Source organism: Yoonia sp. JB2-21, assembly GCF_055693545.1.
In genome coordinates, this window is record NZ_JBVFUC010000001.1 from 342233 (window position 1) to 398513 (window position 56281).

General features: G+C 57.0%; 63 protein-coding genes and 1 pseudogene (2 of these 64 cut by a window edge). 9 read left to right on the forward strand and 55 right to left on the reverse strand.

What is annotated here, in order from left to right; translation table 11 throughout:
* The 6 genes from ACZ1G5_RS01700 to ACZ1G5_RS01725 form a co-directional block, all read right to left on the reverse strand.
* Nucleotides 1–511 carry the 5' portion of a hypothetical protein gene (locus tag ACZ1G5_RS01700; RefSeq protein ID WP_472731209.1) on the reverse strand. It extends 233 nt beyond the left edge of the window, so only the first 511 of its 744 coding nucleotides appear in the window; the start codon lies at nt 509–511; the stop codon falls past the left edge of the window.
* A 148-nt stretch (nt 512–659) separates the two neighbouring features.
* Nucleotides 660–1226 carry a sarcosine oxidase subunit gamma gene (locus tag ACZ1G5_RS01705; protein ID WP_472731210.1) on the reverse strand — a complete coding sequence of 189 codons (567 nt, stop codon included), beginning with the start codon at nt 1224–1226 and terminating at the stop codon, nt 660–662.
* Complete coding sequence (locus ACZ1G5_RS01710) at nt 1219–4230, reverse strand: sarcosine oxidase subunit alpha family protein (RefSeq protein ID WP_472731211.1); 3012 nt, start codon at nt 4228–4230, stop codon at nt 1219–1221. The genes ACZ1G5_RS01705 and ACZ1G5_RS01710 overlap by 8 nt, the downstream gene beginning before the upstream one ends.
* On the reverse strand, nt 4227–4556 hold the full coding sequence (locus ACZ1G5_RS01715; protein WP_472731212.1) for a sarcosine oxidase subunit delta: 330 nt from the start codon (nt 4554–4556) through the stop codon (nt 4227–4229). Before ACZ1G5_RS01715 ends, ACZ1G5_RS01710 begins: the two co-directional genes overlap by 4 nt.
* Nucleotides 4557–4694: 138 nt before the next feature.
* A complete protein-coding gene (locus ACZ1G5_RS01720; protein WP_472731213.1) occupies nt 4695–4919 on the reverse strand; it encodes a hypothetical protein in 225 nt (74 codons plus the stop codon).
* A 307-nt stretch (nt 4920–5226) separates the two neighbouring features.
* Entirely contained in the window at nt 5227–6471 is a 1245-nt protein-coding gene (locus ACZ1G5_RS01725; protein WP_472731214.1) for a sarcosine oxidase subunit beta family protein, read from the reverse strand.
* Nucleotides 6472–6674: 203 nt separating this feature from the next.
* Here ACZ1G5_RS01725 and ccmI point away from each other — a divergent pair, with 203 nt between their 5' ends.
* The 3 genes from ccmI to ACZ1G5_RS01740 are packed head-to-tail and all read left to right on the forward strand — an operon-like array spanning nt 6675 to nt 8589.
* Entirely contained in the window at nt 6675–7874 is a 1200-nt protein-coding gene (gene ccmI / locus ACZ1G5_RS01730) for a c-type cytochrome biogenesis protein CcmI (protein ID WP_472731215.1), read from the forward strand.
* Nucleotides 7871–8347 (forward strand): Holliday junction resolvase RuvX, encoded by a 477-nt coding sequence (gene ruvX, locus ACZ1G5_RS01735; protein WP_472731216.1) that lies wholly within the window; start codon nt 7871–7873, stop codon nt 8345–8347. The genes ccmI and ruvX overlap by 4 nt, the downstream gene beginning before the upstream one ends.
* Nucleotides 8344–8589, forward strand: a complete 246-nt coding sequence (locus ACZ1G5_RS01740; protein WP_472731217.1) for a DUF1289 domain-containing protein — start codon at nt 8344–8346, stop codon at nt 8587–8589. The genes ruvX and ACZ1G5_RS01740 overlap by 4 nt, the downstream gene beginning before the upstream one ends.
* A gap of 64 nt (nt 8590–8653) precedes the next feature.
* Here ACZ1G5_RS01740 and ACZ1G5_RS01745 read toward each other — a convergent pair whose 3' ends face one another.
* From ACZ1G5_RS01745 to ACZ1G5_RS01760, 4 genes are all read right to left on the reverse strand, one after another.
* Nucleotides 8654–8959 carry a DUF1203 domain-containing protein gene (locus ACZ1G5_RS01745; RefSeq protein ID WP_472734251.1) on the reverse strand — a complete coding sequence of 102 codons (306 nt, stop codon included), beginning with the start codon at nt 8957–8959 and terminating at the stop codon, nt 8654–8656.
* A gap of 273 nt (nt 8960–9232) precedes the next feature.
* Entirely contained in the window at nt 9233–10303 is a 1071-nt protein-coding gene (locus tag ACZ1G5_RS01750; RefSeq protein WP_472731218.1) for an ABC transporter ATP-binding protein, read from the reverse strand.
* 77 nt (nt 10304–10380) lie between these two features.
* Complete coding sequence (locus ACZ1G5_RS01755; protein WP_472731219.1) at nt 10381–11499, reverse strand: hypothetical protein; 1119 nt, start codon at nt 11497–11499, stop codon at nt 10381–10383.
* Nucleotides 11499–12278, reverse strand: coding sequence for an SDR family oxidoreductase (locus ACZ1G5_RS01760; RefSeq protein WP_472731220.1), 780 nt, complete (start codon nt 12276–12278; stop codon nt 11499–11501). The genes ACZ1G5_RS01755 and ACZ1G5_RS01760 overlap by 1 nt, the downstream gene beginning before the upstream one ends.
* A gap of 124 nt (nt 12279–12402) precedes the next feature.
* On the opposite strand from ACZ1G5_RS01760, the gene ACZ1G5_RS01765 reads away from it, so the two are divergent.
* On the forward strand, nt 12403–13365 hold the full coding sequence (locus tag ACZ1G5_RS01765; protein ID WP_472731221.1) for a Hint domain-containing protein: 963 nt from the start codon (nt 12403–12405) through the stop codon (nt 13363–13365).
* Here ACZ1G5_RS01765 and ACZ1G5_RS01770 read toward each other — a convergent pair.
* Nucleotides 13362–13973: a hypothetical protein gene (locus tag ACZ1G5_RS01770; RefSeq protein ID WP_472731222.1), complete on the reverse strand. Its 612-nt coding sequence runs from the start codon at nt 13971–13973 to the stop codon at nt 13362–13364. The genes ACZ1G5_RS01765 and ACZ1G5_RS01770 overlap by 4 nt on opposite strands.
* Nucleotides 13974–14072: 99 nt before the next feature.
* Here ACZ1G5_RS01770 and ACZ1G5_RS01775 point away from each other — a divergent pair, with 99 nt between their 5' ends.
* The 5 genes from ACZ1G5_RS01775 (at nt 14073) to ACZ1G5_RS01795 (ending at nt 19372) form a co-directional block, all read left to right on the forward strand.
* Nucleotides 14073–15668 (forward strand): peptide chain release factor 3, encoded by a 1596-nt coding sequence (locus tag ACZ1G5_RS01775; protein ID WP_472731223.1) that lies wholly within the window; start codon nt 14073–14075, stop codon nt 15666–15668.
* A 70-nt stretch (nt 15669–15738) separates the two neighbouring features.
* Nucleotides 15739–16419, forward strand: a complete 681-nt coding sequence (locus tag ACZ1G5_RS01780) for a hypothetical protein (RefSeq protein ID WP_472731224.1) — start codon at nt 15739–15741, stop codon at nt 16417–16419.
* 15 nt (nt 16420–16434) lie between these two features.
* Nucleotides 16435–17169 carry a hypothetical protein gene (locus tag ACZ1G5_RS01785; protein ID WP_472731225.1) on the forward strand — a complete coding sequence of 245 codons (735 nt, stop codon included), beginning with the start codon at nt 16435–16437 and terminating at the stop codon, nt 17167–17169.
* Between the two features lie 146 nt (nt 17170–17315).
* Nucleotides 17316–18797 carry a DEAD/DEAH box helicase gene (locus ACZ1G5_RS01790; protein WP_472731226.1) on the forward strand — a complete coding sequence of 494 codons (1482 nt, stop codon included), beginning with the start codon at nt 17316–17318 and terminating at the stop codon, nt 18795–18797.
* Between the two features lie 272 nt (nt 18798–19069).
* Nucleotides 19070–19372 carry a hypothetical protein gene (locus ACZ1G5_RS01795; protein WP_472731227.1) on the forward strand — a complete coding sequence of 101 codons (303 nt, stop codon included), beginning with the start codon at nt 19070–19072 and terminating at the stop codon, nt 19370–19372.
* Nucleotides 19373–19610: 238 nt separating this feature from the next.
* Here the strand turns inward: ACZ1G5_RS01795 and ACZ1G5_RS01800 are convergent, their stop codons facing one another.
* The 44 genes and pseudogenes from ACZ1G5_RS01800 to ACZ1G5_RS02015 form a co-directional block, all read right to left on the reverse strand.
* Complete coding sequence (locus ACZ1G5_RS01800) at nt 19611–21275, reverse strand: ribonuclease J (protein WP_472731228.1); 1665 nt, start codon at nt 21273–21275, stop codon at nt 19611–19613.
* Nucleotides 21272–22045 (reverse strand): type III pantothenate kinase, encoded by a 774-nt coding sequence (locus ACZ1G5_RS01805; protein ID WP_472731229.1) that lies wholly within the window; start codon nt 22043–22045, stop codon nt 21272–21274. The genes ACZ1G5_RS01800 and ACZ1G5_RS01805 overlap by 4 nt, the downstream gene beginning before the upstream one ends.
* Before the next feature lie 12 nt (nt 22046–22057).
* Nucleotides 22058–22819 (reverse strand): biotin--[acetyl-CoA-carboxylase] ligase, encoded by a 762-nt coding sequence (locus tag ACZ1G5_RS01810; RefSeq protein WP_472731230.1) that lies wholly within the window; start codon nt 22817–22819, stop codon nt 22058–22060.
* Nucleotides 22809–24245 carry an NADH-quinone oxidoreductase subunit NuoN gene (nuoN, locus tag ACZ1G5_RS01815; protein ID WP_472731231.1) on the reverse strand — a complete coding sequence of 479 codons (1437 nt, stop codon included), beginning with the start codon at nt 24243–24245 and terminating at the stop codon, nt 22809–22811. The genes ACZ1G5_RS01810 and nuoN overlap by 11 nt, the downstream gene beginning before the upstream one ends.
* 11 nt (nt 24246–24256) lie before the next feature.
* Entirely contained in the window at nt 24257–25798 is a 1542-nt protein-coding gene (locus ACZ1G5_RS01820) for an NADH-quinone oxidoreductase subunit M (RefSeq protein ID WP_472731232.1), read from the reverse strand.
* The gene (gene nuoL, locus ACZ1G5_RS01825) at nt 25722–27914 is read right to left on the reverse strand and encodes an NADH-quinone oxidoreductase subunit L (protein WP_472731233.1); all 2193 of its coding nucleotides are present in this window, start codon (nt 27912–27914) and stop codon (nt 25722–25724) included. The genes ACZ1G5_RS01820 and nuoL overlap by 77 nt, the downstream gene beginning before the upstream one ends.
* A 5-nt stretch (nt 27915–27919) precedes the next feature.
* Nucleotides 27920–28225, reverse strand: a complete 306-nt coding sequence (nuoK, locus tag ACZ1G5_RS01830; protein ID WP_472731234.1) for an NADH-quinone oxidoreductase subunit NuoK — start codon at nt 28223–28225, stop codon at nt 27920–27922.
* A gap of 52 nt (nt 28226–28277) precedes the next feature.
* Nucleotides 28278–28715 carry a hypothetical protein gene (locus ACZ1G5_RS01835; protein WP_472731235.1) on the reverse strand — a complete coding sequence of 146 codons (438 nt, stop codon included), beginning with the start codon at nt 28713–28715 and terminating at the stop codon, nt 28278–28280.
* 35 nt (nt 28716–28750) lie between these two features.
* Nucleotides 28751–29356 (reverse strand): NADH-quinone oxidoreductase subunit J, encoded by a 606-nt coding sequence (locus tag ACZ1G5_RS01840; protein ID WP_472731236.1) that lies wholly within the window; start codon nt 29354–29356, stop codon nt 28751–28753.
* Nucleotides 29353–29751, reverse strand: a complete 399-nt coding sequence (locus ACZ1G5_RS01845) for a carboxymuconolactone decarboxylase family protein (protein ID WP_472731237.1) — start codon at nt 29749–29751, stop codon at nt 29353–29355. The genes ACZ1G5_RS01840 and ACZ1G5_RS01845 overlap by 4 nt, the downstream gene beginning before the upstream one ends.
* Nucleotides 29748–30242, reverse strand: a complete 495-nt coding sequence (gene nuoI, locus ACZ1G5_RS01850; RefSeq protein WP_472731238.1) for an NADH-quinone oxidoreductase subunit NuoI — start codon at nt 30240–30242, stop codon at nt 29748–29750. Before nuoI ends, ACZ1G5_RS01845 begins: the two co-directional genes overlap by 4 nt.
* 422 nt (nt 30243–30664) lie before the next feature.
* Nucleotides 30665–31690 (reverse strand): annotated as a pseudogene (gene nuoH / locus ACZ1G5_RS01855) (NADH-quinone oxidoreductase subunit NuoH); the annotation flags it as partial.
* A gap of 12 nt (nt 31691–31702) precedes the next feature.
* Nucleotides 31703–33721: an NADH-quinone oxidoreductase subunit NuoG gene (gene nuoG / locus ACZ1G5_RS01860; RefSeq protein ID WP_472731239.1), complete on the reverse strand. Its 2019-nt coding sequence runs from the start codon at nt 33719–33721 to the stop codon at nt 31703–31705.
* Nucleotides 33722–33859: 138 nt separating this feature from the next.
* Nucleotides 33860–34264, reverse strand: a complete 405-nt coding sequence (locus ACZ1G5_RS01865) for a DUF5333 domain-containing protein (protein WP_472731240.1) — start codon at nt 34262–34264, stop codon at nt 33860–33862.
* A gap of 101 nt (nt 34265–34365) precedes the next feature.
* Nucleotides 34366–34833, reverse strand: a complete 468-nt coding sequence (locus ACZ1G5_RS01870) for a DUF3291 domain-containing protein (RefSeq protein WP_472731241.1) — start codon at nt 34831–34833, stop codon at nt 34366–34368.
* Nucleotides 34834–34867: 34 nt separating this feature from the next.
* On the reverse strand, nt 34868–35272 hold the full coding sequence (locus tag ACZ1G5_RS01875) for a hypothetical protein (RefSeq protein WP_472731242.1): 405 nt from the start codon (nt 35270–35272) through the stop codon (nt 34868–34870).
* A 110-nt stretch (nt 35273–35382) separates the two neighbouring features.
* Nucleotides 35383–35616 (reverse strand): hypothetical protein, encoded by a 234-nt coding sequence (locus ACZ1G5_RS01880; protein ID WP_472731243.1) that lies wholly within the window; start codon nt 35614–35616, stop codon nt 35383–35385.
* Nucleotides 35617–35626: 10 nt separating this feature from the next.
* The gene (locus ACZ1G5_RS01885) at nt 35627–36025 is read right to left on the reverse strand and encodes a hypothetical protein (protein ID WP_472731244.1); all 399 of its coding nucleotides are present in this window, start codon (nt 36023–36025) and stop codon (nt 35627–35629) included.
* Nucleotides 36025–37311 carry an NADH-quinone oxidoreductase subunit NuoF gene (gene nuoF, locus ACZ1G5_RS01890; protein ID WP_472731246.1) on the reverse strand — a complete coding sequence of 429 codons (1287 nt, stop codon included), beginning with the start codon at nt 37309–37311 and terminating at the stop codon, nt 36025–36027. Before nuoF ends, ACZ1G5_RS01885 begins: the two co-directional genes overlap by 1 nt.
* The gene (locus tag ACZ1G5_RS01895; RefSeq protein WP_472731247.1) at nt 37311–37541 is read right to left on the reverse strand and encodes a DUF5337 domain-containing protein; all 231 of its coding nucleotides are present in this window, start codon (nt 37539–37541) and stop codon (nt 37311–37313) included. Before ACZ1G5_RS01895 ends, nuoF begins: the two co-directional genes overlap by 1 nt.
* 15 nt (nt 37542–37556) lie before the next feature.
* The gene (locus ACZ1G5_RS01900; RefSeq protein WP_472731248.1) at nt 37557–38210 is read right to left on the reverse strand and encodes an NADH:ubiquinone oxidoreductase; all 654 of its coding nucleotides are present in this window, start codon (nt 38208–38210) and stop codon (nt 37557–37559) included.
* Between the two features lie 188 nt (nt 38211–38398).
* Complete coding sequence (gene nuoE, locus ACZ1G5_RS01905; protein ID WP_472731249.1) at nt 38399–39454, reverse strand: NADH-quinone oxidoreductase subunit NuoE; 1056 nt, start codon at nt 39452–39454, stop codon at nt 38399–38401.
* A gap of 73 nt (nt 39455–39527) precedes the next feature.
* Entirely contained in the window at nt 39528–39848 is a 321-nt protein-coding gene (locus ACZ1G5_RS01910; protein WP_472731250.1) for a hypothetical protein, read from the reverse strand.
* Nucleotides 39849–39868: 20 nt separating this feature from the next.
* A complete protein-coding gene (locus tag ACZ1G5_RS01915; protein WP_472731251.1) occupies nt 39869–40066 on the reverse strand; it encodes a hypothetical protein in 198 nt (65 codons plus the stop codon).
* Complete coding sequence (locus ACZ1G5_RS01920) at nt 40063–41301, reverse strand: NADH-quinone oxidoreductase subunit D (protein WP_472734252.1); 1239 nt, start codon at nt 41299–41301, stop codon at nt 40063–40065. Before ACZ1G5_RS01920 ends, ACZ1G5_RS01915 begins: the two co-directional genes overlap by 4 nt.
* Before the next feature lie 4 nt (nt 41302–41305).
* Nucleotides 41306–42199: a sulfotransferase gene (locus ACZ1G5_RS01925; RefSeq protein WP_472731252.1), complete on the reverse strand. Its 894-nt coding sequence runs from the start codon at nt 42197–42199 to the stop codon at nt 41306–41308.
* Entirely contained in the window at nt 42192–42512 is a 321-nt protein-coding gene (locus tag ACZ1G5_RS01930; protein WP_472731253.1) for a hypothetical protein, read from the reverse strand. Before ACZ1G5_RS01930 ends, ACZ1G5_RS01925 begins: the two co-directional genes overlap by 8 nt.
* Nucleotides 42509–42940, reverse strand: coding sequence for a GFA family protein (locus tag ACZ1G5_RS01935; protein ID WP_472731255.1), 432 nt, complete (start codon nt 42938–42940; stop codon nt 42509–42511). Before ACZ1G5_RS01935 ends, ACZ1G5_RS01930 begins: the two co-directional genes overlap by 4 nt.
* The gene (locus ACZ1G5_RS01940; RefSeq protein ID WP_472731256.1) at nt 42940–43551 is read right to left on the reverse strand and encodes an NADH-quinone oxidoreductase subunit C; all 612 of its coding nucleotides are present in this window, start codon (nt 43549–43551) and stop codon (nt 42940–42942) included. Before ACZ1G5_RS01940 ends, ACZ1G5_RS01935 begins: the two co-directional genes overlap by 1 nt.
* Nucleotides 43548–44078 carry a NuoB/complex I 20 kDa subunit family protein gene (locus tag ACZ1G5_RS01945; protein ID WP_339952444.1) on the reverse strand — a complete coding sequence of 177 codons (531 nt, stop codon included), beginning with the start codon at nt 44076–44078 and terminating at the stop codon, nt 43548–43550. Before ACZ1G5_RS01945 ends, ACZ1G5_RS01940 begins: the two co-directional genes overlap by 4 nt.
* A complete protein-coding gene (locus ACZ1G5_RS01950) occupies nt 44069–44434 on the reverse strand; it encodes an NADH-quinone oxidoreductase subunit A (protein WP_472731258.1) in 366 nt (121 codons plus the stop codon). Before ACZ1G5_RS01950 ends, ACZ1G5_RS01945 begins: the two co-directional genes overlap by 10 nt.
* Before the next feature lie 121 nt (nt 44435–44555).
* Entirely contained in the window at nt 44556–45497 is a 942-nt protein-coding gene (locus tag ACZ1G5_RS01955; RefSeq protein ID WP_472731259.1) for a hypothetical protein, read from the reverse strand.
* Nucleotides 45498–45565: 68 nt separating this feature from the next.
* Nucleotides 45566–46351 carry a crotonase/enoyl-CoA hydratase family protein gene (locus ACZ1G5_RS01960; RefSeq protein WP_472731260.1) on the reverse strand — a complete coding sequence of 262 codons (786 nt, stop codon included), beginning with the start codon at nt 46349–46351 and terminating at the stop codon, nt 45566–45568.
* Nucleotides 46348–47208, reverse strand: coding sequence for a hydroxymethylglutaryl-CoA lyase (locus ACZ1G5_RS01965; RefSeq protein WP_472731261.1), 861 nt, complete (start codon nt 47206–47208; stop codon nt 46348–46350). Before ACZ1G5_RS01965 ends, ACZ1G5_RS01960 begins: the two co-directional genes overlap by 4 nt.
* A gap of 46 nt (nt 47209–47254) precedes the next feature.
* Entirely contained in the window at nt 47255–47905 is a 651-nt protein-coding gene (locus ACZ1G5_RS01970; RefSeq protein ID WP_472731262.1) for a glutathione S-transferase family protein, read from the reverse strand.
* Nucleotides 47902–49812, reverse strand: a complete 1911-nt coding sequence (locus tag ACZ1G5_RS01975) for an acetyl/propionyl/methylcrotonyl-CoA carboxylase subunit alpha (protein ID WP_472731263.1) — start codon at nt 49810–49812, stop codon at nt 47902–47904. Before ACZ1G5_RS01975 ends, ACZ1G5_RS01970 begins: the two co-directional genes overlap by 4 nt.
* A 3-nt stretch (nt 49813–49815) precedes the next feature.
* Entirely contained in the window at nt 49816–50439 is a 624-nt protein-coding gene (locus tag ACZ1G5_RS01980) for a hypothetical protein (RefSeq protein ID WP_472731264.1), read from the reverse strand.
* 114 nt (nt 50440–50553) lie between these two features.
* Nucleotides 50554–52116 (reverse strand): carboxyl transferase domain-containing protein, encoded by a 1563-nt coding sequence (locus ACZ1G5_RS01985; RefSeq protein ID WP_472731265.1) that lies wholly within the window; start codon nt 52114–52116, stop codon nt 50554–50556.
* Nucleotides 52113–52586, reverse strand: coding sequence for a lysozyme inhibitor LprI family protein (locus tag ACZ1G5_RS01990; RefSeq protein WP_472731266.1), 474 nt, complete (start codon nt 52584–52586; stop codon nt 52113–52115). Before ACZ1G5_RS01990 ends, ACZ1G5_RS01985 begins: the two co-directional genes overlap by 4 nt.
* Complete coding sequence (locus ACZ1G5_RS01995; protein ID WP_472731267.1) at nt 52583–52876, reverse strand: hypothetical protein; 294 nt, start codon at nt 52874–52876, stop codon at nt 52583–52585. The genes ACZ1G5_RS01990 and ACZ1G5_RS01995 overlap by 4 nt, the downstream gene beginning before the upstream one ends.
* The gene (locus ACZ1G5_RS02000) at nt 52873–54036 is read right to left on the reverse strand and encodes an isovaleryl-CoA dehydrogenase (RefSeq protein ID WP_472734253.1); all 1164 of its coding nucleotides are present in this window, start codon (nt 54034–54036) and stop codon (nt 52873–52875) included. The genes ACZ1G5_RS01995 and ACZ1G5_RS02000 overlap by 4 nt, the downstream gene beginning before the upstream one ends.
* 63 nt (nt 54037–54099) lie before the next feature.
* Nucleotides 54100–54693, reverse strand: a complete 594-nt coding sequence (locus tag ACZ1G5_RS02005; RefSeq protein ID WP_472731268.1) for a DUF6434 domain-containing protein — start codon at nt 54691–54693, stop codon at nt 54100–54102.
* A 36-nt stretch (nt 54694–54729) separates the two neighbouring features.
* Nucleotides 54730–55935: a DegT/DnrJ/EryC1/StrS family aminotransferase gene (locus tag ACZ1G5_RS02010; RefSeq protein WP_472731269.1), complete on the reverse strand. Its 1206-nt coding sequence runs from the start codon at nt 55933–55935 to the stop codon at nt 54730–54732.
* Between the two features lie 67 nt (nt 55936–56002).
* A protein-coding gene (locus ACZ1G5_RS02015; RefSeq protein WP_472731270.1) for an HAD-IA family hydrolase crosses the window boundary here: on the reverse strand, nt 56003–56281 show its 3' end. Its footprint extends 390 nt past the window's final position; 279 of the gene's 669 nt are visible here — the last part of the coding sequence; its start codon lies off the right edge, out of view — the gene reads right to left on this strand; the stop codon is at nt 56003–56005.

Sequence of the window (56281 nt, forward strand, 5' to 3'; positions counted from 1 at the left end):
AGTTGGAGCAGTTTACAAAGCTAACAGAGATTTCGGGAATTTCCTCGTGTTGGCGATAGGCGCACGGATTTGTCTTCATGCGAGCAATCAGCTCATCTCCGTTTTTCTTCAGCCTGAGACCGGCATCGTTTGGATGAGCGTTCCAGTCTTCATTCAGTCGAGTGAACGTGGGAAGGTCGTCAGTCTTGAAATGCCATGGCAAATTGTTTTTTGGCGCCCAAGTGACCCAAAGACGGTTTGAATGACGTGCTAACGTCTTCAGTTCGTCCGTTGGCTCGTTGACGAGTACCCCGATACTGCCAAGACCACTCAGTGGCCAGCCAGTTAAACAGTTTCGCATCCGCTGTCTATCAACTTGTGCAATCGGCAAATTACGGTTTGCCACCCTAAGCACATCCCCAATCTCAGGAACGTGCGTAAGTTTATCGAGCATCAGAACAGACTGAGGTTGCCCAGAACCATCGGTAGGCAGGCTGAATATGTCGGTCAGGCGACCCTTCGGTTTGTGCATCCCCGGCCTCATATAAATTCTTGCTACCAAATACGAAGACAAACAGTTTGTCGATCTTGTTCATCATAGCAGGCATTCGTGCGCCGCGCAGCATCCGTCAATGAGGGCTCAAACCGGCCTTTCGACCAGCTATCCGAGCCTCTCACGGTCAATCAAAATGCCCAACGGCACCCGCCTGCGCCGATGCCGCCAAGACATCAAACGCATACTCCGCCACTGACCGAAAACAGATCACTTCGAAACGATCCGCATCCCGCATCCAGAACGCTGCCGCCACCTGCCCCAACCGCGTCCGCCGAAAATCGCCAGGTTTGAAGCTGTCGGGGTGCAAATCCGCCTGCGCAAGCTTGGCAATCACCTCGCGGGCGAACGCCCCTTCCACAAAAATCACAGCCCGCGCGTCTGAGACGTTTTCGGCCAAATAATGTGTGCCCGCCAGCCTCGCGTCGATTTGCGCGACAGCCTCAGCGGCCTGCGCATAGGGGACCAAAACCAGCAATTCATCCGGTGACATCCAGCACAGCCCCTTGTCGCCATCGCTGTTGGCTTGACGTTGATCAGGGAACTTAACGCCGGTCAGATCGGTGCAGACCCGCCGCAGTTTCTTGTCGTTCAGATCACCGCGCAGGATGATCATACCGCGCAAGCCCGCGTCGCGGATCGTCACTTCTCCGGGGGCCACTTTGCCTTGCAATGCGCTGACAGCATTAGACATTCTGCTTCTCCCCCGCTTTGTCGTAAAACACCGGATCAACGATCTTGGTGCGCACCGTGGTGCCATCAACCTTGTTGAACTCAAGCACCTCGCCCATACGGTCCGGCCCATTCAGAACCAGCCCCATGGCGATGCCCCGTTCTAGGTTCGCTGAATAGTAGGTCGAAGTCACGCGGCCCTGCGTATTGCGCTGCCCGTTGGCATTTTCGCCGTCAGCAACCGCATAGGCGCCATCCGGCAATACCGATCCGTCCTCGGTCTCAAGCCCGACCAGTTTCCAACGATCCGGGTCAGCCATATGGCTGCGCTCATGCGCGCGCTTGCCAAGGTAGTCTTCTTTCTTCTTCGACAGCGCCCATTGCAGATTGAGGTCTTGTGGGATGACCGTGCCATCCGTCTCATCCCCGATCATGATAAAGCCCTTCTCAGCCCGCAGAATGTGCAGCGTCTCGGTGCCATAAGGCATGATCCCAAACTCCTGCCCTGCTTCCATCAGCGCTTCCCAAAAGGCGGCCCCCTGCCCGGCTGGCACGGCGATTTCGTAAGACAGCTCACCCGAGAATGAGATGCGGAAGACGCGTGCATCAAAGTCACCAATCTTGCCCGCGCGGTATTGCATGAACGGCAGCGCGTCGGCACTCACGTCCATCCCACCCAGCTTGCGCAGCAGTTTACGCGCATTCGGGCCGACAACAGCGATCTGGGCATATTGTTCAGTCACATTGGCAACATAGACTTTCCAGTCCCACCATTCGCATTGCAGCCAGTCTTCCATATGCGCGTGGATATGTTCGGCTCCGCCGGTGGTGGTGTGGCACAGCCAAGTATCTTCGGCCATGCGCACAACAACACCATCATCCATCAGGAAGCCGTTTTCAGAACACATCAAACCATACCGGCATTTACCAACCGGCAGCGTGGACATCATGTTGGTGTACATCATGTCGAGGAATTTGCCCGCGTCCGGTCCTTTGACGATCAGCTTGCCGAGCGTTGATGCATCCAACAGGCCAAGGTTTTCGCGCGTATTCCTCACCTCGCGGTTCACGGCCGTCTGCACGGTCTCACCGGGGCGGACGTAGGCGAAGGGCCTGCGCCATTGGCCAACGGGTTCATTATCCGCGCCATTGGCATTGGACCACGCGGATATGGGTGTCATGCGAACAGGTTGGAACAAATCACCCATAGCAGCACCTGCGATAGATGCCATCGAAATCGGTGTATAGGGCGGGCGGAACGTGGTTGTCCCCACATTCGGAATATCGGCATTCAATGATTGAGAAAGGATCGCCAAACCATTGATGTTGCTTAATTTACCCTGATCGGTGGCCATCCCCAATGTGGTGTAGCGTTTGGTATGTTCAACACTCTCGAAACCCTCTTGGGCTGCCAGCTGCACATCGCTGACTTTCACATCGTTCTGGAAATCCAACCAAGCCTTCGACCGCAGCGCATGGCTGGCCCCTTGCGGCATCAACCAGACCGGGGAAATCGGGCCTTCGACCGCATCCGCGCCCATCGGCGCCTGTGCGCCACGTTTGCTGTGCCCTGCCGCCTTGGCCGCAGCGCGCCCGGCGGCCCAGCCATCGCTAACGACCTCTGCCGTGAACAAATGCCCATTCGCGGTGCCGGCGGTGGTGACAAAGCTTTCGCCATCGGCACCCGTTGGCGCGCGCTCTGGATCTGGGCGAAACATCACTTGGGCCGGGTCCCAGTTCAGCTTGCCACCGCAATGCGACCACAGGTGCACAACGGGTGACCAGCCGCCCGACATCGCCACGCAATCGCACTCAATCTCTTCCAGTACCGCGCCCTCACCAGCTTGCGCGCAGAGCGCCACACCAGTAACCCGCTTGCCGCCTTTGACCTTCGCGATGCCCTTGCCCATCTCAATCCGGATGCCCAACGCGCGGGCGCGCTCAATCAACTCGCCATCTGCCTCCACGCGCGCATCAATGATGACAGGCACATCAAGCCCCGCTTCCCTCAGCACAATCGCGGTGCGATAGGCATCGTCGTTATTGGTCACGACAACGGTGCGGTCGCCGATGGACACGCCGAAATTCACCGCATAGTCGCGCACGGCAGAGGCCAGAAGCACACCGGGCAAGTCATTTGCGGCAAAGGACAACGGACGCTCAATCGCGCCGGTGGCTGTGATGATTTGCTTGGCACGGATGCGCCACAGGCGGTGGCGCGGGCCATCGCGCTCGGGCAAATGATCGGTCAGCCGTTCATAGGCCAAAGCATAGCCATGGTCATAGACACCGGCCCCCATGCAGCGCAAACGCATATCCACATTCTGCATGTTTTCAAGTACTTCGACCGTGGTATTAATCCACTCTTGCGCAGGCATACCGTCGATGACAGGCGTATCAACCACAGCACGGCCACCCCAATCAGCCGTCTGTTCCATCAACAAAACACGCGCTCCACGCTCACCCGCTGCTTTGGCCGCGGCAAGGCCCGCAATACCGCCACCGACGACCATAACATCAACGTGGCAGTGGAAGTGTTCATAGGTATCCTGATCGCGGTCTTTGGGCGCTTTGCCCAGACCAGCCGACTGACGGATCACCGGTTCATACACGTGCTTCCAGAAAGAACGCGGATACATGAACATCTTGTAGTAAAAGCCAGCAGGCAGGAACCGCGACAGATGTGTGTTGATCGCACCGACGTCGAATTCCAGCGAAGGCCAGTGGTTTTGCGATTGGGCGGTGAGCCCCTCAAACAACTCGGTCGTGGTGATGCGCGCGTTGGGCTCAAACTGTGCACCCTTGCCTAGATTGACCAAGCCATTGGGCTCTTCCGCGCCTGAGGCCACGACGCCACGCGGGCGGTGATATTTAAATGACCGCCCCACCAACATCTGGTCATTGGCCAGCAAGGCAGAGGCAAGCGTGTCGCCCGCGAACCCGCGCAAGTGCTTGCCGTTAAAGGTAAAAGTGACGGGTTTGTCTTTGTTGATCAAACGGCCATAGGTGGCCAAACGGGTACTCATTTGAAACGCCCCCATGACCAGCCGGGGCGCTTGGCTGTGATCGCATCTTTGATGTCTTGCGGCGGTTCCAGCGTTTGTGCGGGATAGGTGCCAAAGACCTCTAGCGTGTTGGTGCAGCGGGCCGCGAGGAACCACTTGCCGCAACCATAAATGTGGCGCCAGCGTTCAAAATGCACGCCTTTGGGGTTTTGGCGCATAAACAGGTAATCCTCAAAATCATCGTCAGATGAACCCGGTCCTTCACGCTTCAAATGCGCCTCTCCGCCTGCATGCAGATCGGTTTCATCGGCGTACGCGCCACAATAGGGGCAATGCAGGATCAGCATAGGGCACCTTTGATTTGAGTGGTATTGAACACGTACAGATCGCGTACAGAACCTGTACATACAGGCCGTACACACACAACAAAGGCGGGCGCATTGCTGCACCCGCCTCTGGCTGTGAGGTCGTGAGTGGTTTTGGGCTTATTCGCCGGCTGCTGGTGCGGCAGGCTGGGTCGGGGCGACCTCTTCAACCGCTGGAGCAAGCTCTTCGGTCGTGCCCACAGTTGCGGGGTCAGCTTCCGTGCTGACACTGCCACCTGCGAAAAGAGCATAAAGCAGAACCAAGACGACAATGACCGCGGCAACAAGGAAACCAATCCCGCTTCCGCTGGACGTTGTGGAGTTTGTTTGGCTGAATTCATCCATGATGTGTCCTCCTTCTGAGACACCACCAACATGGCAACCCCCTTCAAAAAAGGAACATGAGCGGAAATCCCCCGCGAATTTGGGCAATCAGTAGCCATTTCCGCCGATATCACTCGGCCAACCGTTGCCGGGGTCGCATCCTGCAACCGCAATGCTACGTTAGGTGTATGGAATTGTTGCTTATCGTCATAGGGGGCATCCTCTCGACGGCCATTATCTTTATGGTCATCGATGGCGTGCGCGGTGGTCTTCCAGACGAAGACGAGGATGGGCGCGACTAATCGCGACACCGCTTTGGCCAGCAACATCAATGCGCCACCCCCGCCGCCACGCTTTCATCAATGAATTTCCCTTCGCGAAAACGGAACATGCTGAATTCATCCGTCAGCGGTGATTGACCTTTGGCCATCAGTTCGGCCATCGCCCAGCCTGATCCCGGGATCGCCTTGAACCCCCCCGTCCCCCAACCGCAGTTCACGAACACGCCCTCAACGGGTGTTTTGGACAGGATCGGCGATCGGTCCCCCGTCACATCCACGATCCCGCCCCATTGCCGCAGCATTTTCAGCCGCGCCAGCATCGGGAAGGTTTCGACTAAGGCGCGCACCGTTTCCTCGATATGGTGAAATGATCCGCGCTGGGTGTAGTTGTTATAGCCATCGGTGCCGCCGCCGATCACCATCTCGCCCTTGTCAGATTGTGAAAGGTAGCCGTGCACGGTGTTGGCCATGACGACGATATCCATCGCCGGTTTGATCGGCTCTGACACCAGTGCCTGCAAAGCGACACTTTCAATCGGCAAACGGAAGCCCGCCATTTGTGCCAGCACGCCGGAATGCCCTGCGACCACCATCCCCAACTTGTCGCAATCAATCGGCCCCTTGGTCGTGTCAACGCCGACGACCTTGCCGCCCTCTTGGCGTACGGCCTTTACTTCGCATTGCTGGATCACGTCCATGCCCATATCCGAACAGGCCCGCGCATATCCCCAAGCCACCGCGTCATGACGGGCCGTCCCGCCACGGGCCTGCCACAGACCACCCAACACCGGATAGCGCGGCCCGTCGATATTCATGATCGGACACAGTTCTTTCACGCGTGCAGGTTCAATCCATTCGGTGGTGACACCTTGCAACGCGTTGGCGTGGGCTGTGCGTTTGTATCCCCGCACCTCGTGATGGGTTTGGGCCAGCATGATCACACCACGCGGGCTGAACATGACGTTATAATTCAGGTCCTGAGACATCGTTTCATAGAGCGAACGGGACTTTTCATAGATCGCCGCTGATGGGTCTTGCAGATAGTTCGACCGGATGATCGTCGTATTCCGTCCAGTGTTCCCACCACCCAGCCAGCCTTTTTCCAGGATCGCGACATTCGTGATCCCGAAATTCTTGCCCAGAAAATACGCAGTCGCCAACCCATGCCCACCAGCGCCGACGATGATCACATCGTATTTCTTCTTGGGCTCACGCTTGGCCCACGCGCGGTCCCAGCCGGTGTGTTGGCGCATCGCTTCTTTGGCGATGGCAAAGGCGGAATAGCGTTTCATCGGGTCTCAAAATCCTTATGGCGAGCACGCAGCCCCTGGCATCTTATCTGGACCTTCGCTGCGTCCAAGAGGATACTCTCAGCGGCGTCTGAATTGCTTTTTACGACATGCTGGCGGTGTCGTGAATTGTCACGGGGTCGCAGCCCCTTTTCACTGCGGCGCGCGACGGTTATGTTAGCAGCACCAATGGGACGTAAGAACGCATGATTTTTTGGCTGGTTTGTGCAGTTTTGACAATCGGGGTCAGCGCCTTGATCGTGACGCCATTGTTGCGCCCCAAGGACATTGGCGATGACAATCCTGATATCGCCATTTATCGCGCGCAACTGGCTGAGATTGACCGTGATCTGGAGCGTCAGCTGCTTGACGCAGGTGAGGCCGAACGCGCACGCACCGAGGTTGCGCGGCGACTGTTGGCGGCAAGCAAGACCGCAACAACTGCGAACGGCGCGTCGCCGCCAACACGCTGGCTGTCATTGACCGTTGGTGCCGCGATGATCGGTCTGAGCTTTGGAACCTATTGGCTACTTGGCGCGCCGGGTTATGGCGATCTGCCCCTGCAAGCGCGCCTTGCTGCCAGCGAAGAAATGCGCGCCAATCGCCCCAACCAAGAGGCGCTCGAAGCAGCAGCCCCGACACCACCTGCCGTTGAGGTGCCTGATGACTACCGCGAAGCAATTGAACAATTGCGCGTCATCGCCCCAACCCGTCCTGACGATCTTGAGGCGTGGTCGCGCCTTGCGTTTCACGAGGTTGAATTGCGCAACTATGTCGGCGCTGTTGATGCGCAGGAACAGGTGATTGCCATCAAAGGCGAGCCCACTGATATCATCGACCTGCAGCGTCTGCTCGACCTCAAAGTTGTCGCCGCCGGTGGGCTGGTCTCACCAGAGGCGGAAGCAACCATTCGCCAAATCCTCGAACGTGACGAAGGCAACACCGCCGCACGCTATTATCTTGGCGCACTGTACAACCAGACGGACCGCCCCGATCTGGCGCTGCGGTTTTGGCGCGACATCATCGAAAACGGCGATCCCGGCAACTTTCACATCGCCAGCGCCCGCAGCCAAGTCAGCGATGCGGCTTTCCGGGCCGGGGTCGAATACGCGGTACCAGAAGCGCGCGGCCCCTCGTTTGAACAAATGGATGCAGCATCCGAGATGTCGCCAGAAGATCGCCAAGCGATGATCGGGAGCATGGTGTCCGGCCTGGCCAGCCGTTTAGCCAACGAGGGCGGACCGGCACAGGACTGGGCGCGCCTGATCCGTGCCTACGGCGTGTTGGGTGATCTTGATGCCGCCCGCACCGTCTGGACCGAAGCACAGCAGGTTTTCGTCAGCAGCATGCGCGGCATGGAAATCTTGACGAACGCAGCGCGCGACGCGGGCGTGCTTGAGGAATGATCTGCGAAACACCCGAAGATTTTGTCGCGCAAATCCCTGACATGGGCGCGCTGGCCGGGCTTGATCTGGGCACCGTGACAATTGGTGTCGCTGTGTCAGACGTGATGCGATCGGTGGCGACGCCGCTTGAGACGATCAAACGCAAGAAATTCGGCGTCGATGCAGCTAAGTTGCTGGAACTGACCACCCATCGTCTGATCACCGGGCTGGTTCTTGGACTGCCGATGAACATGGATGGCTCGGAAGGGCCGCGCTGTCAGGCCACCCGCGCCTTTGCCCGCAATCTGGAAAAACTGACGCCGTTGCCGATCACCTATTGGGACGAAAGATTATCGACGGTCGCCGCCGAACGCGCGCTGCTCGAGGCGGATACGTCACGTAAACGTCGCGCAGAGGTGATCGACCATGTTGCCGCGGGCTATATCTTGCAAGGCATGCTAGACCGTATGACGCATCTAAGGAATCAAACGTGAGCAAACCTGAAAACACCGATCACATCTGGGCGCGCGCCGAAATCGAAAGCCCCTGCGTGAAGGTCTGCGTGATCCACCCCGAAAGCAGGCTTTGCACCGGCTGCCTGCGGTCGATTGATGAGATCGGGTCATGGTCGCGAATGACGGCCGAGGCACGGTCAGAGGTGATGGCAGAATTGCCAACACGGGCCAGCAAGATCACCAAGCGGCGCGGCGGACGGGCGGCGCGGATGAAATCATAGCATTGATAGCTGTTGTGTAGGCAACCGGAACTCACGCAAGGTCCGGTTTGATCACCTGGCAGTGCTACTCCACACGATGGGCAGACGCGGCAAAGCAGCCCGGTTTGGCATTGTGGATATGGACATAAGCAATTTCTTCATCCTCGAAAGCCTGAGAGATTTCTTCCACCACATTGCTGCCTTCGACAACATCAGCGTCAATCATCATATGGTTTTTGTCGAAAAACCGCAGTGAAATCAGACGTGTCGTAATGACCTCGGGCACCTCATTGATCGCGAAATGCGCTTGCGTCGCGTTTTCCCGTACAAATACTGCGTGGCTCGCCTGATACGGGCTGTTTTCTGGCTGGTGCTGGTAATTGAACAGAATGACAGTTCGCCGACATCAGCGTCTCGCATGCTGACACGGCACGGCGTGCCGGGCTTGGACGTCACGATCTGACGGCAGGCTTTTTGCGCTGCCAAGGCGGCATCATTCAGGTCAAAGATAGGCGCAATGTCATCCATCTGCAGAGGTTTGATTTGGAAATTCATGGTCAGTTTTCTCCTATGCCGGTTAGCATAGGTCTACAAAGTCCGGGCGAACCAAAGCGACCCATTACTTGCGCCTTCGCAAGCCGTCGTAAAGCCGTGATCTTGAAGACTATTTCACAGGGAAGACAAAACAGCGGTCACGTCGCAGCATCAACCACAGCGGCATGCCCGGCTTTGGAAGAAAAACCGACGGCACAATAGCTTTCAGGATCGAACCGTCAAAATCCATGCGAAATTCTACAAGGCTTGACGCGCCCATAAACCGGGCCCGCTCCACGACACCGCGCGCGGCCGTGCCCTCGACAGGTGTTGGGCTGGGACCGCGACCGGCGCGGTCAAATTCGATTTTGATGTGCTGCGGGCGGATGACGATATCAACCTCGGTCCCATCGGGGACGCCGGGGGCAAGGAACTGACCAAAGGGCGTATCCGTTAACGCGCCTTGAACTTTACCCCGGATCACATTGATATCACTAAAAAATGCTGATGCCTCAAGGTCAACTGGTGCGTTGTAGATGTTATACGGCGCGCCACGTTGCACAATCCTGCCATTGCGCATCAGTGCGATCTCATCGGCCATGCGCATCGCCTCTCCCGGCTCATGCGTGACGAGCAAAACGGCGGTACCTTCGCTTTTGAGCACTTCAAGCGTTTCATCACGGATATCATCGCGCAGCCGGTCATCCAGCCCTGAAAACGGCTCGTCCATCAGCATGATCTTTGGGCGCGGGGCCAGCGCGCGGGCAAGTGCGACGCGCTGCTGTTCACCACCAGATAGCTGATGGGGATAGTCAGCGCCGTGCCGTGACATCCCGACCTTTTCCAGCAGGGTATGGACCCGATCGATCACTTTGCCACCGGGCAAACCAAAGGCCACATTCTGGGCCACCGTTAGATGGGGGAAAAGCGCAAAATCCTGAAACATCAGTCCAATATTGCGGCGCTCGGGCGGCAAACGAAAAACAGTATCACAGACAAGGTTACCATCCACATGAATGGTGCCGCTGTCCTGCATTTCGACCCCGGCAACAATACGCAAGGTCGTTGACTTTCCGCACCCGGATGGGCCAAGCAAACAGGTCACCTGCCCCGGCATGACGGTCAAGTTCACGTCGTCCACAACCCGGCGACCGCCAAAATCTTTGACGATACTCTTGATCTCAAGACGGGGGGGTTGCATGGGTAAACTGTTATCTCTGACGAAAACTATTAGGTATAACGGACCTAACAACAGTTAGGCAGCGGGGCAAGGTCAGCTCAAGTCAGCGAAAATGGCAAACTTCCAACGATCTTTCCGTTCACCTGTACATGAACGCGGTGCGTACCCGGATACAGGGTGAAGGTCGTCGCATTGTCTTTGAAGACATGCCGCTTGGACAGGCGCAGCGGTTTGTTTGCCTTTGCATCCGTCACCTTCAACTTGAAGACCTTCGGTGCCGTCGTGCCATTTGCCTTCACAAAATCGATCACATAGTCGACGATCAGCGGTGTGTCTTCCGACACGGTGATCGTGAATGAAAGCTCCGCCGCGTCGCCGCGCGCCAACGTATCGGGCGCGAAATTAAAGTCTGTCAGCGTCACGTCCACATCAGGTCGATAGCCCAGATGCAACATGGCCTGTGGATGCCCAGCTTTGATCAACCCGCGCAGCGCATGTTTACGCATCCACGACAGTTCGCGTTCGTGTTGTGCGCCTTTGCGCACCCACGCATCCAAACGCCCAAGGACAACAGCGGCATCGGTCTTGGTCACATCATTGAGGTGGTTGGCAACCGACCGGGTGACAAAACGCGTCGGGTCACTGTGCAGACGGTCAAGCAAAGGCAGCGTCTGTGTTGATGACAGCCCAATCCCCCGCCCCCATGGTAACTTGGGTCGAGTCCCTTCGCTTACCAACCGGCGGACATGATAATGATCGTGGGTGACCCAATCGTTCATGCGATCCAGCGTTTCATCCGGCCAACGGTTCAAGAAGGCGCGAATTGAATACTCCATCGAGAAACGCTGGGTCGTCTCCTCCAGCACATCAAGGCTGCGGCCAAGATGTTGGTCAATCCCATGATGTTCAACGTAAACACCCAGTGGCGCATAGATGAAATGGCCAAAATCATCATCGCTCAGCCGCGGGTCCAACGGTGGTGGCAGAGCGGCATGGATCGCATCGGCCGCGGCAGGGAAATCGGCAGGAAGATAGCGGGCCAAGACTTCTGCAATCAAGGTAATCCGCGCCTTCAACTCCAGCGGTCCCATATCTTTGACTACGTCCGCAACAAAGGGCCGCGCCTTAAAGACACCAGCCTCTTCAAAGTGCTGACCAAGACGACCGACCGTCTCTGCGTTAAACAGCTGATCTTTCAGACTAAACCCTTGTGCCATCAGATCGTGGCGTTGATCGCGCCACCGTCCAGAACGATGTTCTGACCCACAATAAAGCCTGCATGCTGCGAACACAGGAACGCGCACATTGCACCAAACTCTTCCTTGGTGCCGTAACGACGGGCGGGGATCGTTGCTTCGCGGTTTGCTTTCGCCTGCGCCATATCAATGCCCTGCGCCTTGGACACGCCAGTATCAAGACTGATCGCCCGATCTGTCGCGTGGATGCCGGGCAGCATGTTATTCACGTTCACGCCATATTGTGCCACCTGCCGCGCGGTGCCTGCAACATATCCTGTAAGCCCAGCCCGCGCCGAATTCGAAAGGCCCAGCTGCGGGATCGGCGCTTTGACAGAACCGGACGTGATGTTCACAACGCGCCCCCAGCCTTTGTCGATCATGCCGGGCATCAGCGCCTTCATCAAAGCAATCGGTGCCAGCATGTTCGCATCAAGCGCTGCAATAAAGTCATCCCGATCCCAATCAGACCAGAGACCCGGAGGCGGACCACCTGCATTATTGACCAAGATGTCAACGTCGCTTGCGGCAGAGAGCAACGCCGCGCGCCCCTCTTCAGTCGCGACATCGGCAGCGACAGCGACGGCCTCAACGCCGTATGTGTCGCGGATATGCGCGGCAGTCGCTTCAAGCGCCTCTTTACCGCGTCCGTTCAGCACCAGATCGACACCCGCTTCGGCCAATGCCTCTGCGCAGCCCCGACCAAGACCCTTTGATGATGCACATACCAGCGCGCGTTTTCCCTTGATCCCCAAATCCATGATACCGTCCTAATTTTGTCATTGATTGCGCGAGACCTAGCACTGCCCCGCGCCTTGGGCAAATAGACATAATGCATCTCTTCGGGGTTGGCGGCGCAGCGGCACCCGTGTAACTCCATCAGATATGAACCCGCGTCCGCTCACTGTTGATGTCTATCCCGCAGCCCGTGTCATCGCGACAGACGGCGTGACAAAAGGCGAATGTCTTTCCTTCGCAGACGAACTGGTCATGGATGATGTGTTTCAGGTGACCTCGGGCGCGCAACCGCAACCCCTTGATCTTGTATCAGACGACACGCTGCTGCGGCGCGCCAATAACGGGGCAAACAGGGTTCATCTGGATTGCTGCCTGACCTTAATGGCACCCGACGGCAGCACGCATGAAGCCTTGGTACTTGTCGAGGTTGAAGATGATAGCGTGGCAGACGTCTTTCTTTTGCCGTTGGGAGAGTTGCGTGCTTTGATCGACTACCGCCTTGTCGGGATTGCGCGTCACACCGCCACCCGTCGCTTTGCCGAAGCGGCAAGCGGATCATTTGCCCGTGGCACACAAATCGCAATGGCCGGCGGTCTCATGCGCCCCATCGAAACGCTTAAGGCGGGCGACATGGTGCTGACACGCGATGCCGGGCAACAACCCATCCAATTTGTTACCCAAGCAACGCTCCGGGCAACCGGCAGTTTCGCCCCTGTGGTGATCAAGAAAGGCGCGCTGCACAACGAAAATGACCTTGTTGTGCGACCTGACCACAGACTGTTCATCTACCAACGCGAAGACCATTTAGGCGCTGGCCGGTCAGAGGTATTGATCAAGGCCCGCCACCTTATTGATCATAACAGTGTTATCCGGCGGCGCGGTGGGTTTATCGACTACTATCAGCTTATCTTCGATGAGCATCACATCATCTACGCGGAAGGAATCGCAGCAGAGTCGCACCTGATCGACCCAAGAACACGACACGCCTTACCCAATCATATCTCATCGCCAGATCATGCTCATCGCCCCCATCTGGACTATGAGGTGAAAGACACGCTCATCCCGGCGGACCAGACCGCAACTCTTTTGCGCAAAGCATCCGCCCGTTAGGGCGTGTCCTGTCGCTCGCCGATTACAACGATTGTTGCATCCGCGCGGGCCCCGTTTTGCGTGATATCCGGCTCAAGATCTGCGGCGGCAAAAGCAGCGACGGGGTTACCGAGAAGCGCGCCCTGCATGCGCCCGCTCATGTTTATCACATTCCCCGGCGCTGACAGCGCTCCGGCGTAATCCAGCCCGAGATCGCTTCCTGATGTGTCGGCCACAACGTCGATTGCGCCGGAAAAATCTCTTATGCTACCTGATGCCGTACTCCCAAAGAAATTGTCCAGCGTACCATCGCCCTGCCCACTCTCGAAACGCATCTCAAGGTTGGCATCGCCAAATAAAACCAGCGGATCACCCCCGGTTTCAACTCTGATCGTCGCGGAACCTGCAAAGGACATGGTCCCCATCGTGGGGATATTGTCGGGCTCTGTCATACTCATCGCAGGCACACCCGCGCCGGGATTGCCGAGAACACGGTTCTTTTGTGCTTCGTAAATATCAAGCCGTGCAAGCCTTGGATCGATACCGCTACCGCCGCCACCGCCACCCCCGCCGCCTCCGCAGGCGGCAAGACAGGACATCAGGCTTATTGCTATCACGTAAGACTTCATCGAAACCCCCCACGACAGCTTTAGCGGCAAATCCCAAATCTTCGGTTAAGCGCGGACCAATGATTGCCCTTTGCGCGCCAACCGCATAAAGCGAACGCCATGACAAATCGCCCTGACCTGCCCCCCGAAATCGCCCGCCGCCGGACTTTTGCGATCATCTCGCACCCCGATGCGGGCAAGACGACGCTGACTGAAAAGTTCCTGCTGTATGGTGGTGCTATTCAGATGGCCGGACAGGTGCGTGCAAAAGGCGAAGCACGGCGCACACGCTCGGACTTTATGCAAATGGAAAAGGACCGGGGCATCTCTGTTTCGGCCTCTGCCATGTCCTTTGATTTTGAAAAATACCGGTTCAATCTGGTGGACACCCCCGGTCACTCGGACTTTTCCGAAGATACTTATCGCACGCTGACCGCCGTTGATGCCGCCGTCATGGTCATTGACGGGGCCAAGGGTGTAGAAAGCCAGACGCAAAAACTGTTTGAAGTTTGTCGTCTGCGTGATCTTCCGATCCTGACGTTCTGTAACAAGATGGATCGCGAAAGCCGTGATACGTTCGAGATTATTGACGAAATTCAGGAAAACCTTGCAATTGACGTAACCCCTGCGTCCTGGCCCATCGGCGTTGGTCGCGAATTCATGGGCTGTTACGACATCCTGCGCGACAAGCTGGAGCTGATGGACCGGGCGGACCGCAACAAGGTCGCGGAGAGTATTGAGATAAGCGGCTTGGATGACCCCAAACTGGCCGACAATGTGCCCGCTCACTTACTGGAAAAATTCCTTGAAGAAATCGAGATGGCGAAGGAATTGCTGCCAACGCTTGACCCCGAGGCGCTGCTGAACGGGTCGATGACACCGATCTGGTTCGGCTCTGCCATGAACTCTTTTGGCGTCAAGGAATTGATGGATGGGCTGGCGACCTATGGCCCCGAACCACAGGTACAAACCGCCCAACCGCGCAACATCGCGCCTGAAGAAAAGAAGGTCGCGGGTTTCGTCTTCAAGGTCCAAGCCAATATGGACCCCAAGCACCGCGACCGCGTGGCCTTTGTGCGCATGGCGTCTGGCCATTTCCAGCGTGGCATGAAACTGACCCATGTGCGCAGCAAAAAACAGATGGCGATTGCGAACCCGGTGCTGTTCCTTGCCGCTGACCGCGAACTGGCGGAAGAGGCTTGGGCCGGCGACATTATCGGCATTCCCAACCACGGACAATTGCGCATTGGCGACACGCTGACCGAGGGCGAAGCGATCCGCGTGTCTGGCATCCCCTCTTTCGCGCCGGAATTGCTGCAAACCTGCCGTGCGGGTGATCCGATGAAAGCCAAGCATCTGGAGAAGGCGCTGATGCAGTTCGCCGAAGAAGGGGCTGCCAAAGTGTTCAAACCCACCTTTGGGTCGGGCTTTATCGTGGGCGTTGTGGGGGCTTTGCAATTCGAAGTGCTCGCCAGCCGGATTGAGATGGAATACGGGCTGCCCGTGCGGTTTGAGGCGTCACAGTTTACCTCTGCCCGCTGGGTCGCTGGCGACAAGGATGCGGTCGATAAGTTCAGTGAAGCGAACAAACAGCATATCGCGACCGACAATGACGGAGACACGGTGTTCCTGACCCGGTTGCAATGGGACATTGACCGCGTTGGGCGTGACTACCCGGATGTGACGTTGACGGCGACAAAAGAAATGATGGTCTAAACTTGTCGTTGTTTTTCAATGTCGCCGTTCGTAACCTCCCGACATAGAAATTGAGGTCGAGAGTACAGTAGTGAGTAACCACAGAAACATCCTGGTCTTGCCTATCGTCTGCCTTGTCGCCGGTTGCGGCGGAATTGGTGGTAGCGATAGCAACGGCGGCGATACGGGCATAACCCGCGCGAGTTTTGATGACCTGAATGCAGACTATGATCGTCTACGCCCTTCTGTCGAGTTCGGGGCGACATCAACAACGGGTCTCGCGCCTGAAAACCTGCCAGCAAGCGGTGGCGCGATTTATGACAGCGTGCTGAGCATTCTTATCTATCCAGCAACCCAAGACGATAATTTTCTTGAGGTACTGGGTGACATGCAGATCACCGCAGAATTCGGTGCCGGCGCTGACACGATCTCAGGCGGAGCTGATAACTTTGCCGACAGCGCCGGCGATAGCTATGAGGGCCGCATGGATATCAGTGACGGGGTTATCTTTCGCGACGAAAACCCCAGTACAGCGTCGTTTGCCGCCAATTTTGGCGGTAATTTGGTAAACTCTACTGATGGGGGTAATTTTGACGTCGACTCCATCATTGTCGGCGACTTTCACGGCCCAAATTACGAATTCATCGGCGGCGCAATGCGCGGAACCATCACGACGCCCGAAGGCATCTTGGAGATAAACGATGGTATCGACCGAAATAACGGGACTGACCCAAATCCCGACGGGGACGGTATTTTCCTTGGCGAACGCTGAGGCGCACGGCGCGCTGTGACTGCATCTGACGCAACATTCCCCGGCGGCATTGCAGCGCTTCTGCCGCAATATCAAAAGCGTCGCGCACTGCTGACAGGGGCCGATGTGCCCCCTGCAAACGTCGACTTTGCTCTGCTCAAGACGCAGCAATTGCCTGCGCAGGAACTGCCGCGACCCGAGGCGCTGACCCGGGTCGAAAAAAAGCGCCATATGCTGCTTGGCGAACTGGCTGGCCATACCGAGTTGGCCTTGCTGCATGGGCTTCTGGTATCGCATCTGCGCAAGCACACGTACCCCGATGGCGCCCCGGCGTTGTTTCTGCGGCTTTGGGCCGAAGAAGAGGCTTGGCTACTCGCCAATCTGCCAACGCGCTGGCTCATCTCTGCGGTTATCACCTTTGCTGATCATGGGGAAACCGAGGCAGACCGCAACCTTGCCGCACGCATGAACATGTTGTTTTCACTCATGAAAATCTATGAGGCCGAGCGGTGTTTTTCAGGCAAAGCGCCGCAAAATCCGTTTCGCATCCAGGATCGCAACAAATCTGCCCTTCCGATGGGGATGAAGGACTTTTCGATGCTGAATGGCGATCTGGAAGCGCACTTGCTTGCACCGCTCTGGCGTGATGCAGAAAAGGCGCCGGCGATTGGTAATCTGACACGTCACCTGCTCAATGCGCTGAACGAAGACGACGGAACTGTCTTTCGCCGCTTTGCAATCATGCGTGACAAAAGCGGCAAACAGCGGTGAGCATTGCGTCAAAACAGCGCTCTGCTTGACGCAGATGGGCTTATCCGGTATCGGCAATCACGGCCTTAGCTGGCTGACGACGCGGGACGCTCGGCACAATGCGTCCTTTCACAACGTGTGGACCGATCCGCACATATAGGACGTATATGACCAAGTTTACTGACCTGAACCTTGCCCCCAAGGTTCTCAAAGCTGTAGCTGAAACCGGCTACGATACCCCAACACCTATTCAGGCCGGTGCGATACAACCTGCCCTTGAAGGCCGCGATGTTCTGGGGATTGCCCAGACCGGTACGGGCAAGACCGCTGCCTTTACGCTGCCGATGATCACGCTTTTGGGCCGTGGTCGGGCACGGGCACGGATGCCCCGTTCGCTTGTTCTGGCACCCACACGGGAATTGGCCGCACAAGTGGCTGAAAACTTTGATGCTTACGCCAAATACACCAAACTGTCGCGTGCGCTGTTGATTGGTGGCACCAGCTTCAAGGATCAGGACAAGATCATCGACAAAGGCGTCGATGTGCTGATTGCGACCCCCGGTCGCCTGCTGGACCATCTGGAACGCGGTAAGCTGATCCTGACTGATGTAAAAATCATGGTGGTGGATGAGGCCGATCGCATGCTCGACATGGGGTTCATTCCTGACATCGAGGAAATCTTCAAACGGACGCCGTTTACGCGTCAAACACTGTTCTTCTCTGCCACGATGGCACCCGAGATTGAGCGGATCACCAATACCTTCCTGTCCAACCCTGCGAAAATCGAAGTGGCCCGTGCTGCGACGACCAACACCAATATCAAACAGGGTGTTGTGATGTTCAAAGGTTCTGCCAAACCCAAAGAGCCGTCAGAAAAGCGTGAGCTCTTGCGCAACCTGATTGATGCTGAAGGCGAGGCCTGCAGCAACGCGATCATCTTCTGCAACCGCAAGTCGGACGTGGATATTGTCGCGAAATCATTGACAAAATACGGCTATCAGGCGGCCCCGATCCATGGCGATCTGGACCAGTCACACCGCACCAAAACGCTCGACCGGTTCCGCGACAATGACCTGCGGTTCCTTGTGGCCTCTGACGTGGCCGCGCGTGGTTTGGATATCCCGGCCGTGACGCACGTGTTTAACTTCGACGTGCCCAGCCACGCCGAAGACTACGTGCACCGCATCGGGCGCACAGGTCGCGCGGGCCGTTCTGGCACCGCAATCATGATCTGCGTACCACGGGATGAAAAGAACCTCGACGATGTGGAACGTCTGGTGAAAGAAACCATTCCGCGTCTGGACATTCCCGGTGGAAAAGCCGCCCCTGCCCCGGTTGAGGCGGAAAAGGCTGAGAAGTCAGAAAAGACCGAAGATAAACCCAAACGCACCCGCAACCGGCGCAAGAAAGACGACGCACCGGCAGCCGAGGCAAAGACAGAAGAGACACCGGTCGAGGCTGCACCAAAAGAAGCAGCACCTGCACAAGACGCACAGCCCAAGCGCGACGACAAACCCAAACAAGACCGCAATCGCGGCGGACGCGGACGCGGCAATGACCGGCGTGATAACGGACCAAAGGTTGTTGGGATGGGGGACGAACCGCCTGCTTTTATCGCAATGAGCTTTGCGGAGCGGGCGAAGGGGTAATGTGAGTCGGGGTTAACCCCGACCTACTCTAGGTTTCACCAGATCAGCAGACATACCGTCCGGTTTACCGGACATCGCCCGACCTCCCTCTCCCGGAGGGCACTGCTCTGAGTTATCTGCTGCACTTTGGTGTTGTTCTTGACGCTCATAAGCCTGTGTGAGTCCAGATCAAACAAAGGCTCAAAAACTTATCCACATAAGTGTGCACAGAATCAGAGATCGATAATAATCTGTCTCTACATATTGTACAAAATAACTAAGAAAAACTAAATGTGGATATTGCGGATGAGCCTACCAGTTATCCACAGGGTTTTCCCGCAGCTTATCCACCATCATTTCCAGATGGTCACTGCACCACTCTATGTTGTATTGTGATAGCCGAGCAGTATCAAAATATAGGAGAGTGCACTTTGAAAGCATTTCTCAACTTACTAAAGACCGCTGAACTTAAGCTTGGTTTCATGCAGGGGCATGGTCTCGGCGCGCTGTTCCTCTTTCTCATAGTATTGGCATTTATCTCACTTCAATTTGCTGCAGGGGATGACATGGGAGCTCTGCTGCCTGTTAGACCTTAAGCCACGAGTTAAACAACGGGCAAAGCAGGGTAAGAATAGTTCACGCCTCACCCCAACCTAAGTTGCCTTTCACCTTTATCAGCCAAACATCCCGCCCGGTTCACCGGGCATCGCCCGACCTTCCCCCGGAGGGCGATTTTGCGACGTTGCAACCTTCATGACGTTTCGTTTCTGGTAAGGTCGCATCATATGGCAAGGTGGCAACGCCCTCCAGGTCGGGCGATGGCCTAGCGTTCTCCTAGCTAAGCCGCGAGACAATCACCGTCACCTCAGGCTTCTTCCCGATCTCGCCTTGCGCAGACCGCCGTGCAATCGACTTAAGCTCTTTCTCCAGCTTCACATCATCCCGCAATGTCTTGGCATTGGCGCGGTTCACGAACTGGCTCAGGTCTTCTTCGACCACCTCTACCAAGGCCGCATTGCTGCTGCCCGTCTCGGCCAGGCCGTTGGTTTCCACCCAAGGATCACCCAATGGCTCGTCGTTTTCGTCGATGATCAGCGTCACGATCAGATGCCCGTTCAGCGCCATGCGGATGCGGTTGCGCACCACGCCGTCCAGCGCGCCGACCTGCACTGACCCATCCAGATAGGTCCGCCCGGTTTCGATATATTCGGCCACGGTAGGTTGATTACCGGACAGATCAATCATCATGCCGTTGACGGCGACGATGCCTGACAACCCCGCCTCTGCCCCCAGTTTCACATGCTCGCGCAGGTGGCGGTGTTCGCCATGCATCGGAATCAGGGTTTGTGGTTTCGTGATCTGGTGCAGGCGCGCCAGATCGGGCCGGTTGGCGTGGCCCGATACGTGATATTTGCCACCTGCGTCGTCGATCACATCGACGCCCAGTTCGGACAGTTGGTTCATGATGCGGATCACACCGCGTTCATTGCCGGGGATGGTTTTTGAGGAAAAGAGGAACGTGTCCCCTTCCTTCAGCTTGATCCCCAGATAAGACCCCTGCGCCAATTGGGCAGAGGCCGCGCGGCGTTCGCCTTGCGACCCCGTGACCAACAACATCACGTTTTCACGCGGCATTTGCAGCGCGTCTTCGGGGGACACAACCGATGGGAAGCCTTTGAGGATGCCCACTTCGGTCGCCGCCTCAACCATGCGCCGCATCGCGCGACCCAGCAGCACAACGGAGCGATCCGCCTTTTGCGCGGCCAAGGCCAGCGTTTTCAATCGCGCGATGTTGGATGCAAAGGTCGTCGCGACAACCATGCCAGAGGCTTCTTTCATCATGTCCGTGATCGCGTCACCAATCGTCGCTTCTGACCGCCCCGGATCGCGCGAGAACACGTTTGTGCTGTCACAGACCAGCGCCTTGACCCCGTCTTTTGATACCTCTTCCCAGAGCGCCTCATTCCACGGATCCCCGACCACAGGCGTTTCATCAATCTTGAAATCGCCCGAATGCAACACGCGGCCCTCTGGCGTATCGATGAGCAGGCCTGCGCTTTCAGGGATGGAGTGACTGATTGGCAGGTAAGACACCGTCAGCGGGCCGCATTTGATCATCTCTGGATAGACATCCACAACTTTGACCACCGATGGCGGGTGCCCGTGCTCATCCAGCTTGCGCCGCGCGATATTCGCGGTAAAGGGACGCGCATAGACAGGTGCGCCCAGCTGTTCCCAGTAGTGCCCAATGGCACCGACGTGGTCTTCGTGGGCGTGGGTGATAAAGATCCCTTCGATCTGTGCTTTGCGTTCACGCAGCCAAGCAATATCCGGCAGGATCAGATCGACCCCCGGCGTGCCGTCCATATCTGGAAAGGTCACGCCCAGGTCGACCACAATCAGCCGTTCTTTGTCGGCCGGCCCGTAGCCGTAGACATAGGCATTCATGCCAATTTCGCCAGCGCCCCCCAGGGGCAGATAAATCAGGCGGTCACTCATGCATTGTCCTTGTTATATTGATGGATGACGGTCAGCCCGTGCATCGTCAGGTCGTCTTCGAAAGCATCAAACAGCCGCTCGGACTGCTGGAAAAGCGGGGCAAGGCCGCCGGTTGAGATGACCTGCATGGGCACCCCGCGTTCTGCCTTGATCCGCGCGCATATCTCACGCACCAGCCCGATGTAACCCCAAAAGACGCCAGACTGCATACAGGCCACCGTATTGGTGCCGATGACAGACTGCGGTTTGGTGATGTCGACATGCGGCAAGGCGGCGGCGGCGTTATGCAAGGCCTCCAGCGACAGGTTCACGCCGGGTGCGATGACGCCACCCTCATAGGCCCCATCCTCGGCCACCACGTCAAAGGTCGTGGCGGTCCCAAAATCAACAACGATCAGGTTGCCCCCGTGCCGGTCATAGGCCCCTGCAGTGTTCACCAATCGGTCGGGCCCGACTTGCGTGCCTTCGTCCACCCGTGGCTCTGCAGGAAGGAGACAGTCGGATTTGCCCACAACCATCGGGCGGCAGTTGTAATAGCGGTCGGCAAAGACCCGCAGGTTAAAAACGACGCGGGGCACAGTAGAGCTGACGATCACCTCGGTGATCACCACATCCAGCTTTTGAAACCGCATGAGCGTGGACAGCCAGACATAGTACTGATCCGCCGTGCGCTGCCACTCCGTACTGGTCCGCCATGTCGCGATAAATCGCTCCCCGTCCCAGATTGAAAACACAGTGTTGGTGTTGCCGCAATCAATAGCCAGAAGCATGGCTTAGCCTCCTTAGAAAAATACATCCGCAGCGGGGATCGCGCGCGGCCCTGTGCCGGTGATCAGCACCAGGTTGCCATCACGGTCGATACTGTCAAAGATGCCTGTGACGTCTTCGCGCGCCGTGCGCGCGGTAATCACCTCACCCAAACGCGCGGCATTGGCCAGCCAATCGTCGCGGATGCGGTCAAAACCAAGGCGCATCAGTTTTGCCTCTTGGGTGGCGTAGGCATCGGCAAGGGTGGACAGAAAGTCCTTTGGTTCCACCTCTTCGCCGCCTGCGGCGACAAGGCTTGTCGGCGCAAACGCGGCATCTGTTACGCCTTCGGGAACATGTTTGAGGTTGACACCAATCCCAATCGACAGCCAGTCAACGAAAGGTCCCTGCCCGCTGCTCTCCAACAGGATACCGGCCACCTTGCCACCTGACAGCAGCACGTCATTGGGCCATTTCAGCGAAAGCTTATCCGCAGAAACATAAATAGACAGCGCCTGAAACAGCGCGTTGGCTGCAAGAAAAGACCGCTTTGCCGCCTCGGGGGCAGTTGCCTCTGGTCGACAGATCAACGTCGCACTTAGGTTACCCGCGGGCACAATCCACTGGCGTCCGCGCCGACCACGCGCCGCAGTTTGGGTCTTGGCCATGATCCATGTCGGGCGCTCAATATCGCGGGCGCGCCGCGCGGCCTCTGCCATTGTGCTGTCAACACTGTCCAGCACGACGCGGGCGTAGCCTTCTGGCCACGGCCCATGATCATGGGGGTCAATTGACAAGCGTTGCCGCCGCTGCTGCGGCAATGGGCTCAATACCGAACAGGTTCACGACACCAACCAGCATGATCGCCGCAGAACCCATCAGGAACGCCCAAAGGACCGGGTTCATCTTGCCGTCAAGCTGTTCGCCCTCTTCGCCAAAGTACATGAAATAGACGATGCGGATATAGTAGAAGGCACCGATCACGGATGCGATGACACCAGCCACAGCAAGCCACGCTAATCCACCATCATAGGCTGCGCGCAAGACATAGAACTTGCCAAAGAAGCCGACCATCGGCGGCACACCCGCCAGGCTGAACAGCAAAACAAGCATGGCTAGCGCCCGCAACGGTTGACGCTTTGAATACATCTTAAGGCTATCGATATTTGTGACCGGGCGACCGTCTCGTTCCATCGAAAGGATAAAAGCAAAGGTGCCGATATTCATGGTCACATAAATCGCCATATAGATCAGCATCGCCTGTACACCAAAGGCCGTGCCTGCAGCCAGACCCATCAACGCAAAGCCCATATGGGCAATCGAGGAATATGCCATCAGACGTTTGATATCCTTTTGGCCAATCGCCGCGATCGCGCCAAGGAACATGGACACAACGGCAAGGAACGCCACGATCTGTTGCCAGTCCCCAACGATGCCACCAAATGCGTCATGCACAACACGCGCGAAAAGCGCCATCGCAGCCACTTTGGGTGCAGTGGCAAAGAACGCCGTGACGGGCGTGGGCGATCCTTCGTAGACGTCCGGCGTCCACATGTGGAATGGCGCGGCAGAGACCTTGAAGGCGAAACCTGCCAGCAGGAACACAAGGCCAAACAGCAAGCCCAGCGATGCGCCGCCTTCGGTCGCTTCGATGATGCCTGCAAAAAGTGTGGTGCCGGCAAAGCCATATGTCAGTGATGCGCCATACAGCAGCAGACCTGAAGACAGCGCGCCGAGGACGAAATATTTCAAGCCAGCTTCGGTCGATTTCACGCTGTCACGGCGCAATGACGCGACGACATAAAGCGCCAAAGATTGCAGCTCCAATCCCATATAGAGCGCCATCAGATCGCCGGCTGAAACCATCACCATCATGCCGACAACGGCAAGCGCCACCAGCAGCGGATATTCGAAACGCAACAGGCCACGCCGCTGCATGTAGGTTTCCGACATCAGCAGAACCGCCGCTGCAGAGACGAGGATCACGATCTTGGCAAAACGGGCAAAGCCATCGTCAACGAACATCCCGCCAAAGGCGATGTTGGTCCCCTGCCCGTTGATCCCGATCCAGACCGCCAGCAAGATGAACAGACCTGACGTCGCCCATGTCAAAAGCGGTGCCATTGCATCTTTGGTCGTATAGACAGCGGCCAGCAACGCGATCATCGCATAGATCGACAGCACGATCTCGGGCATCAGGATTTGGATATCAGCGCCAATCATTCCAGCGTTCCTTAGTTCGAAGCAAACTGCGTGGCGGCCTCAAAGGTCGCCAACGCGGTGTCATAGTTGCCGACCAGTGCGGTTACGCTCGGGCCAATAATATCGAGGACCAGCGCGGGGTAGACCCCCAGCAGCAGCGTCATCACCACCAGCGGGGCAAAGATGACCCGCTCGCGCGTCGTCATGTCTTGAATCGTTTTCAGGCTTTCCTTGATTAGATCCCCAAAGACCACGCGACGATACAACCACAGCGCATAGGCCGCTGACAGGATCACGCCTGAGGTCGCGAAAAGTGCGATCCATGTGTTCACCTGGAAGATACCCATCAGCACCAAGAATTCACCGATAAAGCCCGATGTTCCGGGTAGACCGACGTTCGCCATCGTGAAGAACATGAAGATCAGCGCATAGGCCGGCATCCGGTTCACAAGGCCGCCATAGGCGTCAATCTCGCGGGTGTGCATCCGGTCGTAGATCACGCCAACGCAGAGGAACAGCGCGCCCGAGATAAAGCCGTGGCTGATCATCTGGAAAATCGCACCATCAATCCCTTGCTGGTTCACCGCAAAGATACCCATAGTCACGTAACCCATGTGGGCGACAGAGGAATAAGCGATCAGCTTTTTCATGTCTTCCTGCACCAGTGCGACCAGCGAAGTATAGACAATCGCGATGGCCGACAGTGTCAGCACCAGCGGCCCCATGACCTCGGATCCAACGGGGAACATCGGCAGGCTGAAGCGCAGGAAGCCGTAGCCACCCATCTTCAACAGGATTGCCGCAAGCACGACCGACCCGGCGGTCGGCGCTTGGACGTGGGCATCAGGCAGCCATGTATGGACCGGCCACATCGGCATTTTGACTGCAAAGCTGGCAAAGAAAGCAAGCCACAGCAACGTCTGCATGCCGCCCACAATCTGCACACCAAGAATACTGAAATTCTCGGTCCCGAAGGTGTGGGTCATCAATGTCGGAATGTCCGTGGTGCCCGCATCAGCGAACATCGCGACCATGGCCACCAGCATCAGCACAGAACCAAGGAAGGTATAAAGGAAGAACTTGAACGACGCATAGATCCGGTTCTTACCGCCCCAGATACCGATGATCAGGAACATGGGGATCAGACCTGCCTCAAAGAACAGATAGAACAGCACCAGATCAAGCGCCAGGAACACGCCCAGCATCAAGGTTTCCAAGATCAAAAAAGCGATCATGTATTCCTTGACGCGGGATTTCACGTCCCAGCAGGACGCAATCACCAGTGGCATCAGGAAGGTCGTCAGCATCACAAAAAGGATCGAAATACCATCGACACCCATCTTATATTGCAAGCCCAGCAACCAATCGCGGGTTTCAACCATCTGAAAGCCGGTGTCAGCCGGGTCAAAGTTCGTCAGGATGAACATCGAACAGATGAAGGTTACAACCGTCGTGACAAGTGCGACCCATTTGGCATTGCGCTGTGCAGCCTCGTCATCACCGCGCAGGAACAGGGCCAGAATAACGGCACCCAGCAATGGCAGGAACGTGGTAAGGGAAAGGATATTGCCCATTATTTCGCTCCCCGAACAGCGTCATCCAGGTCAGCAAGGCGGCAATACCCAGCACCATCGCAAAGGCGTAGCTAAAGATATAGCCCGACTGCGCCCGACCCGCGAGCCGTGTGAAGAATGGAATGATCCCCATGGCCAGCCCGTTGATGCCCCCGTCGATTGTGTTTGTATCGCCCTGCTTCCACAGGATGCGGCCCAAGGCAAAGGCCGGGCGGACGAAGACAAAGTTATAGATCTCGTCAAAGTACCATTTGTTCAGCAGGAACTGGTAAAGCGGCGCTTGCTGCTCGGCCAGTTTGCGCGGCCAGTCAGGGCGACGGATATACATCTGATAGGCCAGACCCAGACCCGCCAACATCGCAAAGAATGGGGCCAGTTTGACCCAGACAGGCACCTCATGGGCATCATTCAGGACGTGATTGTCAGGACTGTTGTGAATAGCCCCCTCGCCCGGCGCGCCGACCAGATTGTAGTGGGCCTTGCCGTGACCGCCCTCTTCCTTCGCGTGATCATCGCCATGGTCGTCTGCATGATCATCGCCATGATGTTCTTCGGCTGCGTAAGGCACACCAAAGAATTTGCCGACTTTGTCGTTCGATCCAAAGAAGGACCCGTACCAAACCATGCCAGAAAAGACCGCGCCAATCGCCAACACATAAAGCGGGAACAGCATGCTGTTTGGGCTTTCATGCGCGTGGTCATGCGTATGCGCATCACCGCGCGGCGTGCCGTAGAAGGTCAGGAACATCAGACGCCAGCTGTAGAAGCTGGTCATCAGTGCCGCCACAACCAGCATCCAGAAGGCATAACCGCCAGCGGTGCCTGCATAGGCGCTTTCGATAATCGCGTCCTTGGATACGAAGCCTGCAAAACCAATCGGGAAGCCGACGTAAAGCAGCGGAATACCAACGCCGGTAATGGCCAGCGTGCCGATCATCATCATCCAGAATGTCTTGGGTATCTTATGGCGCAAGCCACCGTAGTTGCGCATGTCTTGTTCGTGGTGCATCGCGTGGATGACCGAACCAGCCCCGAGGAACAACATCGCCTTGAAGAAAGCGTGCGTCAGCAGGTGGAACATCGCGACCGAGTAAACGCCCAAGCCAGCCGCCACGAACATGTAGCCCAGCTGCGAACAGGTGGAATAGGCGATGACGCGCTTGATATCGTTCTGTACCAGACCCACGGTCGCGGCAAAGAAAGCGGTCGTCGCACCAAGGAATACGATGAAATTCGTTGTCGCCTCGGCATATTCCATCAGCGGCGACATGCGACAGACAAGGAACACACCGGCTGTAACCATGGTCGCCGCGTGGATCAGGGCGGACACTGGTGTGGGCCCTTCCATCGCATCGGGCAGCCATGTGTGCAGGAACAGTTGCGCCGATTTACCCATGGCACCGATAAACAGCAGGAAGGCAATCAGGTTCAGCGTGTTCCAGTCGCGCCACAGGAAAGTGATAGTCGCATCTTGCAGATCGGGGATCGCAGCAAAGATGTCATCAAATTTGATGCTATCAGTCACCATATAAAGGGCAAAAATACCCAAGGCGAAGCCAAAGTCACCGACACGGTTGACGACAAACGCCTTAATCGCGGCGGCACCGGCAGACGGTTTGCGGTAGTAGAAACCAATCAGCAGGTAAGAGGCCACGCCCACGCCTTCCCAGCCAAAGAACATCTGCACAAGGTTGTCGGCTGTCACAAGCATCAACATCGCGAAGGTAAAGAATGACAGGTAGGCAAAGAAACGGGGGCGGTAACTCTCGTGCTCTTTGAAATTTTCGTCATGGGCCATGTAGCCAAAGGAATACAGGTGCACGAGGGCCGACACCGTGTTGATCACGATCAGCATGATCGCGGTCAGACGGTCCATCTTGATCGCCCAATCAGTGGACAGCGTGCCGCTTTCGATCCAGCGCAGGATGTTAACAGTGTAGGCGCCGTTGGGGTGGGCGCTTGGGTCAAACGTCAGGAAAACAACCCAAGACAGGATCGCCGCCAAGAAAAGCAGGCTTGTCGCGGTCCATTGGGCGGCGGTTTCGCCGATCAGTTTCCAGCCAAATCCACACAGGATGGCGCCAACCAGCGGGGCAAAGAGGATGATGGTTTCCATTGGTCTTAACCCTTCATCACGTTGACGTCTTCAACGTCGATGGTCCCGCGGTTGCGGAAGAAACACACAAGGATCGCAAGGCCAATCGCAGCTTCAGCGGCGGCGACGGTCAAGACGAACAAGGTAAAGACCTGCCCTGTCAAATCGCCATGATGGTTTGAGAATGCGACAAGGTTGATGTTCACCGCCAGCAGCATCAATTCGATGCTCATCAGCAGGATGATCACGTTCTTGCGGTTCAGGAACAGCCCGAAAATGCCGATCACAAATAGCGCTGCGGCCACCGTGAGATAATGTTCAAGTCCGATCATTCATTCGTTCCTCTGGGGCGTTTGCCCCGCTTCTTCTGTCTGTCGCCCGCCGTTATCCGGCCAGCATAAATTCCGTCTTATCGCCGCGCAGGTCCGGATAGGTCGCAGCACAAGCGCAGTTTTCTGTTGTCTCTGTCGTGATCGCGATGTCGCGCGCGATGAATTCCAAATCCACCGCAATCCGCTCAAAGGTCGCGAAAACGCGGGCACCAGATTGATGGCGCTCCAACACCTCCAGCGCGTCATCGGTGCGGTCAAAGGCGCTGCGGGGCCCCATGTTTTCCTCAGCACTCCAAAAGCGGAGCATCTCGCCGCTTTCACATTCCACCAAAGAAAACCCCTTGGCCGTACCTTCCTGCGACCACCAATCCGTCCACATCACGCGACCTTCGCCCAGATCCATATGGAATATTTCACCACCATGGCTGACATGCGTCGTGCGTTTGCAATCGGCCAGCGTCAGGGCTTGGCCCTGGCTGGCGATCAGCATTGCAACGGTTGATATGATGGCAAGTTTGCGCAAGTTTACAGACCCTGCCCCGGCTTCACGTCTTTGAGTTCCATCGCAGTCGCCGGATCACGGTACATCTGTTCCAGCACGTTCTGACGCTTGATGTCGACCCGGTGGCGCAGCGTCAGCACGATGGCACCGATCATTGCGACCAATAGGATCAGACCGGACAGTTGGAACAGCAGGATGTATTTGTCATAGATCAGCAGACCCAGCGCGCGGGTGTTTTCCAGATCGCCTGCGGGGGCAGCAATGCGCCCCTCAACCCCGTCAGCAACGCTCCACGTTCCCAAAGCCAGCGCCAGTTGCATCAAGACAACCACACCGATCAGTAGGCCAAGCGGCAAGTATTTCGTCATTTCCGCCTTTAATTCCGCGAAATCGACGTCAAGCATCATGACCACGAACAAGAACAACACCGCGACAGCGCCCACATAGACAATGATCAGCAGCATCGCGACAAATTCCGCGCCCAAGGTCACGAACAACCCGGCAGAGGACAAAAAAGCAAGGATCAGCCACAGCACTGAATGCACCGGGTTTCGGCTCACAACTGTCATTAGGCCACCGGTCACAGTCGTCACGGCAAAGAGGTAAAATGTGAACGCGAAAACAGTCATGCGCTTTCGTCCTTTTCCAATACGTCTGTGGCCAGTTCCATGGCTTTGGTCATGGCCGGCACGCCCGCGAACATACCCATCTGGGCAATCGCTTCGGCGATTTCTTGTTTTGTGGCCCCTGCTTCCACCAGATGGCGGACGGTCAGCCTGATCTGCGCCTCGGCCTGCGCACCCAGCACGGTCAGTCCGGCAAGGGTCAGCATCAGGCGGGTTTTGGCATCAAGGCCATCAGGGTTGATGCCCTTGCCAAAGAACATCTCCATCGTCTCGGCAGGCATCGTCGGCCAGAGGTTTTCAAACCCTTTGGGCGTGAAGGCATCCATATCGACATTCATCGACTTGGCCCAGTCTTGGGACATCTTCATCATCGCTTCAAAGGGGTTTTGATCACTCATCGGTAGGGCGCATCCAGCTCTAGGTTACGCGCAATCTCAGATTCCCAGCGGTCACCGTTTTCAAGCAGCTTGTCTTTGTCGTAGTACAGCTCTTCCCGTGTCTCGGTGCTGAACTCAAAGTTCGGGCCTTCGACGATGGCATCGACCGGACAGGCCTCCTGACAGAAACCGCAGTAGATGCATTTGGTCATGTCGATGTCATAGCGGGTGGTGCGGCGGCTGCCGTCATCGCGCGGTTCGGCGTCGATGGTGATGGCTTGGGCGGGGCAAACGGCCTCGCACAGTTTACAGGCAATGCAGCGTTCTTCGCCGTTGGGGTAACGACGCAGGGCGTGTTCACCCCGGAACCGGGGGGACAGAGGCCCCTTTTCATGGGGGTAGTTCAGCGTGGCCTTGGGCGAGAAGAAGTACTTCATACCAAGGCTGAAGCCTTTCCAGAAATCCTGAAGTAGGAAATATTTCGCGGCGCGGGCATAGTCGATTTGGGTCATAGCATTCCCTTTGCTGTGGCTTGGGAAACAACGTTTTGAGAGTGTCCGAGAATATCTGCAAATGTCATGCCATCTTGGTCAACGATCTCACCATCGATCTCAAAACCAAAACCGCTCGCCAAACATGTGCTGAGGTCATTGTAGCTTGCAAGTACGCGCAAATCCTCAGCAGACGCGTCAGTTCGCAGCTTGGCTTGCCCAACATCATCAAACTGGGTGGTGGCGAGAAATGGAATAATATGCGAGGCAAAGACGACAATTCTTGCTTGTTCTTCAAGCGGCGCGTCAGCTTGTCCACCCTGAGAGCGCCAAAATGCGACAAGTTCTACAATGTCGAGCTTGTCATCTTCAGCCTTCAACGCGGCAAATTCATTGGCGCAAGTCTGATCGACAAACTGTGAAATCGTGGCCGGTTCGTCATTCCAGCGTGCCCAGAATCCACCAGCGACTTCGAATTTCGCCAAGAACGACACCAGCACCACCCATGCCAGCGACATTGGCAGGAACACTTTCCAACCGATGCGCATCAACTGATCATAGCGGTAACGCGGGGTGATCGCCTTGACCATCGAGAACATAAAGAACACCAGCGCCATCTTCAGCACCATCCACAGGATGCCGTCTGGCAGGCCCGGAATGGGTGACAACCAACCGCCAAAGAACAGCAGCGAGATCAGCGCGCACATCAGCACGACAGCCATCAATTCGCCGATCATAAACAGCAGGAACGGGGTGGATGAGTATTCCACCTGATAACCTGCGACCAGTTCTGACTCAGCCTCTGGCAGATCGAACGGCGGACGGTTGGTTTCGGCCAAGGCGCTGATAAAGAACAGGAATAGCATCGGAAAATGCGCGACCCAGAACCAATTGAAGAGGCCTGCATTGCCGTCTTGTGCCGCAACAATCGCGCCAAAGTTCATGGAACCAGCCGAGATAATCACACCGATGATGATCAGGCCGATAGAGACCTCATAAGAGATCATCTGCGCCGCAGACCGCAATGAGCCAAGGAACGGATATTTGGAGTTCGACGCCCAGCCGCCCATGATCACGCCATAAACCTCAAGCGAGCCGATGGCGAAGATATAGAGGATGGCCACGTTGATATCGGCCAGCACCCAACCATCGTTGAACGGGATCACCGACCATGAAATCACGGCCAGAACGAAGGCGATCATCGGCGCAAGGAAGAAAACAAACTTGTCCGCCCCTGCAGGAACGACGATTTCCTTGACAATATATTTGATAAAATCCGCGAAAGATTGCAGCAAGCCAAAGGCACCAACGACGTTCGGCCCTTTGCGCATCTGCACAGCGGCCCAAATCTTGCGGTCAGCGTACATCAGGAATGCCAAAGCGACCAAAAGCGGGATCAGAACCAGCAAACACTGGAACAGGATCACAAGGACAATGCCAAGGTTGGTGTTGGTAAAAAATTCAACCATAGTCTGTCGTCCTTATTCCGCAGCTATTGGCGCGGATTTACGTGCCTTTGCGTTCGCGCTGAGTTCCGCCATCAGGCTAGAAGCGCGTGCAATCGGGTTCGTCAGATAGAAATCAGCAACGGCATTTCGGAAATCCGCACTGCCCGGTTTTTTGACCGGCAAAGGCTGCCATGCGTTCTCGGCCACCTCGTCAATCCGGCCCAGATGCGGATGTGCCGCGACCAGTGCCTGACGCAGCTGCGCCATGCTGTCGAATGGCAATGTGGCATCCAGTTCGGCAGATAGCGCGCGCAAGATCGCCCAATTTTCCTTGGCCTCACCCGGTGGGAAGCTGGCGCGCAACGCCAATTGCGGACGCCCTTCGGTGTTGACGAATAGCCCATTTTCCTCCGTGTAGGCCGCAGCAGGCAGAATGATGTCGGCGCGGTGCGCACCACGGTCGCCGTGCGATCCTTGGTAGATCACGAATGCACCCGGTGCGACGTCAACCTCATCCGCGCCAAGGTTATAGATCACTTCAGCACCATCCAGCGCGGCCGTCAGCCCGCCTTCGGTGACCGCACCCACGTCCATCGCACCCACACGACCCGCAGCAGTGTGCAGGATCAACAGCTTGGAATTTGCAGCCGCAGCCGCTTTCATGGCTTGGCTGAGCACAGCTTCGCCATCGGCCTCGTTCAGCGCGCCCATGCCAACGATCATCACGCCGGCCACGTCTTGTTTGTCGGAATGATCCATCGCGGCCAAACCAACCAGATCATCGCGGCCTGTGCCGATCTGCATCACATCAAATGTCAGATCATCGTTGGTGCCGATCCGCGCAACCTTTGCACCGCGCGACCAAGCCTGACGGATACGCGCGTTCAGCACCGGCGCTTCTGTGCGTGGGTTTGTGCCGATCATCATGATCATCTGCGCGTTATCAATGTCCTCGATGGTCGCATTACCCACATAGGCCGAGCGATTACCTATGGGCAGTTTCGCCCCGTCGGTGCGGCATTCGACGTTGCCGCCCTGCCCTTCGATCAGTTGCTTGATCGCGAATGCAGCCTCAACCGGGGCCAAATCGCCGACAAGGCCCGCAACCTTCTTGCCTTTCATGGCAGTTGCAGCGGCAGAGAGTGCTTCAGGCCAGCTAGCTTTGCGCAATTTACCGTTTTCACGAATATAGGGTGTGTCCAGACGCTGCTTGCGCAACCCATCCCAGACAAACCGTGTTTTGTCGGAAATCCACTCTTCGTTCACGCCGTCATGGTTGCGCGGCAAGAACCGCATGACTTCCCGGCCTTTGGTATCGACGCGAATGTTTGAGCCAAGGGCATCCATCACATCAATTGATTCTGTCTTGGTCAGTTCCCACGGACGCGCAGTGAAAGCGTAGGGCTTGGAGACAAGCGCACCAACGGGGCAAAGATCAATGATATTACCCTGCATATTCGAATCGAGCGTTTCACCCAGATATGACGTGATCTCTGCATCCTCACCACGGCCCGTCTGGCCCATCTGGTGAATACCCGCGACTTCCGTCGTGAAGCGCACGCAACGGGTGCAGGAAATGCAGCGGGTCATGTGGGTTTCGACCAAAGGACCAAGGTCCAGATCTTCGGTCGCGCGTTTCGGCTCGCGGAAACGGCTGAAATCGACGCCATAAGCCATCGCCTGGTCTTGCAAATCACACTCGCCACCCTGATCGCAAATCGGGCAATCCAGCGGGTGGTTGATCAGCAGAAATTCCATCACGCCCTCACGGGCCTTTTTGACCATGGGCGAATTGGTTTTCACAACGGGCGGTTGGCCTTCGGGACCGGGGCGCAAATCGCGAACCTGCATCGCGCAAGATGCGGCGGGCTTTGGTGGGCCACCCACAACCTCAACCAGACACATCCGGCAGTTGCCTGCGATCGAAAGCCGTTCGTGATAGCAGAAGCGCGGGATCTCGATCCCGGCTTCTTCGCAGGCTTGTATCAGGGTCATAGCCCCGTCAACTTCGACCTCATTTCCATCAATGACGACTTTGCGCAGATCAGACATGGCGTGCCTTATTTGTTCCCTATCACGCCTTGGACGAATTCAGCCCATGCGCTTTGCCACGCGTTCTATCGCGACAGGCCACGCGATGCCAGTCAGATCGACAAAAAAGAGCGCAATTTTCGCGCCGATGCAGGTGCCTTAGCGCAGGAGCCAGCCCACACGGGTATTTGCATCAATTTGCGCGCGTCCAACCGCGCAATGGCTGGCCTCATCACCCGGTATCACGCCAAGCTCGGCAAGCTGCGTGCGCGCAATGGCTTCAAGCCGATCTTTTTCGGCCTCATCATTGATATAGGCGTCGATTTCAGCGTCGGAATACCCAAGGCTGCTGGCACGGCTTTTAAGTGATTGCAGGTAACTCAATCCACGAAACAAGCGCGCACTCAGGCCGTCGCATTCTTCGGAAAGTTCATAAGCCATACCGACGTAGATAATGCCGTCGCGGACCTCGGCGACGTCTTTCAACGCGGTTTGCGCTGACAGATGGCCTGTCGACATGACCGTTGCGAATAGGATCGCGGATGTCAGAGCACGCTTTTTCATTTTTCTTCTCCTGCACGGCACATTTGGCGCCGGTTTCTGCTGAATCTGACATCGGTGTTTAGCCATCGCTATTCAATATCAGGGCTATGTCATCGGTTGTTTTATGCCGGCCCATCGACAGTCAATGACCTTAACCCATTGGCGCCGAACACATTATTACTTTCACCAGCATCTTGCAGCTTGTGCCAATTCGCCATACCCTCTGCAACGTCTGGGCGGTGTCCCTCAGGCACCCACCAACAGACCAGATGCCCACTATCGCCCGGAACAAACCAATCCGGCGCACCTTTCATAATCCGGGCATGCAGGGTTTTCGTCACAAAACGATAGAGCGCGCGCGCATCTGTCCAAACTGACAAGGTCGAGGCCGTGTTGGGCCGATCTTTCAGTGGCCCATTTTGGTCATTCTGCGCAGCATCCATATCATCATCCGGCAATCGCCAAATAAACCCGGGACTGCGCGCGCCAATTGCATTGACCTGAGCGATTGCATCCTCAAACCCCGCAATCCTTGGATCACCCCACGGGTAAGCCAAAGTACCAAAGTTGAATTCTGCAAGATGGCGCACCGCGCCTGATCGCCCCTTTGGTTCCGTCAACCCACTATTGGATCAGTTGACCGATAGATGTCTTTGCCCGCCGCTCTGACGCCAAGGCGCGGCAATAGGCAGCATCATTCGCAATATCGATGTCATGCTTGCGCTCAAAGGCGACCAAATAGGGGAACGCCCAATCATCATAGAGATCAAGACCTTCCAGCATGGCAAAGAACTGATCACTTGAATATCCAGCCTCGATCATTTCGGCCAACACATCTTCAAGACGGTCCTCAAAAGCCGCCTCATCAAAGCCAAGTCCGCCACAAATCTCTTCGGCATCAATCGCAAAAAAGCCATCTGCCACCACATTCTTTAAAGCTGTAGGCGTTTGTTGTGGCGGGATAACCGGCGCACAGCCAGCAACCAAAACCGCACCAGCGAGAGCCAGACCAATGAATATGCGCGACATATGAAAGAACCTTTAGGTAGATGGACTTATTTCATCTTTGGGTTGCATGCAGAATCGCCATTGGTCAAGGCCAAATCAGCGCAATCCAAGACAATTTCAGAACCCGCAGATCAACGCCGTCTTTGCCGAGTCGGGGCAACGCCTGCGAAACCCTTTCGCGCGAAAGCCAACGTCAGAATTGCACCAATCACCGCCAGCCCACCTGCCGCCGCATAGGCCCATGTCGGTGCCAATTCTGCGCGGACGGCGACAACAGTGAACCATGCTGGCAGGCCGCAGACGGCCAACGTGACAAGGGCCGCACAAAAACTCGCGGCCCCGTCCAATACATTCTGAAAAGCCATCGTGCTGCCTTTAGGCCGGGATCAACATCGCGCTGATCGCGGATCCTTCAAGCACTTCTGCGTCACCCGCGGCACAAAGATCATCAACGTCCAGTTGGACGTCATGCTTTACTGAAAAACTACGCTCTGCCACGTCTGTTTCCAAATCAATTGCGTTACGCTGACTGATCGCCGCCAATGAACCGCGGCCGACCTCGTTGCGGGCGTCGTTCAATGCGGAATCAAGGGCCGCATCATAGTTGTAGCGCGGGCAGCTCTGCGCGACCTGATTGGCTATGCCAAGGCTGGCATAATATTCAGGCGTCGACATACCAAACAACTTTTGCACCGCCGGGTCATCCAGGTTGCGCCCGTCGGTTGCACAAGCGGCCAGTGCCAAAGCCGCGCCAAGCATCAATCCACGTGTCATCATTCTGCTGCCATCCCTGCCATGCGTTTGTCTTTGATCCGGTCCTCAATCTCGTCCCGGAAGTTCTTGATCAGTCCTTGGATCGGCCAAGCAGCGGCGTCACCAAGTGCACAAATTGTATGGCCTTCGACCTGTTTTGTCACGTCGAGCAACATATCAATTTCCTCAACCGATGCATTGCCTTCGACCAGGCGCTTCATCACGCGCATCATCCAGCCAGTGCCTTCACGGCATGGCGTACACTGCCCGCAGCTTTCGTGCTTATAGAATTTCGACAGCCGCCAGATCGCTTTGATCATATCGGTGGAGTTATCCATCACGATGACAGCCGCCGTGCCAAGGGACGATCCCTTTTCCTTCAGGGCGTCAAAATCCATCACCGCGTCGCGCATGTTTTCGCCGCGCACACAGGGCACCGAGGATCCACCGGGAATAACCGCCTTCAGGTTATCCCAGCCGCCGCGAATACCGCCGCAGTGCTTTTCAATCAGCTCTTCAAAGGAAATCGACATTTCCTCTTCCACCACACAAGGGTTGTTCACATGACCCGAAATCGCGAACAGCTTCGTGCCTGCATTATTCGGGCGGCCCATACCCGCGAACCAGTCACCACCGCGGCGTAGAATGGTCGGCACCACGGCAATTGATTCCACGTTGTTCACTGTGGTCGGACAACCATAAAGCCCTGCACCCGCCGGGAATGGCGGCTTCATGCGGGGCATGCCTTTCTTGCCCTCAAGGCTTTCCAGCAGCGCAGTTTCTTCGCCGCAGATGTAGGCTCCGGCCCCGTGGGTCAGGTAAATATCAAAGTCCCAACCGGACTTGGCAGCGTTCGGGCCGACAAGGCCGGCTTCGTAGCATTCGTCGATGGCTGCTTGCAGCGCTTCTTTCTCGCGGATGTATTCACCGCGGATGTAGATATAGCAGGCGTTTGCGTTCATCGCAAAAGACGCAATCAGACAACCTTCGATCAGCGTATGCGGATCGTGGCGCATGATTTCGCGGTCTTTGCATGTGCCGGGCTCGGATTCGTCGGCGTTCACAACCAGATAGGCCGGACGCCCGTCACTTTCCTTGGGCATGAAAGACCATTTCAGACCGGTCGGAAAACCCGCCCCGCCCCGACCGCGCAGACCGGATGCTTTCATTTCGTTGATGACCCAGTCACGGCCCTTCTTGATGATGCCTGCGGTGCCATCCCAATGGCCCCGCGCCTGCGCGCCTTTCAGCGTGCGGTCGTGCATCCCGTAGAGGTTCGTGAAAATCCGGTTCTCATCTTTGAGCATTACTCATCGCCCTTCTCATTCTGGCGTGCACGCCAGAGCCTAAATGTCTGCCACAGGGCAAACCCGAAACCGGCGAGCGCTGCAAGGTCAAAAATGGCACGCGTCCGGGTTGACCAGCCATATTCGTCACCGACAAGGATAGCCAAGACCCAGAGAACACCAGTTCCGGCAACAATCAACGCGACGCGTTGTCCGGCCTTGCCCTGATCAGTGTGTCCTTGCTGGGTCATGGCCTTGGCTACGCTTTAGTAAACATCGCCTTTGTCGACCTTCTTGGAAAACTCTGTTGTGCCACCAGCAGCCAGAACTTTGGCCTGCTCAACCCAGTTGTCGCGGGTCGCGCGGCCTTTGAAACCCTCAAGGTTGTCATCCATCCATGCCTGCTCTTTCGGGCCCCAGGTTGAGATTTGATCAAAGTGGAAGATACCCATGCCATGCAGGGTCTTCTCCAACTTGGGACCAACACCTTTGATTTGCTTCAGATCATCAGGCCCACCTTCGCGTGCAGCACTCAGGAACTGCGGTGTGCCGTCGTCAGATGGGGCAGGTGCTTCAGCGACTGGTGCTGGCGCAGGGGTCGGTTCTGGTGCAGGCGCGGGGGTTGGTTCTGGCGCGGGTTCCGCCGCTGGGGCCGGTGCAGCCGCCGCAGGGGCCGGGGCTGGCGCGGGTGCCGCAGCAGGTTTTTCCGCAACGGGGGCCGACATCGTGTTCGGACCCGGCGCAGGGTTGCGCCACCCCAAGGCCAAAACGATGGCCGCGATGATCGCGACGATACCGCCAATAAAGGCCGATCCAAAAAGCCCGTATTCATAAAGCACATAGGCAACGCCCGCTGCGATAACGCCAAATAATGCGGCAACTGCGATGATACCCTGGCTGATTGGTGCTGTATCTTTCATCTTCCGTCTTCTCCCTCAGGTGACTGCAAGTGCAGCCTTGCAGATTAGTTCCGGGGCCATGCCTTGCGGCAAAAGCGCCCAGTCCCTGTTACCTCTACCCGATAGACGGGCACAGGGTAAAGAATTACTGCTATTCCCCCTTGGCGGCTTTGCGCGACTGCGCGCGTAATCGCCCAAAAACCTGGCGTTTACTTTGACTTGGCCAGCTCTGCCGCCTGCGCCATCCAATTGTCCCGTTCAATCCGACCTTTGAACTTCAACCGGCTGTCGACCCAAGCGATTTCATCTGCGGTCCATTTGGCGATCTGGTCAAAGTGGTAAAAACCAAGATCGTTCAGCACACCTTCCAGCTTTGGCCCGACACCGCTGATCTTTTTCAGATCATCAGCCCCGCCATCGCGGGGCCCGCTGAGGACTTCGGGCTGCTTTTCCGCGCCAGAGGCTGCAGGTTTTGGTGCCGCTTTCGCAGATTTCGCTTTGGCAGGTTTTGGTTTCGGCGTCGTGGCCTTTGCCTTTGGCGAAGGCGCCGCTTTGGCATCTTTCACCCAAGGGGTCAGCAAGGGCACTTCGGTCCCGTCAATGCGCTTGACCGTATCCCCAATATCCGTGGCCAGTTGTGCGCTTGCGTTATATTTGGTTCTGCCGCTGTCATAGTCTTTCAGGCTGGTCAGCCCTTTCAGCGGCTCGGCCGCGTAGCGCCCGTTTTGCGGACCGGGCACAGGAACGCGACCAGCGGCCAGTTCATCAATAATCTCGCCCAGACGTTCGGCGGTCAGGTCTTCGTAGTAATCCTTGCCGATCTGCGCCATAGGCGCGTTCGCACAAGATCCAAGGCATTCAACCTCTTCCCATGAAAACTTGCCATCGGCGGACAATGCATGCGGCTTGTCGGCAATCTTGTCCTGACAAACGCCGATTAGGTCCTCTGCACCGCAGATCATGCAAGACAGCGTGCCGCAGACCTGAATGTGCGCGACAGAGCCGACAGGCTGCAACTGGAACATGAAATAGAATGATGCCACTTCCAGCGCGCGAATATAGGCCAGATCAAGCATCGCAGCCACATGTTCAATCGCCGGACGAGAGAGCCAGCCCTCTTGCTCTTGTGCACGCCAAAGAAGCGGAATGATCGCAGAGGCCTGACGGCCTTCGGGGAACTTCTTCATCTGTGCCTCGGCCCATTTCTGGTTGTCGGGCGTGAAAGCAAATGTCTCTGGCTGATCGTGGTAAAGGCGGCGTAGCATCAGGTCTTTCCGGTCATCTCAATGGTCAATTTATCCCCTAACACACCGGACGGGCCGGGCAAGGGATTTGTCGTTAGGCGCAGGCCCCACCGATCACCCGAAAGGACGCGCCATCAATCTCGCCGCGTCCCTCGGCACGCAATTCGGTCATCACACGTGCAAGATCTTCGCGAGACAAAACAGCGTCGGCCATGATCAGGTCCGTGTTGTTGCTGGTCAGAGAACAACCGTTTGCAGAAACGCTGCTTACAAAACGTTCCTTAGCGGACTGTGGCGCTTCGATGGGCTCTGGAATTGGGATCGGATCAGGAGCCGGAGCGGGTACAGGAACCGCAATTGGGCCGGCACACCCAGCAAGGGTCACACATGCAACAAGGGTCAGTCTGCTTTTCATTTCTTTCGCTCCCGCTTTGTTCAGTTCGCCGGTGTTTCTGGCCCGACCGTGAAAACATCCGTCAGGCCGTAAACCAAGACGAAGACAGAGACGGCCAATCCGGCAACGCCACCAATAATGACACCAGCCAAGCGACGTTTGAAAATGCGTGACACAAAGGCCGACACAAAAAACCCAAAGGACAACAAAAGCCCTAAGAGCAGATCGCCGGTTGTCATCTATCGATTTCGCCAAAAACGACGTCCATCGTCCCGATAATCGCACTCACATCAGCCAGCTGGTGACCTTTGCAGATATAGTCCATCGCTTGCAGGTGAAGATAGCCCGGCGCACGCAGCTTGGCGCGATATGGCTGGTTTGTGCCGTCGGCCACCAGATAGACGCCGAATTCACCCTTGGGCGCCTCAACAGCAGCATAAACTTCGCCCGCCGGGACGTGGAACCCTTCGGTATAAAGCTTGAAGTGGTGGATCAGCGCTTCCATCGAGGTTTTCATTTCGCCCCGCGTCGGTGGCGTCATCTTGCCCCGCGCCATCACGTCGCCCTTTTCATGGCGCAGCTTTTCGCAGGCCTGGCGGATGATGTGGACGGACTGGCGCATTTCTTCCATGCGGCACAGGTAGCGGTCATAGCAATCGCCGTTCTTGCCCACAGGGATCTGGAATTCAAACTCGTCATAGCATTCATATGGCTGGGCACGGCGCAAATCCCATGCCAAACCGGACCCGCGGACCATCACGCCCGAGAAGCTCCAGTTTTGGATATCTTCTTCGGTGACGATGCCAATGTCCGCATTACGCTGTTTGAAAATGCGGTTCTCGGTCAGCAAACCGTCGATATCATCAAGCACTTTGGGGAATTCGACAGCCCACGCATCGATATCCTCGACCAGTTCATCGGGCAGATCCTGATGCACCCCTCCGGGACGGAAATAGGCAGCGTGCAGGCGCGCACCACAAGCGCGCTCATAAAACACCATCAGCTTTTCACGCTCTTCAAACCCCCAAAGCGGTGGGGTCAGCGCACCCACGTCCATGGCCTGCGTCGTGACATTCAACAAGTGATTCAGTACGCGCCCAATCTCAGAATAAAGCACGCGGATCAGGCTAGCGCGACGCGGCACTTCGGTGCCTGTCAACTTTTCAATCGCAAGACACCAAGCGTGCTCTTGGTTCATGGGCGCCACGTAATCCAAACGGTCGAAGTACGGCAGATTTTGTAGGTAGGTGCGCGATTCCATCAACTTTTCAGTGCCACGGTGCAGCAGGCCGATATGGGGATCGCAGCGCTCTACGATTTCACCATCCAGCTCTAGAACCAAACGTAAAACACCATGTGCAGCAGGGTGTTGTGGGCCAAAGTTGATGTTGAAATTTCTAATCTGCTGCTCGTCAGTTGCTGCGTCAGATGATCCATCATCATAGGTGTTCACACGGATATCGCCGTCCATCATGTTTTCAAGCCCTCGCTCGGTTGTCTTGCCACCGCTGTGGCAGGGGGCCGACATTGCGCGCCACCCATTCGTAGTGTTCATTCAGCAAACCCAACGCACGTGGGCGCAATTTATCCAGCATTACCACCTCTGGTCCCTGATGGACCCGATCCGGCAAAGCGGGTGTCACGGTCTCAATACCAAGGAAGCTGCAAAGTTGCGAGAGCCCATCTTGCGTCATCATGTCTTCTGAGAACAAAATTTTCAGGCGATCGTCCGGGATTACCCGACGCAGTTTGCGGATGATCTTTGGATAGTCACCCCGTTCCAGGATATGGGTCTCCTGCCCGCGGTTCAGAATGCGATACAAGATGTTGTTCGATTTCTTCTCATAGATCTCATGGGCCTGCCGCTGACGGCGCGCCTGCATGCGAATATGTGACCAAAGCCGGTCCAGTGGATCGCGGATCAGCAAAACGAACTTTGTGTGGGGTGACAGCGCCAGCATCCGCCCGAGCATCTCATCGGGGAGCGTGGCATAATTCGGCGTCATGTCGGCCACGACGCGCGCGCCCTCACTCCCTTCCAACAGCCACGCGGCATAGCGGCCATCATCACCACGATCCGTCTCTAACACAGCAATCAGGCGTTTCATCTCATCGATCCGGCGGGTCATGTTGTCGACTTTCCACCCCTGCCCGGCCTCAGCCGCATCGTCCTTGGCCACGCGCAATTCACGCAGGCGCACGCGGAAATTCGTGATTTGCTTTCCCTGCGCATCCGCATCGAAAGTGTCCCAATAATGCGCTTCTTTCACGGCTGGCATCGCGCAATCGGGATGGTCATGCAGGTAACGATAAAGCCATGACGTGCCCGCCTTGGTCGCGCCAATTCCAAAAAGAATGCTGGGGTCAGTCATCACCCGCCGCGGCCTTGAACATACACATCAATGAAAGGTCAGCGCGCGTAAAACAGTTTTCGACCTGCAAAGCCGCTCTCTGACCGTCAGAGACAAGGTCGCCACTTCTGAAGGTTGCAATATCGTTGTCGCCACGACTGATCCGCAGAATATAGGCATAGTTATCATGGCAAAGCGCCATCAAAGGCGCGGCAGCATCCGCCGACATCAGGCAATACATTTTGTCAGGCGACCAGACATCCTGGGCCGCACCATAGCTTGGGGAAAACGCAAAACACACAAAGGCCGCGTGATACATAATCACGCGTTTCACGATGCACCGTCATCCGCGCCATAAAGCGCAAAAACCTCTGCCTCGGTCATCGTCTTGGTATCAGCCGCTAGCGCATAGTTGTCGGGCTTTTTGTCGATGAATACCTGCATCCCGATCTCAAACTGGCCGGGATCTTCAAACGCATGAATAGAAACATGCTGATTTTGGCCGTCTTGCGTTTGCCAGAGCAGCGATGAGCCACAGTCCTTGCAAAACAAGCGCTCACCCCATTCCGAGCCTTTATAAGAACCGACCGGCGCGCCATCCTCGAACACCACCGAAGACCCGCAATCGACAGACAAATACATCCCACCAGACCACTTGCGACACATCCCGCAGTGACAGGCCCCTGCCCCCAGGCCACCGGGCGTCGGTGTCGCGGTGAAGCTACACGCGCCGCACATACATTTGCCCGGCAGTGCAGTCATCACCCTGCCTTCTCGTCTTTCTTCTCATCGCCCGGCAGGATGTATTCCGCACCCTCCCACGGCGACATAAAGTCGAACTGGCGATATTCCTGCACAAGGCTGACGGGTTCGTAGACAACGCGCTTTTGCACCTCGTCATAGCGGACCTCGGTATAGCCCGTTGTCGGGAAATCCTTGCGCAGCGGATGCCCGCGAAACCCATAGTCCGTCAGGATACGGCGCAGATCCGGGTGACCCGAAAACAGGATGCCGAACATATCGAAGACTTCGCGTTCAAACCAATTGGCCGACGGGTGGACGGACATGATAGATGGCATCATATCCTCTTCGCGGATCTGAACCCGCAAACGAATGCGGTGGTTCTGATACATGCTCAGGAAATGATAGACGACGTCGAAGCGCTTGGCCCGGCTGGGGTAGTCCACAGCCGTGATGTCAATCAGCGACGAGAATTTGCAGGTCGCGTCGGTCTTAAGAAAATCCACAAAGCTGACCAGCGAGGATGGTGCGACCGTCACAGTCAGCTCATCATGGGCCACTTCCCAGGACAACACGCAATCGGTGCGCTTCAGCTCCAGGTGTGTGCCGAGTTCTTGCAGGGCTTCAGTCATCGTACAATTGTCCCTGTCCGGCGCATCTTGCGCTGCAATTGAAGGATACCATACAGCAACGCCTCTGCCGTTGGCGGGCAGCCGGGCACATAGACATCCACCGGCACGATGCGGTCACAGCCGCGCACAACGGAATAGCTGTAGTGATAGTATCCACCGCCGTTCGCGCATGACCCCATAGAGATCACATAGCGCGGCTCTGGCATCTGGTCATAGACCTTGCGCAGCGCGGGCGCCATTTTGTTGGTCAGCGTGCCAGCAACAATCATCAGGTCAGACTGACGCGGGGATGCACGCGGTGCCGTGCCAAACCGCTCCAGATCATATCGCGGCATTGACGTATGCATCATCTCAACAGCACAGCAGGCCAGGCCAAAGGTCATCCAGTGCAGCGAACCTGTACGCGCCCAGTTCACGATGTCAGCGGTTGAGGTCACAAGGAAACCCTTGTCCTGCAACTCAGAATTAATCAGCTGCGCGCCATGTTCTTTATCAGCGCCCACTGCGGTTCCGGTCATCACTCCCATTCGAGCGCCCCTTTCTTCCATTCGTAGGCAAAGCCGATGGTCAGCACGCCCAAGAACACCATCATTGACCAGAAACCCACCATGCTCACGTCTTGGAACGCGACGGCCCATGGGAACAGGAACGCGACCTCAAGATCGAAGATGATGAAGAGGATCGCGACGAGGTAAAAGCGGACGTCAAACTTCATTCGCGCGTCGTCAAAGGCGTTAAACCCGCATTCATACGCCGACACCTTTTCAGGATCCGGATTGCGCACCGCAACAATCGCGGCTGCAACGATCAAGATTAGACCAAGCGCGATTGCAAGACCCAAAAAGATCATGATCGGCAGGTATTCGGAAAGCATTTCCTGCAAGGGGTATTCCTTTCGGCTCGGCCTGTGCGGGGCATAGACCTGTGTTAGCTGAAAGATGCATACCGTTGCCGCCCCAAAGGGTCAACCAACGGCCGCCCCTGAAATGGCAGTTTAAACGACGTTAGTCGGCGCGATTGGCAACCGGTTGGCGTGGCGACAAAAGCGTGCCCGCCACTGACAAGAGTGAGACGGCGTGGGCCAACCCGTTCGCACGATCATCATGGCCAAAAATGACGTCTGTCATCTCGGTCAGATTGTCGGCCTGCTGGTCTGTCAGCCAAAACATCAGATGCATCCCAAGCGTGAAGTCGCCCGGCATATCAAGAATTTCGACCTGACAACCATCAGGCTTCTGAATGAACCGCTGAGACGTGACAGTAACAGACCCATTCGGCAAAACAATCATCACATCATGCTGATCGTCCGTCGACGACAGCACCTTCGCATCTACCTTGACGACCATAGGGCGGCTTGGGTCATCCGGGTCCGCTACATGACTGGACGCCACAGCGACATCAAAGAAACCATCCTCATCAGCGGCACCTGCAAGCACGCGACCGCGACGTGTGCGCGGCTGTAGCGTGCATTGACGCCGCGCAACCGTTGGTGCGCAAGGCAAAACCGCACTGGTTTTCAAACGCAAACGCAGGTTCGGCCCCGCATAGGCCAGCGCATTCAGGGCAAGCTGCAACAGCGCCATGACAACACCCGTTCCAGCCACAGAGAATACGACAAGAATGGTCAGCGCGGCAGGGACATGCTCGGCCGGTGCCCAATGGGCGACCGCTTTGATCCACGGCATCACCAAAACCAATACGGTCACAGAAAGTGACAGGCTGATCGTCTCAAGCGTCACGTTGGGAAACAGGACAACATGCCCGACAACAAGGACCGCAACGGCAAGCGAAGCAAGCGTCGCGCGCTCCGGCGACAGCGCGGATGGGTCAACAAGGGCAAGCCCAAGCATCACAACAACGGGGATTGCGACAGCAAGCGCGACCAAGCGGCGCAAGCGCATCACGCGATACATCATCTGTTCAGCTGTCGGCCAGTCAAAGTGCATTTCCGTCTCCTGTTTGAGACGTAAATTTCGCCTTAAAATCCGTCAGAAGTGAGACGCAAATCTGGCAATTAAGACGGTGACGTGGCGTCCCAACTGGGTTTGCGCCGATCAAAGAAGGCGGAAATGCCTTCTTTGGCTTCATCCCCATCCCATTGCGCAATCAGAGCATCTATTGAGCGTTCTACCACTGATTCGTTAATTTTTGGCCCCAAGCTGCGCGCAAATGCCTTTGCTGCGGCCACAGCGCCCGGGGCGCACTTAAGATAGGGGTCCACCTCTGACGCAACCGCCGCATCAAGATCCGCGTCGGGCACTGCTTTCGCGACAATCCCCAGCGTCACGGCCTCGGCAGCGTCAAACACCCGGCTCGACATAAAGACACGTCGCGCGTGCGCCTCACCCATCCGCGCCAGCACGTAGGGCCCGATCGTTGCAGGGATCAGCCCGAGTTTCGTTTCGGTCAGCCCGAAGTTGGCGTGATCAGCTGCGACAACGACATCGCAAACACAAGCCATCCCAACGCCGCCGCCAAAGGCATTGCCGTGAATGCGCCCAATCACCGGCTGCGGCAGCGTGTTGATCGCACCCAACATCTGCGCAATCGATTGTGCTGCTGCCCGCTTCATCGCGGCATCCCCTGCCATTTGGTCTTGCATCCAGCCCAAATCGCCACCGGCACAAAATGAACGCCCTTGCCCCGTCAGAATGACAACACGGATGTTTTTGTCGGCGGCAATTTGGGTTGCGGCCCCATGCAAGGCATCAATCAAGGACTGCGACAAAGCGTTGTGCTTCTCCGGCCGCGCCAAAGCCAGCGTTGCCACCCCGCGCGCATCTACGGTCAGATCAATCATCGCATACCTCTTGCCAGTGTTGCAGCCTGCGCGATCACGTCAGGATCAACAGCTGTTTCAAAACCACGACTGTCCAACAAATCAAGAACCGCCTCGGTCGCCACATTCCCCGGTGCACCGGGGGCATAGGGACATCCGCCCAAGCCGCCCACGGCACTATCAAAGGCCCGCAGGCCCAAATCAAGGGATACCGCTATATTGTCCAAGGCCTGTCCGCCCGTGTCGTGAAAATGTCCGGCCAATTCATGCACTGGCACCCGCGCAATCACTGCTTCAAGCATCGCCGCGATGCGGGTCGGCGTCCCTTTGCCCAGCGTATCGCCCAGTGACACCGGCATCGGTGCAAGCTGGCGCAGCATCATGACGGCATCCGCGACCTGTTCTGGCGATGTTGGCCCGTCAAAGGGACAATCGGTCACGCAAGAGACATAGCCGCGTACCGCGACGTGGGCCTCCGCCGCGGCTTCGACCACCGGCTGCAATCGCGTAACCGACTGGGCAATTGAGCAGTTGAGGTTGCTTTGCGAAAAACCCTCGGACGCCGATATGAAGACTGCGATGTCCGTGATCATCCCACCTGGGCGGGCCGCCTGAAAGCCCTCCCACCCGCGCATATTGGGAACCAAAACAGCGTAGCGCACACCAGCGGCAGGCTTCAGTTCTGCCAAGACACGGTCCGTATCGGCCATCTGAGGGACCCACTTGGGGCTGACAAAGCTGCCAACCTCGATATCGCGAAGGCCTGATCCGCTGAGCAGATCGATCAACGCAACTTTCTGGGCAACAGGTATGACCCGCGCCTCATTCTGCAGGCCGTCCCGCGGCCCCACCTCGTGAATGCGTACAAAGTCAGTCACGGGTCTCTCTGCGGTCTGGCATTTCCCAGTAGGGTCTGTGTGCTTTTCATTGCGCCGTTTCCCATGGCGGATAAAAGGCCTTTGCGTAAAGGGCCGGCGCCTTTGGCAAGGACTGCTGATAAGCCGGGCGCTGCGCCAAACGATCAAACCAGTCCGAAAGCTTTTCAAACGTCGCGAGGTCTACAAAGTGCTGAGCCATATAGACCGCCTGTCCGACACCAATATCCGCAGCGGAAAAATCAGAAAGCAAATAGTCTGCATCCAGCATTACCTCCACGGTCGAGAGCGTTTTGCGTAACCGGGCCGCTTCCAGTTTCATCACTGTCGGGGATCGCATGCTGTCGTCATAAAGCGCGATATGCTGCTGGGTCAGGGCGGCAGTGTGCTGACTGATCGTCTCGGCAAAGTGGATCCAGTTCAGCCAAGCAGGGCGTTCAACGTGGCCCACGGCCCGACCCAGACCCGCTTGGGGGAACCGGTCGCAAAGATACTCTGCAATCGCACCGCTTTCTGTCAGCACGACATCATCAACCTCCACCGTTGGCACACGTCCTGTCGGGTTTAGACTACGATAGGGTTCTTCACGAAGCGTCTTGTCAAAAGGATACTCCACGACCTCGAAATCAACGCCCAGTTCGTGCAGCAACCATAGGCTGCGCATAGAACGGGTTTGCGGACAGTGATGCAGCCTGATCATGTTTCGCCCTCCAGCCGGACCATCAGTGTGCCCGCAGTGACCTGATCACCCCCGGACACCGTCACATCCGCAACGATGCCGGCACGTGGCGCACGCAAAACATGTTCCATCTTCATGGCTTCCAAAACAATCAAGCGATCACCCTGCGCAACCGCCTGCCCCACCTGCACCGCAACATCGCGCACCAACCCGGGCATCGGCGCCATGACGGTATCCCCGCCTGCGGTCGTGTCGGTACGGTCCAGTGGATCGACAATATCGAACGTCACGTTGGTCGCCCCAAACACCGTGACCGCGGTAGGCGTGCGTATCGTCGGGGTGCCCCAATGATCCCCGCGCTTTTGCAACGCAACGACGTCATCGTTGATATGCACATCACACGTGGAGGCATCTTTGACAATCACACGTGCCGACAACTCTGCATCATCATGCTGCAATGCGATCCGCCGTTCCAAAGGCGTCCAAAGCGTAAAGCCGGTCATGGGTGCATCATCCAGATCAGCGGCGACGACGGCGGCAATCGCGATATCGTGGCGCGTCGGAACAACCGGCGCACAAAGCGCCCTTGTATGCCGCGCGATCAACCCGGTATCGACCTCACCTGCGACAAAACTGGGCACCCGCGCCAACAGGCGCAGGAAATCGAGGTTGGTCACGGTTCCGGCGACTTGCGTCGCATCCAGCGCCGCCGACAAAGATCGCAGTGCTGTGGCCCGATCCGGGCCATGCACGGTAACTTTCGCAATCATCGGGTCATACCAGGGAGAGACTTCATCCCCCGCCACGACACCACTGTCGATGCGGGCATTGTCCGGAAAGGCAAGATGATCGATGACCCCGGTCGATGGCAGGAAACCCGCAGGCACGTCCTCGGCATACAGACGGGCCTCGAACGCATGACCGGTGATCAGGAGGTCGTCTTGCGCCATTGGCAACGGTTCGCCCGCCGCAACACGCAACTGCCACGCGACCAGATCAACTCCAGTGATAGCTTCGGTGACTGGATGTTCTACCTGCAAACGGGTGTTCATTTCCATGAACCAAAACCCGTCAGCACGGAGCCCATCGCCACCATCGACAATAAATTCAATTGTGCCAGCACCCGCATAGCCAATCGCTTTGGCCGCTTTCACCGCTGCCGCGCCCATTGCAGCACGAACGGCGTCCGTCATGCCCGGGGCCGGTGCCTCTTCGATGACTTTCTGGTGGCGACGTTGGAGCGAACAATCGCGTTCAAACAAATGCACCGCATCCGTGCCATCGCCGAACACCTGCACCTCGATGTGGCGGGGTGCTGTGATGTATTTTTCAACCAGAACATCGGGGTTGCCAAAGGCGGTCTGGGCTTCGGCCTGCGCGGAGGCCAGATTTTCTAGAAAATCTGGTGCGGCCTCGACCAAGCGCATTCCTTTGCCGCCCCCGCCAGCGACGGCCTTGATGAGCACAGGATAACCAATCTCTGCTGCCTGCTGGCTTAGAAAATCAGGATTCTGATTTTCGCCATGATAGCCCGGCACCACTGGCACCCCGGCCTCGACCATCAAGGCCTTCGCCGCATCCTTCAGCCCCATTGCCCGGATCGCATCGGCTGACGGACCGATGAATGCTAGGCCTGCTTTCTCGACCGCTTCGACAAAGTCAGGATTTTCGGACAAAAAACCATACCCCGGATGAATAGCCTCTGCCCCGGTGTTCAAAGCCGCCTGAATGATCAGATCACCGCGTAGATAGCTGTCGGCGACCGGGGCCGGGCCAAGACGCACCGCTTCATCTGCCTGAGTGACGTGCAGTGCCTGCGCGTCCGCATCCGAATAGACCGCGACCGTACGAATGCCCATGGCGCGGGCGGTCTGTATGACGCGACAAGAGATTTCGCCGCGGTTGGCAATGAGGATTTTAGTGAACATGCGCTACCACCATGATGTCGAGGTTCGGTCCGTCAGGTGCGTGCGGACGTATGAGGGCAACGGCCAAGCGTCATAGTCCATGTCGCGCTGCGACAGCGGTCCATGTTTGCGCGCATGATCATAAAGCTCGCGGTGCAGAGTGATATCCATAAGAGCCAGCGCCTCATCCACCTTGCTTTGCGTCTCCGCGATGCTGGCCTCCAGCTTTTCGGTATCGCTTTTTTCGCGCAGAAAGCCTGGCAGTGGCAGCGACGACCAAATCATCTTGCCGGCGGAAGTCGCCACCAACAGCACGATATTGGCCACAAATCCGCTGATGGCACCGCTCAAGAGATCCTTGCCAAGACCCCAACTAAACCAGCCATTCTTTTTGCCGCCGCCCTCCGCCAGCGCCGCACGGGCCGCATCAAACTCGCGCGCGAAACTCTCCCGGAATTGGCGCGCAAAGGCCCCGCGCCCGAAATCGCTCCGCCCCGCCCAAAGTTTTAACCGGGGTCGCACGAAGATGCCCGACCGGGACCGCTCGACGAATTGCTCGAAATCGAAAATAAAAAAGTAGTCTTCCGCGTCGCCCGAATTGTGGATGACATAGACGGGGACATCGACCGGCTTGCCAATGGTCGGCAATTTCAGCTCTGGCAACTGCCCGATCAAGCGATCTTTCAGACTACGCATCGACACCCCCGTGTATGGTGCGCTGTACGTACGGCGTATGTACAGGTTCTGTACACATTCCGTACATCACATCCGGAACACGCCAAAGCGTGTTTCCTCGATCGGTGCATTCATAGATGCGGCCAGCGACAAGGCCAGAACTTCGCGGCTTTTGCGCGGGTCGATGATGCCGTCATCCCATAGGCGCGCGCTGGCGTAGAGAGGGTGCGATTGTTCGGTGAACATATCAATCGTGGGCTGTTTGAAGGCGGCTTCATCCTCGGTTGACCAGCTTTCGCCGGCCCGCTCAATGGCATCCCGTTTGACCGTCGCCAGCACGCCAGCGGCCTGTTCGCCGCCCATCACGGAAATGCGCGACGTCGGCCATGACCACATAAAGTTCGGACTATAAGCCCTTCCAGACATGCCATAATTTCCAGCTCCAAAGGACCCCCCAACGACCATCGTGATCTTGGGTACCTTAGTCGTCGCAACCGCCGTGACCATCTTGGCCCCATGCCGCGCAATCCCTTCGTTTTCGTATTTCTGCCCTACCATGAAGCCCGTGATGTTTTGCAGAAAGACGAGCGGGATTTTGCGTTGGCTACACAGCTCAACAAAATGCGCGCCCTTCTGTGCGCTTTCCGAAAACAGCACGCCATTGTTGGCGATAATCCCGCAGGGCCAGCCGTCGATATGCGCAAAGCCGCAGACCAGCGTCTCCCCGAACCGCGCTTTGAATTCATCAAATCTTGACCCATCAACAATACGCTTGATGACTTCTCGAATATCATAAGTGGTGCGCAGGTCCGCGGGGACCACATCAAAGAGCGTATCGGGATCAAAGACAGGAGGTTCAGGCGGCAACCTATTGACTTGCAATGATTTACCAAGTCTGCAAGACGCCACAGCCTGTCGCGCCAAGGCCAGCGCATGGGCGTCATCCTCTGCCAGATAATCCGCAACGCCGGACAGCCGCGTGTGCACATCACCACCACCCAAATCCTCGGCTGAGACCACCTCGCCGGTCGCGGCCTTGACCAAAGGCGGTCCTGCCAAAAAAATCGTGCCTTGGTCTTTGACGATGATCGACACATCGGCCATCGCAGGCACATAGGCCCCGCCCGCGGTACAAGACCCCATGACCACCGCAATCTGTGGAATGCCCTTGGCCGACATCTGCGCTTGATTGTAGAAAATGCGGCCAAAGTGATCGCGGTCCGGGAATACTTCATCCTGATTGGGCAGGTTCGCCCCGCCACTATCCACGAGATACACACAAGGCAGATGGCAGGTCTCTGCAATCTCTTGGGCGCGCAGGTGTTTCTTGACGGTCATCGGATAGTAAGTGCCGCCTTTGACGGTGGCATCGTTACAGACGACCATGACCTCATGGCCGTTCACCCGGCCCACGCCCGCGATGACACCGGCACAAGGGGCTGCACCGTCATACAGGCCATGCGCTGCGGTCGCCCCCACTTCCAGAAACGGGCTGCCGGGGTCCAGCAACCCTGCCACCCGGTCACGCGGCAGCATCTTGCCGCGTGATAGATGGCGTGCACGGGATTTTTCCCCACCGCCGAGGGCCGCAGCCTCTGCTGCCAGACGCACATCTTCAAGCGCTTGAAGGTGTAGTTCACGATTATTCATCTCAGGTTCTGCTCCAACACCAGCACCTGTTCGCCAGTGGACTGCATCAAACAGGCCAGCGAAGCGGGTCCACCGCCCGTCCCGCCGCCCCACTGTACAAATTCATAGTCGCAGCGGGCGTCGCGGTAGGTGATCCATGCACGCTGCATGTGACGCAGATTGTCCAAGACCACGCCGTCATCGACGTGCTGGGACAGCAATTCTTGGTAGACCGCATTCAAACGGCCATCCCAGTAGTTTCGCTCGTTCTGCAGACAACCGCCCATGCCGATAGTACTATCGCCACCCGGTGTGTCGATCATGCATTGATCGGCCGAGGCGCCAATGCAGGCATGACGCTCACCGGGACCGGCGGCCTCTTGCATGCAGGCTTCGGTATGGCTGTCGGCATATATCAGGTCTTGAGCTAGCGCAGGCTGGGCAACGCCTAGAGCGAAGGCTAACAGTATGGCTGTTTCTGAATGCATCATGTCGTTGGTCCTTGTGGTGTCGGCAGTGCTTCTCCCCGCGGCCCCACGAAATACGTGGTGGTCAGCCCGGCAGGGTGTGCGCAGGCGATCACCATGCGTATGCCATCATCCGGGTGCGGACTGGCGGCGCAATCTGTTGGGGCCGCACCATCAGGGGCCGTTTCCAGATAGGCCGCTGCGTAGCGGTTGATAATATCGGTCTCACCAGGCACCTGACCGGACTGCAACCCAAGGTAGGCGGCAAAGGCGATGAGGGCCGCCACAGGTAGAAAGAGATAGGTGCGTTTCACCCCATCGCCCCCATCATCTCGCGCCCGACCAGCATCCGTCTGATCTCGGACGTCCCTGCCCCGATCTCCATCAGCTTGGCGTCGCGGAAGATGCGTGCGACAGGCGCATCGTTCAGGAACCCGGCCCCGCCCATCGCCTGCACGGCTTGATGCGCCTGCTTCATCGCCTCTTCTGATGCATAAAGACAGCAGGCCGCCGCATCTTGCCGCGTGACCGTGCCCCGGTCGCAGGCCCGCGCGACCTCATACACATAGGCGCGGGCAGAATTCATCGCCGTGTACATATCCGCCAGCTTGCCTTGCATCAGTTGGAAATTCCCGATGGGTTCGCCAAATTGTTTGCGGGTGCTGACATAGGGCATCACCTCATCCAGACAGGCGGCCATGATGCCAAGACCGATGCCCGCCAGCACCACCCGCTCGTAATCAAGACCGGACATCAAAACGCGCACGCCTTTGCCGTCTTCACCCAGTACATTTTCGAAAGGCACTTGGACGTCGTCGAACACCAACTCTGCCGTGTTGGACCCGCGCATCCCTAGCTTGTCGAAATGGGGTGAGGTTGAAAAGCCAGTCATTTCCTTTTCGATCAGGAAGGCCGTGATCCCTTTGGGTCCCGCATCGGGGTCAGTCTTGGCATAGACAACCAGCGTGTCAGCGTCTGGCCCATTCGTGATCCAATATTTGTTTCCGTTCAGGCGGTAATGATCATTGCGCTTCTCTGCCCGCAAGGACATGGACACGACATCCGATCCCGCCCCTGCCTCTGACATCGCAAGCGCGCCGACATGCTCGCCAGAAATCAGACGCGGCAGGTATTTCGCCTTCTGCTCCGCTGTCCCGTTCAGCTTGATCTGATTGACGCAAAGGTTCGAATGCGCGCCATAAGACAGGCTGACAGATGCGCTGGCCCGCGCAACTTCCTCGATGGCCACGGTGTGCGCGAGGTAAGACATACCTGCGCCCCCATAGTCCTCATCGACGGTGACGCCCAGCAGGCCTAGCTCGCCCATTTCACGCCAAAGCGCGGGCGGGAATGCGTTGTCGCTGTCGATCTGGGCCGCCATGGGCTTGACCCGTGTCTGCGCCCAGTCGTGCACCATATCGCGCAGGGCATTCACATCCTCGCCCAGATCAAAGGTCATTGAGGCATGAAACATGGGCTTGCTCCAGTTAATTGAACGCTTGTTCATTTATAGAACGCATCGCGCCACACTGTCCAGTCATTTCTCTTGTAGAAGATCCAGATCAGACGGGCGAAACACATAAGGTCCCGGCCGTTTGCGCCGCAAAGCCCAGAGTCTGCGCACCTCTTGCTGCGATCCATTCGTCACATGGGCGAAATACGCCCGGGTATAGGCGTTATACTGATTATGCGGTTGATCGGGCTGCCTTTTGCCCGCCTTCTTATCCGCCTCGATCCGCTTGGCTTCTTCCACTGCATCCGCCAGCGTTTTGCCGACATTCGCTTTCATCCATTCTATGAAGGGTATCGAGAATTTGTAGCCGGGGATTGCCGCCTGCATAAAGCGCCGCATATTCTGGGTGTTCTTATAACTATCCGTGATGACTGTCTCCGGTGCCAAAGGGGCGCTGTGCCAGTCGAAATTTGATTGCGGGTGCCTCGTCTTTTTTGCTTCGACCGGCGGGGTGCCGTGATCAAGGAAGTAGGCAATACGATCCGCGATCTCGAATTTGCCGCCCGTCGTCTTGATACCTTTGGCACGGGCAAAAGCCACCAGTTCTTCTTTTAAGTAGTACCACGCGCGAAAGGTCGCAGCGTCCGGACAATCAGCGATATCTGGGCGGTCGGTCATGCGCTGAAGCCTAGCTGATGCGGCTCCGGTGGCAAGTCACTCTGCGGCGGCTTGTCCTTGATAGACTGCGGCGACCTCGCCTTTGATGATCCGTGCCAGCAACGCGCAATCTTCCAAACTGAACGTCAAAGGCAGGCGCATGTCGATTACGCCAGCCAGTACGCGGTCAGAGGCAGGCATCGGCGCGGACGGTGCATACCGCCAGCTGTCATAGCGTGATGTAAAGCCTTTGGGTTCCGCACCGCCGAACCACTTTAGCTCGACCCCGCGCGCTGCACAGCGGCCCAGCACCTCTTGGACCGCAGCGGCAGACCAATCCAGCAGTAGAAACTGAAAAGATGATGCCACAAATTGTTCTTTGTCCGGACGCGGGATCAACCGTAGGCCGGGCGTATCGGCAAGGCCCGCCTCCAAAACGCGATATCTGGCGTTCCATGCGTCACACTGATTTTTGAGATTGCGCAGCTGTGGTCGCAGAATAGCCGCCCGTAGATTGTCCATTCGGCCAGAAATATTGGGTGTCTCATATTTTATCTTGGCAAACGTCTCGACCGGTGGGGCCGCGCGGTGTTTTTCGAACAGCATATAGCTGCCTGACAGCATGATGGCCCGCGCCATATCCTCGGCATCATCGCAAATCAGGAACCCACCCTCGCCGGAATTGATGTGTTTATAGGTTTGCGTTGAATAACACCCGAACCGACCCCAGCGTCCGCTGGGGACACCGTTCCAGGCCGCACCCATTGTATGTGCGCAATCTTCGATCACGGCGACGCCGGCCGCTTCACAGAGCGCCATAAGGTGGTCCATATCGCAGATATGACCGCGCATGTGGCTGAGCAGCAGAACGCGGGCCTGATCCAGCTTGGCCGCCAAATCGTCCAGATCAACCACGAGGTCTTCGGTCACGCCAACAAAGACCGGCGTGCCACCTACTGCCGCAATCGCACCGGGCACCGGGGCCAGAGTGAAGGCGTTGGTCAACACCTTGTCACCATGCCGCACGCCCGAAGCGCGCAAAGCCGTCGCCATCGCATAGCCGCCAGAGGCGACCGCAAGGCAGTACTTCGCACCTACGGTTGCGGCGAATTCCTCTTCCAGCAGCGCGGCTTCGGCAATCTCATCTCCGCTGGTGTTGTAGCGGTGCAAACGGCCTGATTGCATCACCGCATTGGCCGCCGCGATCCCTTCCTCGGGGATCGGTTCCTGCTGGGTAAAACTGCCGGTGAAAATCTCTGTCATGGCACCATTCTCTAGGCGCTTTTGGCCCACGTCAAATGCCCACTTTGGCGCAGGTCATAGCGCCAGATTACCCGATCAGACGCGCCACCACCTCATCAAGTTCGCTGTAGCTGTCAATCGTCGCCTCTGGATCAAGCGCCAAAACATCATCGCGACCCGGCCCGAATGTGACCAAGACGGACGGCACACCCGCATTGCGCGACGTATCACGATCAGTCGCCGTATCGCCCACCAAGAGCGATCGCGCCGGATCACCCCCTGCCCGCCGTACTGCCTCAAAGTGATGTTCGGGGTCGGGTTTGCGCACGGGCAAAGTGTCCGCACCAATCAGTGAAGAAAAAGCATC

Bases quoted from the DNA above. Each gene is read 5' to 3' on its own strand.
- ACZ1G5_RS01705 (WP_472731210.1), bottom strand. From the start codon at position 1,226: ATGTCTAATGCTGTCAGCGCATTGCAAGGCAAAGTGGCCCCCGGAGAA.
- ACZ1G5_RS01710 (WP_472731211.1), bottom strand. From the start codon at position 4,230: ATGAGTACCCGTTTGGCCACCTATGGCCGTTTGATCAACAAAGACAAA.
- ACZ1G5_RS01715 (WP_472731212.1), bottom strand. From the start codon at position 4,556: ATGCTGATCCTGCATTGCCCCTATTGTGGCGCGTACGCCGATGAAACC.
- ACZ1G5_RS01720 (WP_472731213.1), bottom strand. From the start codon at position 4,919: ATGGATGAATTCAGCCAAACAAACTCCACAACGTCCAGCGGAAGCGGG.
- ACZ1G5_RS01725 (WP_472731214.1), bottom strand. From the start codon at position 6,471: ATGAAACGCTATTCCGCCTTTGCCATCGCCAAAGAAGCGATGCGCCAA.
- ccmI (WP_472731215.1), top strand. From the start codon at position 6,675: ATGATTTTTTGGCTGGTTTGTGCAGTTTTGACAATCGGGGTCAGCGCC.
- ruvX (WP_472731216.1), top strand. From the start codon at position 7,871: ATGATCTGCGAAACACCCGAAGATTTTGTCGCGCAAATCCCTGACATG.
- ACZ1G5_RS01750 (WP_472731218.1), bottom strand. From the start codon at position 10,303: ATGCAACCCCCCCGTCTTGAGATCAAGAGTATCGTCAAAGATTTTGGC.
- ACZ1G5_RS01755 (WP_472731219.1), bottom strand. From the start codon at position 11,499: ATGGCACAAGGGTTTAGTCTGAAAGATCAGCTGTTTAACGCAGAGACG.
- ACZ1G5_RS01760 (WP_472731220.1), bottom strand. From the start codon at position 12,278: ATGGATTTGGGGATCAAGGGAAAACGCGCGCTGGTATGTGCATCATCA.
- ACZ1G5_RS01765 (WP_472731221.1), top strand. From the start codon at position 12,403: ATGAACCCGCGTCCGCTCACTGTTGATGTCTATCCCGCAGCCCGTGTC.
- ACZ1G5_RS01770 (WP_472731222.1), bottom strand. From the start codon at position 13,973: ATGAAGTCTTACGTGATAGCAATAAGCCTGATGTCCTGTCTTGCCGCC.
- ACZ1G5_RS01775 (WP_472731223.1), top strand. From the start codon at position 14,073: ATGACAAATCGCCCTGACCTGCCCCCCGAAATCGCCCGCCGCCGGACT.
- ACZ1G5_RS01790 (WP_472731226.1), top strand. From the start codon at position 17,316: ATGACCAAGTTTACTGACCTGAACCTTGCCCCCAAGGTTCTCAAAGCT.
- ACZ1G5_RS01800 (WP_472731228.1), bottom strand. From the start codon at position 21,275: ATGAGTGACCGCCTGATTTATCTGCCCCTGGGGGGCGCTGGCGAAATT.
- ACZ1G5_RS01805 (WP_472731229.1), bottom strand. From the start codon at position 22,045: ATGCTTCTGGCTATTGATTGCGGCAACACCAACACTGTGTTTTCAATC.
- nuoN (WP_472731231.1), bottom strand. From the start codon at position 24,245: ATGATTGGCGCTGATATCCAAATCCTGATGCCCGAGATCGTGCTGTCG.
- ACZ1G5_RS01820 (WP_472731232.1), bottom strand. From the start codon at position 25,798: ATGGGCAATATCCTTTCCCTTACCACGTTCCTGCCATTGCTGGGTGCC.
- nuoL (WP_472731233.1), bottom strand. From the start codon at position 27,914: ATGGAAACCATCATCCTCTTTGCCCCGCTGGTTGGCGCCATCCTGTGT.
- nuoK (WP_472731234.1), bottom strand. From the start codon at position 28,225: ATGATCGGACTTGAACATTATCTCACGGTGGCCGCAGCGCTATTTGTG.
- ACZ1G5_RS01835 (WP_472731235.1), bottom strand. From the start codon at position 28,715: ATGCTGATCGCCAGCCAGGGCCAAGCCCTGACGCTGGCCGATTGCAAA.
- ACZ1G5_RS01840 (WP_472731236.1), bottom strand. From the start codon at position 29,356: ATGACTGTTTTCGCGTTCACATTTTACCTCTTTGCCGTGACGACTGTG.
- ACZ1G5_RS01845 (WP_472731237.1), bottom strand. From the start codon at position 29,751: ATGAGTGATCAAAACCCCTTTGAAGCGATGATGAAGATGTCCCAAGAC.
- nuoI (WP_472731238.1), bottom strand. From the start codon at position 30,242: ATGACCCAAATCGACTATGCCCGCGCCGCGAAATATTTCCTACTTCAG.
- nuoG (WP_472731239.1), bottom strand. From the start codon at position 33,721: ATGTCTGATCTGCGCAAAGTCGTCATTGATGGAAATGAGGTCGAAGTT.
- ACZ1G5_RS01865 (WP_472731240.1), bottom strand. From the start codon at position 34,264: ATGAAAAAGCGTGCTCTGACATCCGCGATCCTATTCGCAACGGTCATG.
- ACZ1G5_RS01875 (WP_472731242.1), bottom strand. From the start codon at position 35,272: ATGTCGCGCATATTCATTGGTCTGGCTCTCGCTGGTGCGGTTTTGGTT.
- ACZ1G5_RS01880 (WP_472731243.1), bottom strand. From the start codon at position 35,616: ATGGCTTTTCAGAATGTATTGGACGGGGCCGCGAGTTTTTGTGCGGCC.
- ACZ1G5_RS01885 (WP_472731244.1), bottom strand. From the start codon at position 36,025: ATGACACGTGGATTGATGCTTGGCGCGGCTTTGGCACTGGCCGCTTGT.
- nuoF (WP_472731246.1), bottom strand. From the start codon at position 37,311: ATGCTCAAAGATGAGAACCGGATTTTCACGAACCTCTACGGGATGCAC.
- ACZ1G5_RS01895 (WP_472731247.1), bottom strand. From the start codon at position 37,541: ATGACCCAGCAAGGACACACTGATCAGGGCAAGGCCGGACAACGCGTC.
- ACZ1G5_RS01900 (WP_472731248.1), bottom strand. From the start codon at position 38,210: ATGAAAGATACAGCACCAATCAGCCAGGGTATCATCGCAGTTGCCGCA.
- nuoE (WP_472731249.1), bottom strand. From the start codon at position 39,454: ATGCTACGCCGCCTTTACCACGATCAGCCAGAGACATTTGCTTTCACG.
- ACZ1G5_RS01910 (WP_472731250.1), bottom strand. From the start codon at position 39,848: ATGAAAAGCAGACTGACCCTTGTTGCATGTGTGACCCTTGCTGGGTGT.
- ACZ1G5_RS01915 (WP_472731251.1), bottom strand. From the start codon at position 40,066: ATGACAACCGGCGATCTGCTCTTAGGGCTTTTGTTGTCCTTTGGGTTT.
- ACZ1G5_RS01920 (WP_472734252.1), bottom strand. From the start codon at position 41,301: ATGATGGACGGCGATATCCGTGTGAACACCTATGATGATGGATCATCT.
- ACZ1G5_RS01925 (WP_472731252.1), bottom strand. From the start codon at position 42,199: ATGACTGACCCCAGCATTCTTTTTGGAATTGGCGCGACCAAGGCGGGC.
- ACZ1G5_RS01935 (WP_472731255.1), bottom strand. From the start codon at position 42,940: ATGACTGCACTGCCGGGCAAATGTATGTGCGGCGCGTGTAGCTTCACC.
- ACZ1G5_RS01940 (WP_472731256.1), bottom strand. From the start codon at position 43,551: ATGACTGAAGCCCTGCAAGAACTCGGCACACACCTGGAGCTGAAGCGC.
- ACZ1G5_RS01945 (WP_339952444.1), bottom strand. From the start codon at position 44,078: ATGGGAGTGATGACCGGAACCGCAGTGGGCGCTGATAAAGAACATGGC.
- ACZ1G5_RS01955 (WP_472731259.1), bottom strand. From the start codon at position 45,497: ATGCACTTTGACTGGCCGACAGCTGAACAGATGATGTATCGCGTGATG.
- ACZ1G5_RS01960 (WP_472731260.1), bottom strand. From the start codon at position 46,351: ATGATTGATCTGACCGTAGATGCGCGCGGGGTGGCAACGCTGGCTTTG.
- ACZ1G5_RS01970 (WP_472731262.1), bottom strand. From the start codon at position 47,905: ATGATCAGGCTGCATCACTGTCCGCAAACCCGTTCTATGCGCAGCCTA.
- ACZ1G5_RS01975 (WP_472731263.1), bottom strand. From the start codon at position 49,812: ATGTTCACTAAAATCCTCATTGCCAACCGCGGCGAAATCTCTTGTCGC.
- ACZ1G5_RS01985 (WP_472731265.1), bottom strand. From the start codon at position 52,116: ATGAATAATCGTGAACTACACCTTCAAGCGCTTGAAGATGTGCGTCTG.
- ACZ1G5_RS01990 (WP_472731266.1), bottom strand. From the start codon at position 52,586: ATGATGCATTCAGAAACAGCCATACTGTTAGCCTTCGCTCTAGGCGTT.
- ACZ1G5_RS02000 (WP_472734253.1), bottom strand. From the start codon at position 54,036: ATGTTTCATGCCTCAATGACCTTTGATCTGGGCGAGGATGTGAATGCC.
- ACZ1G5_RS02005 (WP_472731268.1), bottom strand. From the start codon at position 54,693: ATGACCGACCGCCCAGATATCGCTGATTGTCCGGACGCTGCGACCTTT.
- ACZ1G5_RS02010 (WP_472731269.1), bottom strand. From the start codon at position 55,935: ATGACAGAGATTTTCACCGGCAGTTTTACCCAGCAGGAACCGATCCCC.